Raw genomic sequence first — 57,671 nt, 5'->3', positions numbered from 1 at the left:
AGTTCCCGGTCGAATCCGGCGTCGTCGGCGAGCAGGTCGCCGACGGCGGCCGAGGCCATGGCGGCGCGCAGGGCGGTGTCGTCCCGGTCGTCGCCGGTCTGGAGCACCTCCCGCAGCGTGGTGCCGAACAGGTCGACGCCGTGCGGTTCGACAAGCACGGTTCGCCGCAACGAGGCGAGGTCCAGCTCCCGCATCGGCGTGCCGGCCAGCTGCACCTCGCCCCGGTCCGGCGGCCGTGCCCCCGCGAGCAGGTCGGTGAGATCGTCGGCGGTGCCGGTCTCCGCGGTGACGATGCCGAGCAGCTCGCCGGGGGCCACGGCGAGATCGACGCCGTCCAGGCCCGGCGCGTGCACCCGGTCGAGGCGCAGCGTTCCCGGCCGGGCGGGATGCGTCCCGGACGGCACCCGCTCCGGGGCGGCGAGCACCTCGGCCACCCGGGCCGCGCTGGCCCGTGCCGTGGCCAGCCGGAAGACGCAGTCGGCGAGGTTGAGCACCGGATCGGTGAGGAAGGTGGCCAGCCCGACGACCGTGATGAGCTGGCCGACCGTGATCCGTCCCGCCAGGGCGTACCAGCCAGCCAGCGCGGCCACGGCGGTGATCAGCAGGCCGGTGGTGAAGGTGGACGCGCCGACGAACGTGGCACCGGCCTTGACCGTCCCGATGCCGGCACGCAGCGACGTACGGCTGGCCGTGCGGTAACGGCCGACGGCCTCGTCGACCCCACCGAACCCGCGCAACGGTCGCAGCCCGCGCAGCAGGTCCGACGCGACGGCGGCGGCCCGACCGACCGCCTGCTGCTGGGCGGACGTGCGGCGACCCACGATCGGCCCCAGCGCGTTGAGCCCGAGCACCAGGATCGGCACGCCGACCACCAGGCCGAGCCCCAGCGACAAGTCGATCCGCAGCAGCACGACCGTCGACACCGTCAGCCCGACGAGCGCGCTCACCCCCCGGCTGCCCAGTTCGAGCAGTTCGGCGGCGGACTGGGTGTCGGAGGTCGCGATCGACAGCAGCTCCCCGCTCTGGCGGCTGGTCCGGACGCCCTGACCACCGACCACCCGCCGGACCACCCGCATCCGCAACTCGTGCGACTCCTCGGTCACCGCCCGGGACAGGAACCAGAAGCCCGACCGCCAGCCCATGGTGAGGGCGGTGAACAGCGCGAAGATGCCCAGTACGGACCAGAGCATCGCCGAGGTAGATCCGGTTCCGACGGCCTGGTCGATGACCAGGCCGATGGCCACCGGGACCAGAGCCTCACACAGCTGGTGCAGAGACCAGAACGCGGCGCACAGCGCGGTGTCGCGACGCTGCCGCCAGAACATTCGGCGGATCAGTCGCCCCGTGGTCTGTGTCATGCCCCCGCCTCACGTTCGCTGAGTTAGGGCAGGCTAACCTGCTGTCCTCGCTGATTGCCATTCGCGGGTACACCGTGCGGGCCAGGTCTCAGACCTCGGCGTGCGGCAGCGGTGGCCGGTCGAGCCCGGCCCACGAGCGCAGCAGCCGACCGCCGATGGAGTCGGCCGGTCCCGAGCCGGGACCGCTGCGGACGCGTTCGACGATCTCGGCTCGGGTGAACCACCGGGCCTCCGACAGTTCGCGTCCGTCCACCGCGATCGTCTCCTCGACTGCCCGGGCGACGAAACCGACCATGAGACCGGCCGGAAACGGCCATCCCTGGGAACCCTGGTAGGTGACCGCACCGACCGTCACGCCGGCCTCCTCACCGACCTCGCGACGGACGGCGCCCTCCAGGCTCTCGCCGATCTCGACGAAGCCGGCGAGCAGCGAGAAGCCGTCCGGGCCGGCACCGTGATGGCGGGCGAGCAGGCAGCGTGGCTGCGGACCGGGGGCTTCCACCAGCACGATGACGGCGGGCTCGATCCGGGGGAACAGCTGCCGACCGCAGTCGGGCCCCTGGCAGACCCGCAGGTGACCGGTTTCGGCGCTGACCGTGGCCGCGCCGCAGGTGCCGCAGTATCTGGCGTGCCGGTTCCAGTAGAGCAGGCCGCGCGCGTACGCCAGAGTCGCGGCGAGTGGCTCGGGCAGGGTGGTGGCCAGTCCGCGCAGGTCGGCGCTGCGGTGCGCGGTAGCCAGGCGCAGCGCCTCGGTCTCCTCGACGTCGCTGAGATCGGCGGCGAAACTCGCCGTGGTGCCGTCGAGGCCGAGCAGGGCGGTCTGACCGGCCGCCACCACCACGGAGCGGGCGGGTGGACCGGTGAGGCGCACCGGCCTGCCGTCGGCCGTGAGCAGTGGCCGGTCGCGCCACATGGGTAGCACCTGGCTGTCGTCGCGGTCGAGCAGGTCGGCGACCCGGGCCGGGTCGGCGCGCAGGCCCGCGGCCCGGTCGTGGGGTGTCGCGGTGTACGCGAGGCCGTGGAACACCATGCCGCCGATCGTGCCGGACGCCGCGGCGGGCGCGGTCACCGGCCTCGGAGAGAAGCGGAATGGCGCGGCACCGGAATCATCGGGCCACGACGCGGTAATCCGGTACCGGTGAACAATTGACCAATTGCCTCCCGGGTACGGCTATTCGCTGAACCAGTCGAAACGCCGTACCCGGGAGTCACCTCAGAGGGGGCGGATGTTCTCCGCCTGAAGGCCACGCTGGCCCTGGGCGACATCGAATTCCACCCGCTGGTTCTCCTCCAGACTCCGGAAGCCGCTGGCCGAGATCGCCGAGAAATGGGCGAACACGTCGGCGCCGCCCCCGTCCTGGCTGATGAAGCCGAAGCCCTTGTCCGCGTTGAACCACTTGACGGTGCCCGAAGCCATGTCTTCTCCTCGCAGGCTGTCGAAATGCCGCACGTTGCGGCCTTTCGTGGGTCGCCGCGTTGATCACCCGTGTCCGGAGAGGACGAGAAAACAAAGAGCGCCCCAGGGTTCGGATACCCTCAGGCGCTGGCGACGTCTACGGAAATCAAAACTGCAACGTGGCTCACCATAGCATGGAAATGAGTCAACCGGGCCTGATGAGCTGACCGATCCTCGCTGTACCACCCGCTAAAACAGGTTTCTCCGTGACGTGGAGGGCTGCTTCGCCCCCGCGGTACGGGACTGTTTCGTTCCGGGTCGCCGGGGTGGGTCAGGGCAGGATGGCGTCGACGTAACCGCCGTCCACCCGCACCGCCGCGCCGGTGGTGGCCGAGGCCAGCGGCGAGGCCAGGTAGACGACCAGGTTCGCGATCTCGGCCGGCTCGATGAGACGTTGCAGCAGCGACTGCGGGCGGTGCCGGAGCATGAACTCCCGCTGCGCCACGTCCCAGGGCAGGTCGTCGCCGACGAGCGAGCGGACGAACTGCTCGACCCCGCCGGTGTGGGTGGGCCCGGCGATGACGCTGTTCACGGTGACCCCCGAGCCGGCGGCCTCCTTGGCGAAGCCCCGCGACACGCCCAGCAGGGCGGTCTTGGAGACCCCGTAGTGGATCATCTCGGCCGGGATCACCACCGCCGAGTCGCTGGCGATGTACTGGATCCGGCCCCAGCCGCGCTCGCGCATCCCCGGCAGGTACGCCCGGGTCAACCGGATCGCCGCCAGCACGTTCACCTCGAAGTACCGCCGCCAGTCGTCGTCGGTGATCTCCATGGCGGGCTGGGCGCCGAAGATGCCGAGGTTGTTGACCAGGACGTCGACCTCAGGGAGCGCCTCGACCGCCGTGATCGCCCCGTCGGCCGTGGTCACGTCGGCCGGTACCGCGACGAAGTCACCCTCGCCAAGCTCGGCCAGGGCGCGGTTCACCGAGTCGGTGGAGCGTCCGTTGATTCCCACCCGGGCTCCGGCCGCGGCCAGCCCGGCGGCGATGGCCCGGCCGATGCCCTGGGTCGAACCGGTGACGAGCGCCGTCCGGCCAGTAAGATCAATTCGCATACCGGCCATTCTGCCGAACCGAGACGGCGTCGACGGTCGGGTCGTGCGCGTACCAGGCGTGGCCCCTTGGGGCAGCGACGACGTCGGTCGGGCCGCGGCGGTCTCCGGCAACGGCGACACGGCGGGTCACGGAGGGCCGCCCGGCACCGGACCGCCAGTTGTCCGGTACCGGGCGGGTCCGCCCGACGAGCCACTCGATGTGCTGTTCGGCGACCGGGGCGAGCGGGTCAGTTCGCCGTGCAGGTCGGTGTGGGTGTGCTCGGCGTGCCGGTGGTGGAGCCGAGGAAGCCGAACGAGGTGCTGGCGCCCGCGGCGAGGTTGCCGTTGTAGCTGACGTTACGGGCGGTCACCGCGGATCCCTGGCTGGTGACGGTCGCGTTCCAGGCCTGGGTGACCGTCTGCCCGGCCGGGTACGTCCAGGTCACGGTCCAACCGCTGATCGCCGAACCGCCCGCGGTGACCCGCACCTCGCCCTGGAAGCCGCCGGACCACTGGTTTGTCACCGTGTAGGTCGCGGTGCAGCCGCCTCCGCCGGGCGGTGGGGTGGTGGGCGGTGGGGTGGTCGGCGGCGGCGTGGTGGGCGGTGTGGTCGGCGGGGGCGTGGTCGGCGGGGGCGTGGTTGACCCGCCCCAGCCGGCGGTCGAGTCCAGCCAGGCCGCGCGGCGGAGCATCCAGTCCCGCATGAACTGGACCTGCCCCTGCCAGGTCGGCGCGGTCGGTGTGATGAACGGCCCGACGTTTCGGTTGCTCAGGTTGGGCCAGCGCTGGAAGTTGCGCTGTGCTCCGTTGGTCAGCGGCCCGGTGAGGGCGTCGATGCGGGACTGCAACGACGCGTCGGAGAGCGGACCCCGGCGCAGCGCCTGCCAGCGCACCCGCACCTCGTTGACGAACGCCGGATCGCGCATCAACTGCGTGTACCAGTCGTTGGCCACCGGCTGGCGGACCTGCTGGTACTGCCAGCCGGCGGTCTGGTCGTTCTGGAAGAAGCCGCCCACGCCGAAGCTGAGGTCGTAGTCCCAGAGCGGCCCGGCGAAGATCTTGGTGTCGCGGTCCTTGTGGAAGTAGGCGCTGCGGATGTAGGAGTCCATCTCCCGGCTCAGCTCGTTGATGATGAGCTGGTCGATGAAGGAACCCACGTCGATGTACGCCCGGTAGCCGCTCACCGGATCGGCGAAGTTCGGTGCCCGCAGCACGTTGTGGAACTCCTGGATGTGGTTACGCAGCCAGTCGCGTTGCTCGGGCTGCAGCGGCGACGGGTCGGCGACCTCAAGGTAGTTCCAGCAACTCGCCGCCGGCCCGGTGCACGGCAGGGTCGGCTCCTCGGCGGCCATCCACTCGAACTTGAAGATGTAACCGCCGGTGATCTTCGGCAGGGTCCGGTCGTCCTCGCGGAGCTGCTTGAGGTCGAGACGGTCCTTCGAGTTCTTGATCGTCTCGACGAGCATGTAGACACCCATGTAGTCGTCGGAACCGACCGGCCCGGCGTCGGTGTTCAGGTAGAACTCCGCAAAGGCGTACCGGGGTGCCGGCAGGCCCATCTGCCGCCCGAGGTCGTAGACGAACGCCTCCCGGATCAGTGCCTTGTCGCTGAACGGCCCGCGTAGCACCCAGTCGGAGTCGGCCGGCATGCCGAGCACCGGATAGTCGGCGTCATCGTCGGCGTTGTCCCAGAATTCGAGCCGGAACGGCGTCTTGGCGAACATCGCCGACGACTGCCCGCGCAGCCGGAACCCGGCCCGGGTGGCCACGGTTGGTGCGGCGGCCAGGGAGGTGCTGCCGCCGCCCGGCTCGAAGATCATCGTGGTGGCGTCGAAGTACTCCCGGTCCGGCCGGCCGGCACCGTACGAGTCGATCAGGACTACCGGCAGGTCGTGTGTGGTGCTGGTGTTGCGCGCGACGTACATGGCGGTGCCGGGCGCACCCGAGGCGGTCTGCCCGACGAACGCCTGGGCCCGCAGTTGCGTCGTACGGGTGAAGCGCAGCGCCGCGCCGGAGTAGAGCGACGACTGCGCGTCGGGCAGGCGTCCGTCGGTGGTGTAGCGGATCTGGGCACCACTGACGGTGGTGCTCAGCGACACCGAGACCTCGCCGGAGAAGGTGCCACTGGGAACGGAGAAGCCGATGTCGCCGACCAGGTCTTCGGCTGCCTCCGCAGCCGCGGCGGCGTCCGCGGCGGTGCGGGAACCGGTGGTCCGGTCGACCGGGATGGTGGAACTGGACGTGCCGGCGAGGGGCTCGGCACCGGCCGGTGCCGGCGACGGGACGAGGAACCCGGTGACCAGCACGGCGACGGCCGCGATCCCCGCGATGCGCAGGGGTGCCGCCGAGGTGCCGACGCTGCGGTCGGTCAGACGCACGATGCCTCCTGAACGGGACGGTGGGTGGTGGCGGTCGGTGCCGTGCCCACCGACGGGGTGGTGCGGAAGTGCCGACGGAGCGTCCGGCGCCAGGGCGAATCCGGCAGGTCCGGACGCAGCGCGGCCAGGCCGGTGGCGTACTTGGAGATGCGGGCGGGCCGCAGCCCTCGCTGCCACAGCAGCCGGTCGGCGGGCGATGCGGCGGCGCTGGTCTTGGTCTCGACCACGGCCAGATCCGGCAGGTGCAGTGAGGTGCCGCCAGCCTGCCAGGCGAGCCCGGTGTCGATGGTGACCCGGCTGGCGGTCGCCGGCAGCAGCAGTGTCGCCCGCCGGTAGCTGGTGACCAGCACCGGGTCGAGGGCGCTGCCGGCGGGCGGGCAGATCGCCTCCCGCGCGAGCGCCTCGTCGACGAATGCGCGACCGGGAAGCACTGTCGTGCGGTCGTGCGGATCGTACGGCAGCCGGTGTTTGGTGATGCTGTCGCGCGCTCCGCTGATCTTGACCTCGAGCCAGCACTGGGCCGAGTCGAGGTAGGTGCGGGTGCGCACCTTGAAGCGGCGTCGCCGCCGGTAGGCCGCGCAGTGATAGCTGGCCAACCTCGGGGTGTCGAAGTAGACCGACTCGTAGCGGAAGCTCCGCGCACCGTCGATCTCCAGCACCCGTGCGTCCGGGATGAGCTGCTCCAGCAGGTGTGGCAACCGGTCGAGCGGGACGAGGTACTTGCGGTCCACCCTGGTCTGCAAGGCGGCCCGTTCGATGAGTTCGGTCAGCCCGATGGTGTCCATGGCCGCCAGGGGCGCGGTGATCGGCTGGATGCTCATCGGGCGGCTCCCGCCTTGGCCGGCGTCGCGGTGGCTCTGGTCGCCCGGCCCTTGACCGAGTAGCGGACGTCGACCACGGTGGTCTCGTTGACCAGGTCGAGTCGCTGCACGGTGGCGACGTGCACGCGTGCGCCGAGCAGCTGCTCCAGTTGGGCCACGAGGGTCACGTGGTCGGTCACGGCCGAGTCGAGCACCATGATCTGGTGCCGGTAGTGGCGGAGCAGCCGGGGATGGTCGCCCAGGAACATCACCACGAGGATGAGGCCCATCAGCCCGGCGCTGAGCCAGACCGAGGTGGTGCTCAACGCACCGAGGATGCCCAGGGCCAGCGCTGAGAAGTAGTACGCGACCTCGTGCTGGTCGAGCTCCGTCGACCGCAGGCGGATGATCGACAGTACGCCGAACAGCGCCAGCCCGAGCCCGAGCCCTGCGCCGACGTTGCTGGCGCTGAGCGCACTGGCCACCGCGAGGACACCAACGTTGACGCCGAGGTAGGCGACCACGAGATCGCGGCGGCGGTGTCTCGGGAAGTAGAGCCCGAAGACGAGCAGCACCACCGCGCCGATGTCGATCGCGAACAGGATGAGCTGCGACATCTGGTGTCTTCCTCCTGGGTTCGCTGTCGCGCCGGCCCCGTCTCACCTCGTCGGCACGAGCTGCGGCCAGGCAACCGAACGCAACCGAAAGTCTCGGTAAACTTGCGGGAACTATTCCGGGAATAGTAATGGGACGCATCGAACCGGGTCAATGGCAATGTTGTGCCAACCTGGACTTTTGGCGCGCGTCAGGCGCATCCGTGATCGTCCGGCTGGGGCCGGTCGGCTGGTCAGGACGCGATTCGCGGGCGAGTGGACCAGCCGTGGACCGTTGGTGAACCAAGGGTAAACAACCCCAGGCGGCTGTCGCTCGCCGCGAGCGCGGCCGGCCGGGGTTGTTGGTGGTTGTGGACCGCCCGCTCCGGCCGTGATCGTCCACGTGGCCACCCCTGGCGCGCCTGAGGTCAGCGCGCTGTGGCTCGCCCCGACCGCTGCTCCGTACCGATAGTCACCGAAACTGTATTGACACGTTTCGTTTCCCGGCTCGAAACTTACCCTCGGATGACGATCGATGAACCTCGATCAATACCGTTCTCTTCGGTGTCCGCCCGGAAGGGGTCTGGAGTGACTGCGAAGCTTGGCCGCCCACGGAACCGTTCGGTGGCCGTCGTACTGGCAGTGACGGCGCTCGCCCTCGCCGCAACGACACTGACGGTGGCGGAGATGGGCGTGGCCCGGGCCGCCGGCGGCCTCGCGGTCACCTCCTCGGTGGAGGACGACGGCGTCGACTGCCCGACGCCGAATCCGGGAACGATTGCGGCCAACCCCAGGCTGCCCGACCCCTTCCGGCGCCTCGACGGGAGCCGGATCTCGGCCAAGTCGGATTGGCGTTGTCAGCGAGCCCAGACCAAGCAGCTCGCGCAGCGGTACGTCTACGGTGAGAAGCCGGCGAAACCGCAGACCGTCAGCGGCACGGTCTCGAACACCAGCATCACGGTGAACGTGGCGCACAACGGCCGTACTGCCAGCTTCTCCGCGAGTGTGCAACTGCCCAGCGGTGGCAGTGGGCCGTATCCGGCCGTCGTGGTGCTCGGTGGGTTCGGCGCGGACACCGCCACCATCCGGTCCGCCGGTGCCGCCGTGATCAGCTATGACCCGCTCGCGGTGGGGCGGGAGGGCACCCCCCGCAACAACAAGCAGGGCGCCTTCTACAGCATCTACGGCTCGTCGAGCAGCAGCGGACTGTTGGTCGCCTGGGCCTGGGGCGTCAGCCGGATCATCGACGTCATCGAGCAGTCGGGCGGAAACATCCTCCGCGCGGACGCGACCGGGGTCACGGGGTGCTCGCGTTACGGCAAGGGCGCCTTCGTGACGGGCGCTTTCGACCAGCGCATCGCCCTGACCATGCCGATCGAGTCGGGCAGCGCCGGCTCGCCGATCTTCCGCGGTATCCCCGGCGAGTCCGGCGCCCAGCCGTTGAGCAGCGCGTACGGCGAGCAGCCGTGGCTCGGTGACGCCTTCGGGTCGTACACCGGTAACCCGGCGAACCTGCCGATCGACACGCACCAGACGGTGGCCATGGTGGCTCCGCGTGGACTGCTCATCATGGACAACCCGCACATCGACTGGCTGGCCGCCCGATCCTCGAGTGTCGCCGCGCTGGCCGGCGCGGAGGTCTACCGGGCGCTCGGCGCGGGCGACAACATCAGCTACTGGTCCGACGTCCAGGACGGCACGCACTGCGCCTCCCGGTCGGAGTGGCGTACCCCGTTGCAGCAGAACATCCAGAAGTTCCTGCTCAACACGGGCAGCTCCACGGGCGTGTTCCGGATCTCCAGCCGTAAGGCCGGCAACCTCTCCGAGTGGCGGGACTGGCAGACCCCGACCCTCGCCGACGGCCCGACCACACCGCCGACCACGCCTCCCACCACGCCCCCGACCACGCCTCCCACCACGCCGCCGACCACCCCGCCGACGACGCCTCCCACCACGCCACCGGCGAGCGGTGCCTGCTCGGCCTCGGTGTCCGTCAACCAGTGGACGGGTGGCTTCGTCGCCACCGTCCGGGTCGCCGCCGGCTCGGCCGCGCTCAACGGCTGGGCGGTCACCATGACACTGCCCTCCGGTGCCGGCGTCACCAACTCCTGGAACGCCCAGCGCAGTGGTTCCAGTGGAGCGGTCACCTTCAGCAATGTCAGCTACAACGGGTCCGTCGCCGCCGGGCAGTCCACCGAGTTCGGTTTCCAGGGCACCGGCACCGGCAGCGGGATGACTCCCACCTGCGCCGCCCGGTAGCTTCCGGCGCTACGCACCGGGTGCCTGGGCATGGCGGCGAACGCCGTCATGCCCAGCGACGCTTCGAAACTTCCGGTGGAACTTCCGGAAATCATTGACGTGCGTGAAATCTCGCTGCAATACTTCGGCCCAGTAAGGCCGATGCGATCCCTTTGGCCGAGGTGCGCACGGTCCACCCTTTCCGCACTCATACGTCCGGATTCATGCTGCCCACATCGGGCCACCGGACCCGGAAGGAGCGTCATGGCCAACTCTTCCCGAGCACCCGGACGGTCGAGGCGACTGCGCGCCGCGCTCGTCGTCTCCGCCGCCGTCGGCCTGCTCGCCACCGCGGGTGCCGTGGTCCTGCCCGGCAGCGCCAGTGCCGCGAGCACCCTTGGTGCATCGGCGGCTGAGAGCGGTCGTTACTTCGGCACCGCCGTCGCGGTGAGCAGGCTCAACGACTCGGCCTACACGACCATCCTGAACCGCGAGTTCAACCAGGTCACCGCCGAGAACGAGATGAAGATCGACGCGCTCCAGCCGAACCAGGGGCAGTTCAACTACGGCAACGCCGACCGGCTGGTCCAGCACGCCCGCAGCCAGGGCATGCTGGTCCGGGGACACACTTTGGCGTGGCACTCCCAGCAGCCTGGCTGGATGCAGAACATGTCCGGCACCACGCTGCGCAACGCCATGCTCAACCACGTGACCCAGGTCGCCACCCACTTCCGGGGGCAGATCGAGTGGTGGGACGTGGTGAACGAGGCATTCGCCGACGGCGGTAGCGGCGCGCGGCGTGACTCCAATCTCCAGCGCACCGGCAACGACTGGATCGAGGCGGCCTTCCGCGCTGCCCGGCAGGCCGACCCGAACGCCGACCTGTGCTACAACGACTACAACATCGACAACTGGAACGACGCGAAGACTCAGGCCGTCTACCGGATGGTCCAGGACTTCAAGAGCCGCGGCGTGCCCATCGACTGCGTCGGCCTGCAGTCGCACTTCACCGGCGGCTCGAACTACCCCAGCAACTACCGCACCACGCTGTCCAGCTTCGCCGCCCTCGGCGTCGACGTGCACATCACCGAGCTGGACATCCGCAACGCCCCGTCCGACGCGTACCGCAACGTGGTGAACGACTGCCTCGCCGTCGCGCGCTGCAAGGGCATCACCGTCTGGGGCATCCGCGACTCCGACTCGTGGCGCTCCAGCGAGAACCCGCTGCTGTTCAACGGCAGTGGCCAGAAGAAGCCGGCGTACGACGCCGTGCTCACCGCGCTGAACAACGGCACTCCGCCCACCGGCAACCCGACGACCCCGCCGCCCACCGGCAACCCGACCACTCCGCCGCCCAGTGGCGGGTGCACCGCGACGGTGACGCCCGGCCAGGTATGGGGTGACCGCTACAACACCTCCGTGACGGTCAGTGGGGCGAGCACCTGGTCGGTGGTCGTTGCCATCACCCCGCCGCAGCGGATCTCCACCACCTGGAGCGGCAGCCCCACCTGGGACAGCAGCGGCAACGTGATGACGATGCGTTCCAACGGCAGCGGCAACACGTTCGGCTTCACCACGATGATGAACGGCAACTCCAGCGCCCGACCGCAGATCAGGTCCTGCACCGCAGGCTGACCGGGCCGAGCCACACCGGCCGTGCGGGGCTCGCCCCGCACGGCCGGTCCGTCTGTCACGGGGTTGCCGGAGCAACCGGCTCGCCGGACGACGTCGGCTGGTAGTCGAACCAGTCAAAGGCGGCAGTGCCCTCGGTGACGTACAGACCGAAGACCCGGCCGGTGAAGCCCGCGGCAACCTCGGTGGACAGGTAGCGGCCGTCGAGCTCGGCCAACACCACCGTCTCCTGCTCGGTATCCACTCCGAAGACAACCATGTCGCAGGCGGATGGTCGTACGCCGAAAGGCGCTCCGGGTGCCGTCGTCTGGTCCGCGGCGGTCACTGTCGGCGGCAGCAAGTCGCGGGTCCGGGTGGAGACGGTCAGCGTGACCGGCCCGGACGGCACCGATCGCTCGCCGAACACCTGGCGGAACGGCCCGACCCGGCCGACCACCCGCACGGTGCCGGCGGCGACCTCCAGCTCGTAGTGGTGTGCCTCGTCCATGCGCAGCACCAGTCCGGCCCGGCCGGAGCCAGCGTCGAGCCGGACGCTGGCCCGGCAGTCGTGATGCAACTGCCGGTGGGCGACCATCGTCGCCCCGGCACGGTCGAGGGTCGTACCGTCGGCGTGCAGGGTGAGCCAGCCGGGCCGTTCGGTCAGCGACCAGTTTGCCTGTGGTCGGTGTCTTAGGGAGATCCAGTTCGGTGCCAGCTCGGCGCTGTCGAAGTCGTCGCGGTGCCCGCCCGGATCGGGGCAGGGGGCGAGCGCGGGCGGGCTACCGGCGGGGGCGATCATGAGTTCTTCGACCGGGTCGACCACCGGCCAGCCGTTCACCCACCGCACCGGCACCAGAAAGGTCTCCCGGCCGAGGACATGGTACGGCGGCCACTGGCCCTTGGCGCGGATGCCGAGCAGAACCATCCACCAGCTACCGTCTCCGGCCTGGACCAGGTCGGCGTGGCCGGTGGCCTGCACCGTGCGCTTCATGCCTCGATGGGTGAGGAAAGGATTCACCGGTCCCGGCTCGAACGGGCCACGGATGCTGCGGGACCGGGCGATGGAAACCGCGTGTCCGGTGTGCGTGCCGCCCTCGGAGACCAGCAGGTACCACCACTCGCCGATCCGGTACAGGTGTGGAGCCTCCGGGTACTGCCCACCGGTGCCGGACCACATGGACACCGGGCCTTCCAGGACGGTGCCGGCCTCCGGATCGATGCGATAGGACTCCACCCCGGAGACGGTGAGCCAGCAGTCTCCGTTGTCGTCCCAGGCCAGCGAGGGATCGACGTGCGGCAGGTCGAAGTAGACCGGGTCCGACCACGGGCCGGCCGGGTCGGTGGCGGTGACAAGCAGGTGCCGACCGATGCTGACGTTCGTGGTCACCAGCCAGAACCGGCCGTCGTGGTGGCGGATGGTCGGTGCGAAGATGCCGCGCGAGGCGTGCGTGTCGACGGCCAACTCCAACTGGCCGGGACGGTCGAGCACGTTACCGATCTGCTGCCAGTTCACCAGGTCCCGGCTGTGGAAGATCGGTACGCCCGGGAAGTACTCGAAGCTCGAACAGACCAGGTAGTAGTCGTCGCCGACGCGACAGATGCTCGGGTCGGGATGGAAGCCGGAGAGTACGGGGTTACGGAAAGTGGTGGAGGAGGGCGTCACGCCGACCGATGCTATGCACCTCGGTGCGGACCGTCAGATCGGTGCGGGTCCTGATCAGCCGTAGCCGATCGGTTCGGTGATGGCCGAGTAGGCCGGCTGACTGATCCCGGTGGCGCTGGTCGCGACTACCCGTACCCGCAGCCGACTGCCGGCGTCGGCCTCGGTGACCCGGTACGTCCTGCCGGCGGCGTCCGGGATCGACACGCAGACCGGTTCGGAGTGGTGGCAGCGTTGCCACTGGAAGGCGTACACCAGGTTCCGCTGGAACGGCCAGACCCCGGGCGTCGCGCTTCCCCACGATCCGTAGGGGTCGATCGGGCTTTCGAGTCCGCTCAGTTGCGGCGGGATCGCGTTGAACGGCACCGGAGCCGATTGGTACGCGCCCGGGTCACAGCCGCCAGCCAGCGAACTGCGGCGGTGCTGGCCGTGCTGGTCGGTGCCGTCGCAGAGCGGGTCGCCGGCCGGGATGCTGCCGCGGATCGTGCTCGCCACGCCGAGAGCGTGCGTCGGGGTCGTGCCGGGAGCCAGCTCCGCGACGGGGCGCAGGTCGATGTCGACCGCCGCCACCTGCCGGCCACAACTGCCGTCGGCACTGACGTTGTGGTCGGCCAGGTCGATGACGGGCGAGTGGATCAGCACGCAGTCTCCGCCGGCATTGCCGGTGAACAGCGACGCGGTGATGTCATGTGCATGGTTCGGATCGCCGGAGGTCACCAGAGCGGCTGGCCCCTGGTTGCCGGCGACCGTGGTGTGCCGCAGTCGCAGATCTCCGTGCGCGACGAGGATTCCGCTCGCGCCGGTACCGGCCGTGTTGTCGGTGATCGTGGAGTCCGTGATCCGCGTCGCCGAGAAGGCCGCGTAGATGCCGCCACCTGCGACGGCGCGGTTGCCGCCAACCGTGGACCTCTCCAGCGTCAGCCCGTGGAACCGCGAGAAGATCCCGCCACCACCGGACCGAGCGCTGTTTCCGCTGATGATGCTTCCGCTGACCTTGGTCGTGGCGTAGGCCGCGATCCCGCCGCCGACCTCGCCCGCGTTGTGCCACAGCCGAACCTGCCGCACGGTCAGCGATCCCGCACTCGTGATTCCACCGCCGTCGAGGGCGCCGGCGCCGACGCCGTTGACGATGCTGAGGTCCGCCACCTCGAGTGCGCCGCCGTCCCACGAATTCACCACGGTGGCGCGCTGGTGTCCGTTCAGGACGGTGATGTCCATGCCGGCACCGATCAGGCTGACCGCGAGGCCGTCCGGGATGATGACGTTCTCGTCGTACCAGCCGGGCCCGATCCGGACCGTGCCGCCGGAGGTGACCCGGCCCACGGCGTGGCTGACGGTGCGGCAGTGCACGGCCGGGATGCCGCATTCGGCGGAATCCGTACCGGTGAGGGCGACGGCCACCTCGGCGAGCGGCCCGTCGGCGGAGGCCGATGCCGGCGTGGCGGGCAGCCCGGCGGCGACCGCCATGACGAGGGAAACCGTGATTCGTGTGCCGGACAAGCCAGCCATGCTGGACCTTTCGACAGGGCGACCACCGAAGCCCGGGTGGCATCAGCGTACTGACGCGGCGGCTCCACGGACTGACCGCATGTCGACAGTGGATCCTGGCGGGCCACTGCGGAGCCGAAGCGGTTCATTGACTGCTGTCTGTCTGCCGTCGTACCGTCGCAGCGTCAGCCATCGATGATGGGCAGGGCGACCGAGCCGGCGCCATGTCCGCCGGGCGACTTCTCGGGCACGGTCGCCGGGCGAGATGGGCCGCGATGAGCCAGGATCAGCGCCGCCGGCGCGATCCGGGCCACGCACACGCCGCTGCCGGCTGCCGCCTCCGTACGCGATCACGAACCGCACGTCGGATCCGCCGCTGTCGTGAACGCGAACAGTCCCGGCCGCCCATGCGGCGGCCAGGACTGAAGGAGGACCAAGGATGAAAAGCACCCGCCTCGCCCTGCTCGCCGCCGCGGTGGCCAGCACCGTCGTCACCGCCGCCGTCGGAGTCGCGGTCGCACATGCCGCGACGGTCGGCTGCGCCGTGCGATACACGGTCTCCGCCCAGTGGCAGGGCGGCTTCAACGCCGACGTGACCATCACCAACCTCGGCGACCCGGTGTCGTCGTGGCGTCTGACCTGGGCCTACGCCGCAGGACAGCGGGTCACGCAGGCGTGGAACGCCACTGTGACCCAGGACCTCGCGCAGGTGACCGCGGCGAACGTGTCGTACAACGGGTCGATCGGCCTCAACGGCACCGCGAGCTTCGGCTTCAACGGCTCGTGGAGCGGCAGCAACCCGGTACCGACCGCGTTCGCGCTCAACGGGGTGACCTGCACCGGCTCCAACAACCCCGGTCCGACCCCGACCCCGACGCGCACCACTCCGCCGCCGGTGCCCGACTATCCCCCCACCGGCCGGTTGTGTGACAGCGACGATCTGATCGAGATTGGCAAGTACTGGATCCCCAACAACCAGTGGGGTGCCACCGGCGCCACCGGCAGCCAGTGCATCTGGTCCAACGGAGGCCCGGGTGACCCCATCTACTGGGGGACCAGCTACACCTGGAGCGGCGACCCGAGCAGCGTCAAGTCGTACGCGGCGGCGATCCTCGGCTGGCACTGGGGTTGGCGGCGGCCGAACACCGGGCTGCCGGTGCAGCTCTCCGCGAACCGTGACGTCAACACCAATTGGCGCTTCAACGTCACCGCTGACGGTGCCTCGAACATGAACGTCGCGTACGACATGTGGTTCCACCCGATGGCCAACCCGGGTTCGGCGGACCAGCCCACCGACGAGCTGATGATCTGGCTCTACCGTTCCAACGCGTCGCCGGCCGGCAGCCGCCAGGGCACCGTCAGCATCGCGGGTACCACGTGGGAGGTCTGGCGTGGCTACGTGGGCACCTGGAACGTCTATTCCTACGTGCGGACCAGCAACACCACAAGCGCGACGCTCAACATCCGCGACTTCACCGACGACGTGGTGTCCCGGGGCTGGATGAGCCGCTCGAAGTACCTGACAAGCGTCCAGGCGGGACCGGAGATCTTCACCGGCAGCGGAGAGGTCAACACGACGCTGTACCAGGTCACCGTCGGCTGATCCGGCAGCAGCTTCGATCGAAGGACGTCATTGACCATTACCGTAAACACTCTTTAAGATTTGGCTGCCTCGAGGAACCAAGCACCCGTACGCCACGGCCGGTCATCGGCGGCTCCACAGCGACCGGCCGTGGCGGCACGGCACCCTCACCTGCCACGGGAAGGTCCTCGATGTCGTCACCACGTCCCCGGCCACGCTCGGCCCTCGCCGCCGGTCTGCTCGCGCTGGTCACCGCCGGCGCCACTCTCGCCGTCGCCCCGACCGCCGCGCAGGCGGTGGTGCTGCCCAACAACTTCAAGAGCGTGGGTTACCTGCCGTCCTGGACCGGCAACGTCAACTCGGTGCAGTACACCAAGCTGACCCACATCAACTACGCGTTCGTGCTGCCCAACAGCAACGGCACCCTGCGCGCGGTGGAGAATCCGAGCAAGCTCACCTCGCTGGTGTCGCTGGCCCGGGCGAACAACGTCAAGGTCTCGATCGCCATCGGCGGCTGGAACGACGGTGACGACAGCGCCTTCGAGGCGCTCGCGACCAACGCCGGCACCCGCACGACGTTCGTCAACAGCGTGGTCAACTTCGTCAACCAGTACGGCCTCGACGGCGTCGACATGGACTGGGAGTACCCGGACCCGGGCACCTCGGCCAACAACTACAGCCTGCTGATGCAGCAGTTGAGCAACGCCTTGCGCCCACAGGGCAAGCTGCTCACCGCAGCGGTCGTGGCGGAGGGCTACTACCGCGACGGCGTACCGACGTCGGTCTTCAACCACGTGGACTTTCTCAACATCATGGCGTACGACGGCGGTAGCCCACACGCCAACTACGACTGGTCGATAAACGCGGTGAACGGCTGGAAGGCCCGCGGCCTGCCGGCCAGCAAGGCCATCCTCGGGGTGCCCTTCTACAGCCGACCGGGCTACTACACGTACACCCAGTTGGTCGGCATGGACCCGGCCAACGCCAACCGGGACTGCACCACCGTCGGCGGCGCTCAGCAGTGCTACAACGGCGTACCGACGGTCAAGCGCAAGACCCAGTGGGCGATGACAAATGCCGGCGGCATGATGAACTGGGAACTGACCCAGGACACCGGTGGCTCGACGTCGCTGGTCAGCGCGATCTACGACACCGTGATGGGCGGTTCCCCGCCGCCGACCGGCCGGACCGGCCAGATCACCGGCATCGCCGGCAAGTGCGTCGACGTCGCCGCTGCGGCCACCGCCAACGGCACCGCCATCCAGCTCTACACCTGCAACGGCACCAACGCGCAGCGGTGGACCGTGGCCACCGACGGCACCCTGCGCGCCCTCGGCAAGTGCCTGGACGTGACCAGTGCCGGCACCGCCAACGGGACCCCGATCCAGCTCTGGGAGTGCAACGGCACCGGTGCCCAGGTCTGGCAGGCCCAGTCCAACGGCACGCTGCGCAACCCGGCGTCGAACAGATGTCTCGACGCCACCGGCAACAGTTCCGCCGACGGCACCCGGCTCCAGATCTGGGACTGCTTCGGCGGCGCCAACCAGGTCTGGCGCCTACCGGCCTGACCCGCCCGCCCGGAACGCCACGGCGGCACCGTCCCGGTGGGGACGGGGCCGCCTCGGCCGGCGGGCTCGTTCATCGGCCGGGATCGGCGGTCACCGGCCCCACAGCCGCCAGGTCTGGTTGAGTGGGCTGCCCTGGCCCAACGGGTTGCAGGTCCACTGGTGGACCGGGGCGCGGGGCGCGGTGGAAATGGTGCTGACATCGACGCACTTGTTGCTGTGTCGGGCCACCAACTGGTAGTCGTGTGGGTCGTTGCCCGAGTACGTCACCTTGCGCAGGGTGAACTGCTGGTTGAGACCACCGTGGCAGCCCCACTGGTGCACCGCCGCGCCGTCGGCGGTGGACACCCCGTTGACGTCCAGGCACTTGCCGGTCTGCTGGTTGACCACGGTGTAGGTGTTCGCCACCCCGGAGACCGGCTGGAAGTTCCACAGCTGCTGGTCGCCACCCTCGCAGTGGAACTGCTGCTGCACGTTGCCGTCGGCGGTGTTGCGGTCGGTGTTGTCGAGACACTGCTGGGAGTGCTGTGCCACGGCCACCGACTGGAAGCCGCCGTCGGCGGGCGGCAGCAGGGTCAGCGTGTAGGTGTCGGTCTGGTTGGCGTAGGGCACCGTCACGGTGGCGTTGTTGCCGCTCACGCTCACCACGCTGTTCGAGACGGTGATCGGGCCCTGCACCGCGCCGCCGCCGTTGTGAGGAATCCGTTGGGTGAGCACCCGGACCTGGTTGTTCTGCACGATGCCCGTGGTGTCGAGCCGTTGCAGGTTGACGGTGAGGTTTCCGGTGGTCCGGCCCCCACCGAGCAGCACCTTCGCCGAACCTGTCGCCTTGGTGGCGAAGGCGTCGTACGACGGGCTGGCCGAGACCGAAACGATCTGCCCGGTCTGCGAGCCGTAGAAGCGGTAGACCCACCACTCGCCCTTCGGCTGATGCTGTCCGGCCGAGTTGCGCACCAGCAGGTTGCCCAGGTCGTTGTGCAGGTTGCCGGCGCTGGCCCAGTTAGCCCGCAGGCCGTCGGCGCGGGCACGCTCCAGGCGGGCGATGTACCAGGCGCCGTCGGCGGGGTTCTGCTCGTCGGGGGCGGCGTACTCGTTGATCTGGTAGGGCCGGGGGTGCGGGATGCCACGCGGGTCGAGGGTCGCGTTGGCGGCGGCGACGTTGGCCACCGGATCACCGGGCAGGGCGTGCCAGCTGACGATGTCCGGCACCGTGTTGGTCGAGCGGACGAAGTCCAGGTACTGGTTCCAGAAGGCGTGGTTGGTCGAGGGTACGCAGGCGCAGCTCGGCCCGACGATGAGCTGGTTGGGGAACTCGGCCCGGATGCGCTGGTAGGTGCGGCGCCACAACTCGAAGTACTGGGAGATCGGGCGGTTCCAGAAGAGCGTGATGTTGGGCTCGTTCCAGATGTCCCACTGCACCGTCAGTCCGGCCGCGCGTACATCGCTGATGACCCGGTTGAGGAAGTTGTCGTAGTCGGTCCAGTTGCCGTTGTCGCCGGGGAAACGGGAGATCGCGGCACCGTCGGCACCCCACAGGTCGTGCGGCAGGAGGATGAATTCGCCGCCGAGAGCGTTGGTCCGGCGAGCCTGGGCGAGGGTGGAGTTCCACCGGCGTTCGTAGTTTCCGCCGACCCAGCCGCTGCCGGGCAGTTGTGCGCCACCGGCACGCATGTACCGGAACTTCACGTCCCGATAGAAGTGATCGGCCGGGCCGGAGGCGTTCTCGGTCATGCCGTAGATCCAGCCGGCCGCGCGGTACGTCGGTGCGCCGCTGGTGCCCGAGAAGTTCACGCTTATCGACTCGTCTGCGGCCTGGGCCGGCGTGGAAACCGCGACGACGGCGGTGGCCGCGAGGATACCTACCGCGATTCGGGCGGCGAGGCGGCGGAGAGATCCTGGTCTGCTCGTGCGGGGGAGTGGCACTGGGACTCCTTTGCGACGGGAGCACGTCCGAGGGCGGAGGGCTGCGGCGAATCGATTCGCTGCGGAGCGTAGGAGTTTACGGTTGTAAATGTCAACGCCGTGACGCCAGCGTGAAGCGGAAGTTTCGCCCCGTGGCGGACCTCGTCTCGCTCGCTCTTGACCGGGTCGCTCGGTCGGGCCTATGGTCGGCCGAACCGATTCGGCGAATCGGTTCGACAACAGGATTGATATCGCGCACCTTCCGGTACAGCGATCGAAGCGAGGCGTCAGATGACCCGATCCATCCCGCGCGGGCGTGCCATCGGTGCCGCCCTGGCGGCAGTCGCCGTCGTCGCCGCAACCGTCGCCTGCTCCACAGAGCCCCCGTCGACCGAGGCCGGGGGGACGTACTCCATCTGGGACCCGTACCCGCAGTTCACCGACGATTCCGACTGGGTCCGACTGCTCAAGGACTGCGGTACGTCGGCCGGAGTGACCGTCGAACGGACCGGCTACGACACCACCGACCTGACAAACAAGGCGTTGCTCGCCGCGCAGCAGGGCAACTCCCCGGATGTACTGATCATCGACAACCCGGTGATCTCCACCCTCGCCGAGGCCGGTGCCCTGACCACGACCGACGAGACGAACCTCGACGTGTCGGCGATGGAACCCAACCTGGTCGGCGCCGGGCAGAGCGGCGGCAAGACGTACGGCGTACCCATCGGTGCGAACACCCTCGCCCTCTACTACAACAAGGACCTGCTGACCGAGGCGGGAGTGGACGTCGCCACGGTGACGGACTGGCCCTCACTCACCGCGGCGCTGGTCAAGGTCAAGGCGGCCGGCAAGAAGGGCATCACCTTCTCCGCGATCGGCACTGAGGAAGGCAGCTTCCAGTTCCTGCCGTGGTTCTGGGGCGCCGGTGCCCAGTTGACCGCGTTGGACGCGCCACCGGCGGTGGTGGCGTTGACCCTCTGGAGCGACTGGCTGGCCGCCGGCCACGCCCCCAACTCCGTCATCAACAACACGCAGACGACCAGTTGGCAGGAGTTCGCCAGCGGCGACTACGCGTTCAGCGAGAACGGCACCTGGCAGCTGGCCAACGCGGCGAAGCTGGATTTCGAGTACGGCATCATCCCCATCCCGGCCCGTGCCGGCGGCACCGCCCCGGCACCCGCCGGCGGTGAGTTCATCTCCATCCCGGTACAGCGCGACACCGGACGGTACGCCACCTCGAAGCAGTTGGTCACCTGCCTGACCAGCGGCGACAACCTGTTCACCACGGACACCACCCTGTCCTACATCGCCCCGGTCGCTGCGGTGCAGGAGCAACAGGTGGCGGCCAACGCCGAGCTGAAGGTCTGGGTCGACGCGGTGAAGGCGGCGAAGGGACGCACCGGCGACGATCTCGGGACCCGGTATCCGAGGATCTCCGAGCCGTTGTGGACGGCGGTGCAGTCCGCGCTCAGCGGCGCGCAGACGCCGCAGGAGGCGCTGTCGGCCGCGCAGCGGGCCGCCGTGAGCGCGACGAGCTGACCAGGCACGCCACCGACATGGGAATCGACGTCACCCGTACCCCGCGAGCCGCGACGGTGGGCGAGACCGGTGGAACGGCGAGCACCGCCCCACCGGCACACCGACGCCGTCGCCACCCCAGCGGTTCCCGGTGGGCGGCCTGGGCCTTCCTCGCCCCGGTGGCCGGCTACCTGGTCGCCTTCTACGCCTATCCGCTGTACCGCAACGTCGAGTTGAGCCTGCGCGAGTACACCGTCCGCTCCTTCGTCCAGGGTGGTGCGCCGTTCGCCGGGCTGGACAACTACCGGGCGGTGCTCTCCGCGCCGACGTTCCCGTCGGCGTTGCTCAACACGCTCGTCTTCACCGTCGCGTCACTTGTCTTCCAGTTCGCCATCGGGCTGCTGCTGGCGCTCTTCTTCCATCGGCACTTTCCGCTCTCGCGTACGCTGCGCGCGCTGTTCCTCGTACCCTGGCTGTTGCCGTTGATCGTGTCGGCGTCCACCTGGTCGTGGCTGCTCAACAGCGAGGCCGGGGTGGTCAACGCCGGGCTCGCGCTGGTCGGCGTGGATCCGGTGAACTGGTTGACCTCACCGCGGTGGTCGCTGGTATCGGTGATCATCGCCAACATCTGGATCGGCATCCCGTTCAACCTGGTCGTGCTCTACAGCGGCCTACAGGCGATCCCGCGTCCGCTGTACGAGGCGGCGGAGCTGGACGGAGCCGGCGGCTGGCAGCGCTTCCGGTGGATCACCTGGCCGCTGCTGCGCCCGGTCTCGGCGATCACACTGCTGCTCGGGCTGGTCTACACGCTCAAGGTCTTCGACCTGATCTGGATCATGACCAGGGGTGGCCCGACCGATTCGTCGACCACCCTGGCCACCTGGTCGTACCGGCTCGGGTTCGGCAACCTGCTGCCCGAGTTCGGGTCCGGAGCGGCCGTCGGAAACCTGCTGATCCTGTTGGCGGTGGCGGCGGGCGGGCTCTACATCGGCTTCGAGCGTCGGCAGCGGCTGTCATGAGCCGACCGACGCGTGGCTGGTGGCGAACCGGGCTCGGAGTGATGCTGACCGGGCTGATGCTCTTCCCCGTCTATTGGATGATCAACGTCTCGTTCACCCGGGACCAGGACATGCGCAAGAGCCCGCCGTACCTGTTCCCGATCGACGGCACCCTCGACGGCTACCGAGCCGTGCTCAGCCAGCAGTTGCCGTACGTCGGCACCAGTCTGGTCGTCGGGCTCGGCACCGTACTGCTCACCCTGGTCCTGGCCGCCCCCGCCGGGTACGCGCTGGCCAAGCTCCGGCCGCCCGGCGGCGGGGCGATCCGGTTCGTCCTGCTGATCGCGCAGATGATCCCCGGCATCATCATGGCGATGGGCTTCTACGCCATCTACCTCAACCTCGGCGTGCTCAACACCGTACCCGGGTTGATCCTGGCCGACTCGACGATCGCGGTCCCCTTCGCGGTGCTGATCTTCACCGCCTTCATGTCCGGGATACCGGACGACCTGATCCAGGCCGCGCTTGTCGACGGCGCCAACCGGCTGCGGACGTTCTGGTCGGTGGTGCTGCCGGTGAGCCGCAACGCGATCGTCACCGTGTCGCTGTTCGCGTTCCTCTGGGCCTGGTCCGACTTCGTCTTCGCCGCCACGCTGGCCAGCGGTGGCGGCCATCGGCCGATCACCCTCGGCATCTACCAGTACATCGGCAACAACAACCAACAGTGGAACGCGATCATGGCCACGGCCGTGGTGGCGTCCATTCCCACCACCCTGCTGCTGGTCCTGGCGCAACGCTACGTCGCCGCCGGGGTGACCGCCGGCGCCATCAGGGACTGATCCGGCCGGCTCTCGGAGCAGTCGCACCAATCGCATCCCGAAAGGCAGTCGCCGATCATGACCGACGTCCGTACCGGCCCGACCTTCTCCATCCAGGAGATTCCGTTCAGTTACCACGGGTCCTGGTTCAGCATCTCGCCGGTGGTGGCAGCGCACACTCAGGCATCAGAGCTGCATCTGGTCTCACACCAGACCGGGATGCATCCGGTGCTTCGACTGACGCCTTCGGTCGACACCACGGTGACGGCCAGCGCGGCGCTGCTGACCTGGCGCCACCGCACCGGCCTGATCGAGGCGACCTACGACGGCCGGAACACCATGCGATTGCGCGGTCGCGGAATCGGCCTGCGGATCGCCGCCGCCCGGGACACCCTCACCCCGTTCAGTGGCACCTACCTCTTCCACGACCCGGTCGATGACTCGTACGTCTTCACCTCGTACGAGACCGGCCGCCGCTACCGGGTCACGTCGCTTCGCGGCGACCCTCGTGCCGTCGGCGTCGAGGCGCTCGGCACTGCCGCGCGGGCGGTGGAGCTGTCGGCCGACCAGCCGTGGGAGGTCGCTGTCGAGGAGTACGAGTCGGCCCGCCGTCGCTATCCGGGCGACCGTGACTTCGATCAGCTCGTCAGGTCGACCACGGCCGAGTTCGCCAGCTTCGTCGACCGGCTGGCACCCTGGCGCAGCTCCGAGACTCCCGCCGCCGAACTGGCCGCGTACGTGCTGTGGTCGGCGACTGTCGCGCCGGGCGGCTTTCTCGCCCGGCCAGCCGTGCTGATGTCCAAGCACTGGATGAACAAGGTGTGGAGCTGGGACCACTGCTTCAACGCCCTGGCCCTCGCCGAGGCGGACGCCGAGCTGGCCTGGCACCAGGTCCAGCTACCCTTCGACCATCAGGACCCGACGGGTGCGTTGCCGGATTCTGTCGCCCACTCCGAGGTGCTGCACAACTACGTCAAGCCGCCGGTGCACGGCTGGGCGCTGCGGCAGCTGCGGCAGCGGCTGTCCCGGCCACTGTCGCGTGACGAGCTTTCCGACATGTACCGGCGGCTCGCCCGCTGGACGACGTTCTGGCTCGACCAACGCCGGGTATCCGGTCATCATCTGCCGCACTACCAGCACGGCAATGACAGCGGATGGGACAACGCGACAACCTTCGACGGCGATCGGACCGTCGAGACACCGGATCTCGCCGCTCTGCTGCTGTTGCAGCTGCGTCAGCTCGCGGACCTGGCCGGGGAGTTGGGGCTGCCCGAGGAGGTGGGTCAGTGGAGCCGCACCGCGAGCCAGATCCGCGCCGAGCTGCTCGGCACACTCTGGGACGGCCAGCGGTTCGTGGCCCGGAGCGCCAGGACCGGTCAGCTGAGGTCGAGCACCAGTCTGCTCGACCTCATGCCCATCGTGCTCGGCGCCGACCTGCCCGCCGATGTGAGCGCCGGGCTCGCCGGTGGTCTCAAGCGCCATCTGACCGCACACGGCCTCGCCACGGAGCCGGTCGACTCCCCGCACTACGCGGCCGACGGCTACTGGCGTGGGCCGATCTGGGCGCCTGCCACCGTACTGATCGAGGACGGCCTGCGCCGGGCGGGGCACATCGGGTTCGCCGATGACATCAGCCACCGGTTCCGCGCCCTGTGCGAGAAGTCCGGCTTCGCGGAGAACTTCGACGCCGAGACCGGCGCGGGCCTACGCGACCGCGCCTACACCTGGACCGCCAGCAGCTATCTCATCCTCGCCGCCGCCCACCACCGCCGTCGTCCACCCCACCCACCCCGTTGATCAAGAAGTTTTCGTCGCGCCGCGCGGCCGGGCACGGCGAAAACTTCTTGATCAACGCTGGGGTCGGGGGTCGGGGGTCGGGGCGGTCAGGGGGGAGGGGGTGGGGCGGTGCTGGCTCTCAGTGAGATGGGGGGCTGGTAGAGGTGGTGGCGAGGGGCGGCGGTGGGGGCGGCGATCCGTTCGAGCAGCAGCGCCACGGCTTCGGCCCCCATCTCCAGGGTGGGCACGTCCGCCGCCGACAACGGCGGGCGGAAGTCCTCGGCCCAGTGCGCGGCGGCGACCCCGACCACGGAGAAGTCGCGAGGCACCAGCCGGCCCTCGGCCGCCAGGGCCCGCTGTACGCCGGGCAGGGCGGCCTCGTTGATTGTGGCAACGGCGGTGACCTCCGGACGGGTGGTCAGCAACCGGCTCATGGCGGCCTCGCCAGCGGGCGCGTCATCACCGCAGCACAGGTCGACGCCGGTGAGCCCGCGTTCGGCCACCGCGTGCGAGAACCCGGCCAGGGCGCGGTGCCCGGGTCCGTAGCCGGCGGCCACCAGCTCGGCCGAGCGGTTCACCAGGGCGACGTGCCGGTGCCCCAGGTCGGCCAGATGGTGCACACACCGCGCGATCAGACCCTCGTAGTCCACGTCGACCCAACTGGTGCCGGTCGGCTCGGCGGTGCGGCCGATGGTGACGAAGGGCAGTCGACTCTGCCGCAGCCGGGTCACCCGGTCGTCCTCCAACCGGATCTCCATGAGGATCACGCCGTCCACGCGGCGTCCGGTGACGATCCGCTCGAACGACCGGTCGTGGTCGCCGCCGGAGGGGGAGAGCAGCACGTCCAGGTCGGCGCGGGCGGCGGCTTCGACCACGCTGGCGACGAAGCCGAGCTGCATGTCGGTCAGCCGCTGGCTGGCCGGGGGGATGACCAGGCCGAGGGTGCGGGTGCGGCCCTCCTTCAACGCTCGGGCGTTCGCGTTGGGACGGTAGTCCAACTCGTCGATGACGGCCTGGATCCGTTGCCGGGTCGGTTCCGACACCGCCCGCTTGCCGCTCAACACGTACGACACGGTGCTGCGGGACACGCCCGCGCGGCGGGCGATCTCCCCGATGTTCATCCCGCTCCTCGCAGTCGAATCGATTCACCCAGGTTAAGAGGGGTGCTGGGCAGGGTCAACGCCGCCGTTCAGGCACCCCGGGCCGAGCGTCCGACCCGGTGTTCAGTGCGGGGAGAGGGAGACCGACATCACGCGCTCAGCATGCTCCGGGCCTGAGCGAGTCCACCGACCAGTTCCCGTAGCGCCGCGACGATCGCCGCTTCGAGTTCCGGGCGCAGGCGACTGACCGGCACCGAGACGCTCACCGCGTCGACCGCCGGGCTCGCCAACGGTACGGCCATCGCGAAGCAGCGGATGCCCTCCGCATTCTCCTCCCGGTCGACCGCGTGCCCGGTCGCTCGCACCGTCGCCAGGGCGGCGTGCAGGGCCTCGCGCTCGGTGACCGTGTGCGGCGTGAGGCGGGCCAGCGGCCAGTTCAGCCTCCGGTCGACATCGGTGTCCGGAAGCTCGGCCAGCAGGGCCTTGCCCAGCGCGGTGGCGTGTGCCGGCAGCCGGCGGCCGATCGCGCTGTAGAGCCGCAGGCGGTGTACCGACTCCCGTTTCGCGAGATAGACGACCTGGTCGCCGTCGAGTCGACCGAGGTGTACAGCTTCACCGAAGCGACGGGACAACTCGTCAAGCACGCCGGACAGCAGGCCCACCCGGTCGTCGCCGTCCAGATAGGCGGCACCGACCCGCAGCGCGCGCAGACCGAGTCGAAAGCGGGTGCCGCTCTCATCAGTCTGGACCCAGCCTCGGCCGACAAGCGTGCGCAGCAGGCCGTGCAGGCTGCTCTTCGGGATGGCGAGGGCGCGGGCCAGGTCGCCGAGCGCCCAGGTCTGTGGTTGATCGGCGAGTAGTTCGAGCAGGTCGAGGGTACGTCCAGCCGACTTCACGGGCTGGAAGTCCTCGGGCGCGGTGGGCACAAGGCCAGACTAGCGAAGGGCGTACGCCTCCAGTATGGTCACGTACGTGACCAACGTTCATGGTTCTGAACAACTGCCGGTCGGTCGGGTGCTGCCGGTGGTGGTGCTCGACGACCCGCGGCACGCCGACCCGCTCGGTGACGCCCTGGTCAAGGGTGGTCTGACCGCGGTCGAGGTGACCCTGCGTACCGCCGCCGGGCTGGATGCCATCGCGGCGCTTGCCGCCCGCGGTGACCTGACCGTCGGGGCCGGCACGGTGCTCACCGTCGAGCAGGCCGAGCGGGCGATCGGGGCCGGTGCCCGGTTCGTGGTGACCCCCGGCTTCGCGCCGGCCGTGGTCCGTGCCTGCCAGCAGGCCGGCGTGCCGGTGGTGCCCGGGGCGGCCACCGCCACCGAGATCCAGATGGCCCTCGACGCCGGTCTGAACGTGGTCAAGTTCTTCCCCGCCCAGCAGCTCGGCGGGGCGGCCATGATCAAGGCCCTGGCGGCACCGTTCCGCGACGTCAGGTTCATTCCCACCGGTGGGATCACCGCTGCGGTGATCGCCGACTACCTGGCCCTGCCGGCGGTCCTGGCGGTCGGGGCGAGCTGGATGGTCTCGGCCGACCTGATCGCCGGCGAGCAGTGGGACGAGATCACCGCCCGCACCCGCGAGGCGCTCGCCGCCGCAGGAGGTGCGGTGTGAGCGCGGTGGACCCTCGGCCGAAGGCCGACTGCCGCTACGACCTGGTCTCGCTCGGCGAGGTCATGCTGCGGCTCGACCCCGGTGAGGGTCGGGTCCGCACCGCCCGCCAGTTCCGGGTCTGGGAGGGCGGCGGCGAATACAACGTCGCCCGGGGCCTGCGCCGCTGCTTCGGCCTGCGGACCGCGGTCGTCACCGCGTTCGCCCGCAACGAGGTCGGCCTGCTGCTGGAAGACCTGATCCTCCAGGGCGGCGTCGACACCAGCCTGATCACCTGGCTGCCGTACGACGGGATCGGCCGCGCCGTCCGCAACGGTCTGAACTTCACCGAGCGCGGTTTCGGGGTACGCGGCGCGGTCGGCACCTCCGACCGGGGCCACTCCGCCGCCAGCCAGCTCAAGCCGGACGACGTCGACTGGGACCACCTCTTCGGCACGCTCGGGGTGCGGTGGCTGCACACCGGCGGCATCTACGCCGCCCTGTCGGAGACGGCCGCGCGGACAGCCGAGGCCGCGATGACCGCCGCCCGTCGGCACGGCACCCTCGTCTCGTACGACCTGAACTACCGGCCCAGCCTCTGGAAGGCCGTAGGTGGTCAGGAGCGTGCGCGGGAGGTGAACACCCGGCTCGCCGGTCTGGTGGACGTGATGATCGGCAACGAGGAGGACTTCACCGCCTGCCTGGGCTTCCCGGTGCCCGACACCGACATCCACAGCGGTGCGCTGGACGCCGGCAACTTCAAGGCGATGATCGAGGCGGTCGTCCGGGCGTACCCCAACTTCAAGGTGGTGGCGACCACCCTGCGCGGGGTACGCAGCGCGACCGTGAACGACTGGGGTGCCGTGGCCTGGGCCGGCGGCGCGTTCGCCGAGGCCACCCACCGACCCGGCCTGGAGATCCTGGACCGGGTCGGCGGCGGCGACAGCTTCGCCTCCGGGCTGATCTACGGCCTGCTCGAACGCGACGGCGACCTGGCGCTCGCGGTGGAGTACGGCGCCGCGCACGGCGCGCTGGCGATGACCACTCCGGGCGACACGTCCATGGCCAGCCTGGCCGAGGTGGAAGCGCTGGTGCGAGGGGCCGGCGCCCGCGTGCAACGCTGACCGCGGCGCCGGATCGGTCCGCTCAGGGAAGCAGATCGGTCCGGGCGGCACCGTTGGTCGGGTCGAACGGGTAGGACAGGTGCTGGTGCACCAGCTGCCAGCCGCCGTCGCGTCGGGCGAACACTCGGGTACCGCGCGACCAGCTCTCGATGGTCGCGTCACCGGAGCGGATGACCCGTACCCGGTTCAGGCCCCACGACACGGCGAGATCACCGTCGACCAAGAGCGTCTGGTCGGGCACCTCCCAGCTCACCGCACCGTCGCCCGAGGCGTCGAGGCCGGCCTGGCAGACCTCGCGTACCGCCGGTTCCCCGACGTACCGCAGCGGTGCCTCGTGCTCGTACGACACGACATCGGCGGCGATCGGCTCCATCAGGGCGTCGAGGTCCTTGGCTGCCGTCGCGGCGAACCACCGCTCGTGCAGCTCGTGCAGTTCCCGCTCGTCGGTGGCGGAGTCCCGGTCGGGTGCCGGGTCGAGGGCGAACGAATGATGCTCGTGGGTGACCACCCAACGGTCGTCGTGGCGGCGTAGGCCCAGGGTGAGGCGCAACCGTCGGTCGGGCGCCACGGCCAGGTCCGCCGGCGTGCCGCAGCGCAGCAGGGCGTACGCGAACGCCACCTCGTCGCCGGCGGTGACCTCCAGCGACTCGATGTCGAACGACGCACCCTGATCCTGCCAGCGGAAGAACGGCGGCCACGTCTGCCGGTACGCGTCGAGGCCACGCACTCCCTGCTGCGGCGGCGGCACGTCGAACATCACGATGTCCTCGGCGTGGTCGGCGAGGACCGTGGCGAGGTCCCCCCGGTGTACCGCCCTGGCCCAGCGTTCGATCAGCTCGCGAATCTGTTCCTCGTGGGTCATGCTCGGCTCGGTCCTTCCGGGTCGATCGGGTCTGTCACCCCTACAACCCCGATCGGCACGCGAACTCACCGCCGGGTGGCCAGGTCGTGCTCGAGAAGTCGGGCGGGCAGGCCGAACTCCGGGAACGGTGCGTCGAGGAACGAGACCACCTCGCTGACCCGGCTACCATCCAGCGTCAGCAGATCCAGACCAGCCGGCCGGTAGCCTGCCTGGGCGTCGTCCCAGAGGTACGTGCCGAACGCCAGCTGCCCGTTCGCCGAGGCCGGCAGGAACCGCCAGCGGTGCGACAGCACCGCCTCGGCGAGGAAGCTGCGGATCGCGCTGCGACCCTGGTACCAGACCCGTTGCGGCGGCATCGAGTACCGCGCGTCCTCGGTCAACATCGCCACCAGGGTCTCGACATCACCGGTCTCCCAGGCTGCCGCGTACCGCCGGGCGAGATCACGCCGCGCGGGGTCGTCGAGCGCGCCGAGGGCTCGTTGCTGAGTCCGGTCCGGCAGCCCGCCGGCGAGCACCGCACGGGCCCGCCGCAACGCGCTGTTGACCGCCACGACCGTGGTGTCCAGCAGGTCGGCGACCTCGCGGGCCGGATAACCGAGCACGTCACGCAGCAGCAGGACCGCGCGTTGCCGGGCCGACAGGTGTTGCAGCGCGGCGACGAACGCCAGCTCGACGCTCTCCCGGGCGATCAGCCGAGCTGCCGGGCCCAGGTGGTCGGCCCAGGCCATCAGCCGATCCGGGTACGGCTCCAACCAGGCGATCTCCGTCGTCGGCCTGGTGTCGGCGCGCAGATCGGTGGGCAGCTCCCGCCGACGTCGCCGCCCGATCAGGGTCAACGCCCGGTTCGTCGCGATCCGGTACAGCCAGGGCCGGATCCCGGCATGGTCGTCGAGGCGATCCAGACCGCGCCAGGCCCGATCAAGCGTGTCCTGTACCGCGTCCTCCGCGTCGTGCGGTGAGCCCAGCATCCGGTAGCAGTGCGCCCGCAACTCGTCGCGCAGCGACCCGACCAGAATGCCGAACGCCTCACCGTCACCGGCGCGTGCCGCCGACAGCAGCTCCGCCTCCGACCTTTCCGCCCGGCGCGGTCGCTGCCCGGGCGTCCGATCAGGCTCCACACCGGCACGGTACGCCGCCGAACCGTGATGCGCCGGTCACCTCCACCTGCCGGGCCGGGACCCGGGACGGTTCGACCGTGGGAGGATGCGCCCTATGTTGATCGCTGCTGACCGGAGGCGACCGGTGGACCGGTTCGTCGGACGGGTTGTCAGCACCTCGGATCGTCCGAGGCGGTTGGAGCAAGGGTCGGGCGGCCGATCGTGCGCCCGTTGACCCGACGGCCCGCGTGGCAGCGACGTGGTGACCGGTTTCGACATCCGGCGCAGATGATCACCGTGGGCTTCGCCGGAGCGATCATGGTGGGCACCGGTCTGCTGTCCCTGCCCTGGGCGACGCGATCGGGAAGTCGCACCGAACTGGTGGACGCACTCTTCACGGCCACCTCGGCGGTGTGCGTCACCGGCCTGGTCACCGTCGACACCGGCAGCTACTGGTCCACCTTCGGGCAGGTGGTCATCCTGCTGCTCATTCAGATCGGTGGCCTCGGGATCATGACCCTGGCCACGCTGTTCACCGTGCTGCTGTCGCGTCGGCTCGGGCTACGTGCCCGCTTCCTCGCACAGGCCGAAACCAAGAGTCTCAACCTGGGCGACGTACGCGGCGTGGTGCGTCGCATCGTCGTGTTCAGCCTCGTCAGCGAGGCAGTGGTAGCCACGCTGCTCACCATCCGGTTCGCCACCGCGTACCGTCGCCCGTGGGGAACGGCGCTCTACGAGGGCGTCTTCCACGCCATCTCCGCGTTCAACAACGCGGGCTTCTCCACGTACGCGGACAGCCTGATGGGTTACGTGGCCGACCCTTGGATCACCCTGACCATCACGGCGGCGGTCATCCTCGGTGGGCTGGGATTTCCGGTCGTGTTCGAACTGGTCCGCACCTGGCGTCGCCCGGCGTACTGGTCGGTGACGACCCGGATCACCGTCGCGCTCACCGTCGCGCTGCTGGCGATCGGCACCGTGGTGTTCACTCTCGCCGAGTATGCGAATCCGGGCACATTCGGCCCGCTCGGCGGTCCGCAGAAACTGCTCGCCGGGTTCTTCGCCTCCGCGATGACACGTACCGCCGGTTTCAACAGCGTCGACATCGGTGCGATGCGTCCGGAGAGCCTGCTCGCCAGCGACGTGCTGATGTTCATCGGCGGTGGCAGCGCGGGGACGGCCGGCGGCATCAAGGTCACCACCTTCGGACTGCTCGCCTTCGTGCTGTGGTCCGAGATGCGGGGCGAGACCCAGGTGAACGTGGGCCACCGCCGGATTCCTGCCAGCAACCAGCGTCAGGCTCTCGCGATCGTTCTGCTCAGCGCGGGCACGGTGGCCGTGGCCACCTTCATCCTGCTGGCCATCACCCCGTACCGGCTCGACGCGGTCCTGTTCGAGGCGGTGTCGGCGTTCGGCACCGTCGGCCTGTCCACCGGCATCACCGCTGACCTGCCGCCGCAGGCCGACGTGCTGCTCGTACTGCTGATGTTCGCCGGCCGGATCGGACCGCTCACGTTGGCCTCCGCGCTGGCGCTGCGGGACCGTAACCGGCGTTTCGAACTACCCGAGGAGAGGACGATCGTTGGCTGACATCCGTAACGAGCCGGTCGTCGTGATCGGTCTGGGCCGCTTCGGCAGCGCGCTGGCTCTCGAACTGGCCAAGCGGGGTACCGAGGTGCTCGGCATCGACAACCAGCCGAAGACCGTGCAGAGCCTCGTCGGGCAGCTTCCGCACGTGATCACCGCGGACTCGACCGACATCGAGGCGTTGCGGCAACTCGGTGTCGGCGACTTCCACCGGGCGGTGGTCGCGATCGGCACCGACATCCAGGCCAGCATCCTGACCACCAGCCTGCTCTCGGAGCTCGGCATCCCCGACATCTGGGCCAAGGCCGTCAGCGGCCAGCATCGCAACATCCTGACTCGCGTCGGCGCCCATCACGTCATCGCGCCCGAGCACGACATGGGTGAACGCACCGCCCATCTGCTCACCGGCCGCATTCTCGACTACGTGGAGGTGGACGCGGACTTCGCGGTCATCAAGACCAAGCCGCCGCACGACGTGGTCGGCATGCCGCTGCGTGAGTCCCGGCTGCGCAGCCGGTGGGGGGTGACCGTGGTGGCGGTGAAGCCGGAGGCGGCCGTGGGCGGGCGACGGCCGGGTTTCACCCACGCGACCCCCGACACTGTGCTGAGCTACGGAGACCTGATCCTGGTGGTCGGCCCGGTCGACAACGTCGAGAGATTCGCCGCTGCGGAGTGAGCGGGCCTGACCGTGACGGCGGTCCGGCTTCTCGGCTGCGTCCACCGCCCGGCGACCGGCCGGCCTGTCGCGGAGGATTGTCGGACTTGACGGCTATCCTCACGCGTCGTGACCGCACAGCTGAACGAGATGCCGCCCGACCTGCTGGAGTTGTTCGTGGACGCCGCTGCGCGTCCCCGGACGTTGTCCGTGCCGCTGCCGCCCGGCCGGACGGTCCGTGGCGACGGGGGTGACGCGGACCGGCCCACGCTGTGGCTGAGCGACGACCCGGCTCCGGCCGGGCTGTGGTCGCGGTTGCACGCGGCGCACGCGCAGTCGGGGTTGTGGCCGTTGCTGCTGGACGGCTACGACGGTGAGCCGACGCGGCCCTGGGAGGACGGCGAGTTCTGGCCCGAGCGCGGCTCGTCGCCGGCCGAGCACGATCCGGAGCGGCTGCTCGCCGATTGGTGGGCCGGCCAGACGGCTCCCTACGACGGTGACGACCAGCTGTCCAACGAGCGGCGGGTCGCCGTGACCGCCCCGTACGGACTGGACTGGCCGGGGCTGGCACCGCCCGGCGAGCCGTGGACGACGCCGGAGCGGCACGCGGACCACTGGGCCGAGCAGCTGTCGCTGGCCCAACCGGCGATGCGCCTGGGCCTGGTCCCCGCCGAGCGAGGCAGCGACGCCCTGGCCGTCCTTGGCTGGCTGGGCGCGGTCAACCACACAAACGATCCCGGGCTGCTGTCGGCCGTGCTGCGCAGCTGGGAGGACCGGTTCGGTGTCCGGGTGATCGGGGTCGGCTTCGCCGAGCTGTATCTGAGCGTCGCCGCGCCTCCGGAGGAGACCACGGAGGCGTTGCGGGTGGCGGCAGAGCATTTCGCCTTCTGCCCCGACAACGTCTGGCAGGGGCAGCGGCCGTGCACCCTGGCCGCCTACGCCGAACGTATCGTCGACGCGCCGACCTGGGCGTTCTGGTGGGACTGACCCGGGTGGTCCTCAGTGGGCGGGGTCGCCCTGACCGGGCAGGGTGAGCGTCACCAGAAAGGCCGCGTGGTCGGTGGTCCGTTCCATGCTTACCGACCTGGTCGCCTCGATCCGCAGGTCCGCCGTGGCCATGAACTGCTGCACCCCGCCGTCGTGCCGGTGGCGGTAGTCCTCCGGTACGCAGGACCGCACGTCGGGCGTGCCACCCTGCCGCAGGTTGAGGTCGCCGCTGACCACCGTGGGCCGGTAGCGACCGTCGGCGTGCAACTGCGGGATCGCCGTGCCGACCAGGTGCGCGCACTGGGCGAGAGCCAGGGTCGAGCTGGTGTACGCCAGGTGGGTGGTGCAGGCGAAGAAGAGGGTGCGGGCCTCGACGCAGAGCCAGGCCCGCTGTTCGGGGTCGGCCGGGTCCTGTGCCGGGTAGATCCCGGCGTGCACCTCGTGGTCGCCGGCGGGTGCCGCGATGTGCGTCAGCACCCCGACGCCGTACTGCTGCCCGTTGACGCAGCGGTACGGCTCGCCGGTGCGGCCGTTTCGCGCCGGCTGGAAGGCGGCCACCACCGTGCCGTCGTGCACCTCCGTCATCACTCGTTCCAGGGTGTCCACGTCGCCGGAGCAGATCTCGTTGAGGGTGACGATGTCGGGGGCCTCGGCCCGGATCACCTCGGCGGCCCGGGCCACCGAGCGGCCGGTGTAGCAGCCCGTCGCCATGCCGCTGTTGCACAGGTTCAGCTGGAGCACCCGCAGCGGTGCCGGTGCGACAGGTGCGACGACCGAGCAGCCGGCCAGCAGCACGGCGACCGAGACCAGGGCGACGGCGGCCACCAGTGGCCGCGGAACTGTCGGACGAGAAACCATGCACCAGCCCTGGGCTCGCGGAGGGGCTGAAAGTGTATCCGTACCGGCGGGCGGCGGGCGGCGGTCCGGGGGTCCGGGGGTCAGGTCCGCAACGGGTACGGGATGAAGGTGCTGCGGTTCTCGTCCACGTCCAGTTGTCGGCTGATCGGCGGGGCGGCCCGCTGCGGGCAGGTCATCCGCTCGCAGGTCTTGCAGCCCGGCCCGATCGGGGTCGCCGCCTCGGCCGCGTGCAGGTCCATTCCGGTGGAGTAGACCAGCCGGCTGGCGTGCCGCACCTCGCAGCCCAGCCCGATGGCGTACACCTTGCCGGGTTGGCCGTAGCCGCCGTGGTGGCGGGTGATGGTGCGGGCGATCCACAGATAGCGCTGCCCGTCCGGCATCGCGGCGACCTGGGTCACCACCCGCCCCGGCGCGCCGAACGCCTCGTACACCGTCCACAGCGGACAGGTGCCGCCGGTACGCGAGAACGGGAAGCCGGTGGCCGACTGGCGTTTCGACATGTTGCCGGCCCGGTCGACCCGGACGAAGGAGAACGGCACGCCACGCGCCCGGGGCCGCTGCAAGGTGCTGAGCCGGTGGCAGACCGTCTCCCAGCCCATCGCGTAGTGCTGGGTGAGCAGGTCGATGTCGTACCGACGCTGCTCGGCGGCGGCCAGGAAGTGTTCGTACGGCAGGATCAGCGCCGCCGCGAAGTAGTTGGCCAGGCCGACCCGGGTGAGAATCTGGGTCTGCACGTCGTCGAACTCCTCCGACTCGACGATCTCGTCGATGACGTCGGCGAACTCCAGCAGCGCGATCTGCGCCGCCATCCGCATCGCCTCCTGCCCGGCGCGCAGCGACGTCGACAGGTGCAGGGTGCGGGTCTGCGGGCGGTACCGGTGCAGCTCACCGCCGAGTGCGGCGGCGTCCTCGCGGGTGACGTGTACGCCGTGCCGCTGCGCGAGCCGGTCGCGGAGCAGGGCGCGGACCTCGCCGCGACGCAGCGCCATCCGCCCGGCCAGCCGCTCGGCCTCCTCGTCGAGATCCGGTACGTAGTTCTGCCGCCGGTAGAAGAACTCGGTGACCTGGTCGTGCGGGCTGCGACCGATCCGCTCGCGGTCGCCGACCAGCTCGGCGAGCTGCTCGTCGGCCTGCTGGTAGCGACGGTGCAGCTCGATGACCGCCGCGGCGACCTCCGGCAGCCGGTTGGCCAGTTCGGTGAGTTCGGTCAGCCCGGCGCGCCCGGGCAGGGCCTCGCGCAGCCCGGCGACCAGCCGAGGGGTGTCGTGCGCGGCGAACACGGTCGGGTCGACGCCGAACAGTTCGGTGATGCGCAACAGCACCGGGACGGTCAGCGGCCGGCTGTCGTGCTCGATCTGGTTGAGATAGCTGGGGGAGATGCTGAGGTGTCGGGCCAGCTCCGTCTGACTCAGCCCACGCTCCTCGCGCATCCGGCGTAGCCGGGCCCCGGCGAAGGTCCTGGCGACGGCCCTCACCTCCCTGATCCGGCAGTCTGATCCGGCCACATTAGCACTGCTGCGAATAGGCGCTTTCACAACTTCGCAGAATCGCCCTTCGACTTTTCAATAATTGGCTTTTTCCGTCCCTCGACCACCTCTGGCGTGCCGTGTGACCGTGGGCGACACACCCGGCGACCCGGCGTCTCGCGCAGCGTCACCAGGTGACGACGGAATTCGAAGGGAATGAGCGACGATGGTTACCGCGGTCGAGCAGTTGCAGCACGAATGGGACACCAACCCTCGCTGGCGGGGTGTGCGACGCAGCTATCGCGCTGAGGACGTGGTGCGGTTGCGTGGCGCGATCCAGGAGGAACACACCCTGGCCCGACACGGCGCGAACCGGCTGTGGCGGTTGCTGAACAGCGAGGACTACATCCACGCCCTCGGCGCCCTCACCGGCAACCAGGCCGTGCAGATGGTCCGGGCCGGGCTCAAGGCGATCTACCTCTCCGGCTGGCAGGTGGCCGCCGACGCGAACCTGGCCGGGCACACCTACCCCGACCAGAGCCTCTACCCGGCCAACTCGGTGCCTGCGGTGGTGCGTCGGATCAACAACGCCCTGCTGCGCGCCGCCCAGATCACCACCGCCGAGGGCGACCCCTCCGGCATCGACTGGCTGGCGCCGATCGTCGCCGACGCCGAGGCCGGCTTCGGCGGTGTGCTCAACGCGTACGAGCTGATGAACGCGATGATCGCGGCCGGGGCCGCCGGGGTGCACTGGGAGGACCAGCTCGCCAGCGAGAAGAAGTGCGGTCACCTCGGCGGGAAGGTGCTCATCCCCACCGGCCAGCACATCCGCACCCTGGAAGCGGCGCGGTTGGCCGCCGACGTGGCGGGCGTGCCGTCGGTGGTCATCGCTCGCACCGACGCCCAGGCCGCCACGCTGCTCACCACCGACGTCGACGAGCGGGACCAGCCGTTCGTCACCGGCGAGCGCACCGCGGAGGGCTTCTACCGGGTCCGCAACGGCGTCGAGCCGTGCATCGCCCGTGGCCTGGCGTACGCGCCGCACGCCGACCTGCTCTGGATGGAGACCAGCACGCCGGACCTGGAGGTCGCCCGGCGCTTCGCCGAGGCGATCAAGGAGGAGCACCCGGACCAGCTGCTCGCCTACAACTGCTCGCCGTCGTTCAACTGGCGCAAGCACCTCGACGACGCGACCATCGCCAAGTTCCAGCGGGAACTCGGTCACATGGGATACAAGTTCCAGTTCATCACCCTGGCCGGCTTCCACGCCCTCAACTACTCGATGTTCGACCTGGCCCGGGGCTACGCGGCCGACGGCATGTCGGCGTACGTTTCGCTCCAGGAACGGGAGTTCGCGGCCGAGTCGGCCGGCTACACCGCGGTCAAGCACCAGCGCGAGGTGGGTACCGGTTACTTCGACCTGATCAGCACGGTGCTCAACCCGGCCGCCGAGACCACCGCGCTGCGTGGCTCCACGGAGGAGGAGCAGTTCGCATGAGATACGAGATCATCGGCCCGATGGCCGAACGCTTCGACGAGGTCCTCACCGGCGAGGCGCTGGATTTCCTGGTCGCGCTGGACAGCGAGTTCGCCGCCCGCCGGGTGGCCCTGCTGGACACCCGCCGCGCCCGCCGCGACCGCTACGCCACTGGTCAGCTGCCCGACTTCCTGCCGGAGACCGCCGCTGTCCGCGACGATCCGACCTGGCAGGTGGCGTCGCCCGCGCCCGGTCTGGAGGACCGGCGGGTCGAGATCACCGGGCCGCCGGACCGCAAGATGACCATCAACGCGCTGAACTCCGGCGCCAAGGTGTGGCTCGCCGACTTCGAGGACGCCACCGCCCCGACCTGGCACAACGTCATCGGTGGTCAACTCAACCTGATCGACGCCCTGGACCGCCGGATCGACTTCACCGACGCGCGTGGCAAGCGGTACGCGCTCGGCGACGAGTTGGCCACGATCGTGGTCCGGCCGCGCGGCTGGCACCTGGTGGAGAAGGGGATCGTGGTCGACGGACGGCCGATCTCGGCCAGCCTGGTCGACTTCGGCCTGTACCTGTTCCACTGCGCCCAGCGGCAACTCGACGCCGGGAAAGGCCCGTACTTCTACCTGCCGAAGCTGGAGAGCCACCGCGAGGCGCGGCTGTGGAACGACATCTTCGTCTTCGCCCAGCGCTACCTCGGGTTGCCGCAGGGCACCATCCGGGCAACCACGCTGATCGAGACGATCACCGCCGCGTTCGAGATGGAGGAGATCCTCTACGAGCTGCGTGAGCACTCGGCGGGCCTGAACGCCGGCCGTTGGGACTACATCTTCAGCATCATCAAGAACTTCGGACACTGGCCGGACTTCGTCCTGCCGGACCGCGCCGCGGTGACGATGACCGTGCCGTTCATGCGTGCGTACACCGAACTGCTGGTGCGCACCTGCCACCGGCGTGGCGCGCACGCGATCGGCGGGATGGCCGCCTTCGTCCCGGCCCGGGACCCGCAGGTCAACGAGGACGCGTTGCGCAAGGTGCGGGCGGACAAGCAGCGCGAGGCCGGCGACGGCTTCGACGGTTCCTGGGTGGCCCATCCCGGTCTGGTGGCCACCTGCCGGGAGGTCTTCGACGGGGTGCTGGGCGAGCGTCCGAACCAGCTCGACCGACGCCGCGACGAAGTGACGGTCACCGCCGCCGAGCTGCTCTCGGTGGACAAGACACCGGGACAGGTCACCGAGGCGGGAGTACGGGCCAACGTCGCGGTGGCGCTGCGCTACATCGACGCCTGGCTCGGCGGTACGGGCGCGGTGGCGCTGTGGAATCTGATGGAGGACGCCGCCACCGCCGAGATCGCCCGCTGCCAGCTGTGGCAGTGGCTGCACCACGGCACCCCGCTGGTCGGCGGGGGATCGGTCACCGAGGAACTGGTCCGCTCGATGCTCGCCGCGGAACTGGCCACGCTGACCGAGGGGCGCGAGGGCGTAGAGCGGGAACGCGCCGAGCAGGCCGCGCGGATCGTCGAGGAGACCGCGCTCGCCGAGGACCTGCCGTCGTTCTTCACCACCAGCGCGTACGCCCGGCACCTGCGACCCACCCGGGAGCCGGCCCTGGCCGCCGCCTAGGTCCTGGATCGCGGTCCCTGGTCGGCTCTGGCCCGACCAGGGACCGCGGCGGACGTCCGGCACGGCGAACCAACCGTGGTGGCCGTCACCCTCCGTACCCGCCGCCCCGCCCCGCACCTCCCACCCCGCTCGCTTTGCTCTGCTTCAACCCACGCAACGGTTACAGGAGGTAACTGACCGTCGAGCCGGGCTGACTTCATCAGCACGGAGGATGCCCAGCTCAGTCGTGCTTGCGTTGGTTGAAGCAGAGCAAAGCGCGAAAGGGAAGGTGGTCAGGTGCGCGCGGCCGTCGCGGAAAGTGACGGTCCCGCAGCGAGTCTGCTGTTACTCAAGGTGAGTTGTCAGCCGTCGATCCGGGTGATGTTGCGGATCTTGTTGGAGGCGTCCAGGGCGGCCACCTTGTACGCCTCGGCCAGCGTCGGGTAGTTGAAGACCGTGTCGACCAGGTAGTTCACCGTGCCGCCGCAGCCCATCACCGTCTGCCCGATGTGGACGATCTCGGTGGCGCCGGTGCCGAAGACGTGCACGCCGAGCAACCGGCCATCCTCCGGCGAGACGAGCAGCTTCAACATGCCGTACGAGTCACCCACGATCTGGCCGCGCGCCAACTCGCGGTAGCGAGCGATGCCCACCTCGAACGGGGTCGCGCTGTCGGTCAGCTCCTCCTCGGTCTTCCCGACGAAGCTGATCTCCGGGATGGTGTAGATGCCGATCGGCTGCAACTCGTGCATCGGGCGGTCCGGCTCGCCGCAGGCGTGCTGCGCGGCCAACCGTCCCTGCTCCATCGACGTCGAGGCCAGCGCCGGGAACCCGATCACGTCGCCGACGGCGTAGATGTTCGCCGCCGCGGTGCGGTAGTTCGCGTCGACCTCGATGCGACCGCGTCGGTCCGCGGTCAACCCGGCCGCAGCCAGATCCAGCCCGTCGGTCTGGCCCTGCCGGCCGGCCGAGTACATCACGGTGTCCGCGACGATCTTCTTGCCGCTCTTGAGGACGCAGAGCGCGGCGGTCTGGTGCTTCTCGACCGAGGCCACCTCCTCGCCGAAGCGGAAGGTCACGGACAGGTCCCGCAGGTGATACTTCAGCGACTCGACGACCTCCTCGTCGCAGAAGTCGAGCATCCGCTCCCGGCGTTCGACCACGGTGACCTTCGTGCCGAGCGCGGCGAACATCGAGGCGTACTCCATGCCGATCACGCCCGCGCCGACCACGACCATGCTGCGCGGCACGGCCTGGAGGTTGATGACGCCGTCGGAGTCCACGATGGTCCGGTCGTCGAAGTCGACGCTGTCGGGCCGGGCCGGTCGGGTGCCGGCGGCGATGATTGCCTTGTCGAAGGTGACCTTGGATTCGCGGCCGGAGTCGCCGTCGACCCAGACCGAATTGGCGTCGGCGAACCGCCCGGTGCCGGTGATGATCGCGACGCGATTGCGGGCCAGCTGGTTACGGATGACATCGGTCTGCCGGTTGATGACGTGCTGGGTCCGGGCGGCCAGATCGCTGACGGTGATCTCGTCCTTGACCCGGTAGCTGCTGCCGTAGAGGTCCCGCTGGCTGAGGCCGGTCAGGTAGAGCACGGCCTCGCGCAGGGTCTTGGACGGCACGGTGCCGGTGTTGATGCACACCCCGCCGAGCATGTCGCGCCGCTCCACCAGGCCGACCCGCCGGCCCAGCTTCGCGGCGGCGATGGCGGCCTTCTGACCGCTGGGTCCGGAGCCCAGCACCAACAGGTCGTAGTCATACACGATCACCAGCGTCGCAAGATGTCGCGCCTGGCGCCAGACCTGTCGCGTACGCGGCAGGTGACGTTAACCAGGTTGGAACAAAGGCGGCGAGCTGCCGGGCACGACGCGGCCGGCCCGGCAGCGCGGCACCTCAGGGGTGGGCGACGACGCCGGCCAGAGCGGCCGGCCCCATGCGGAAGTCCGGGTCGATCTGGGAGGTGAGATCGACTCCGACGCGCTCGTTGGCCCACGCCTCGGCGTTGCGCCGGTGGAACTCGTGGGCCCACCTGGTGAACGCCGCCCAGTCCTGGGTGGTGCCGTCGACAGCCTCGGACATCAGGCTCAGCACGGCCTGGTTGGGCTCCTCCAGGTCGTCGAGCGGGCCGACCGTGCCGCGCTCGGCGCGGCGCACGTACGTCGACCGGCTCATCCAGGTCAGCAGGTCGGCGCCGACGTGCTCACGGAGGAATTCCACATCGGTGGCGTCCTCGACCTTGTTACCGATCACCGACAGCGTCACCCCGTAGTCGCGGGCGTAGCCGGCGTACTGGCGGTAGACGCTGACGCTGCGCACAGTCGGTTCGCAGACCAGAAAGGTGCGGTCGAAGCGGGTGAACAGCCCCGAGGCGAAGGAGTCGGCACCGGCGGTCATGTCCACCACCAGGTACTCGCCGGGGCCGTCGAGCAGGTGGTTCAGCAGCAGTTCCACCGCGCCGACCTTCGAGTGGTAGCAGGCCACCCCAAGGTCCTCGGCACTGAACTCGCCGGTCGCCGCCAGCCGTACGCCACCGACGGTGGCGACGCACTCCGCGTAGATCGGGTTCTCCTCCGCCACCCGAAGCAACCGTGAGCCCCGCCCCGGTGGGGTGGTCTTCACCATCTGCGCGGCCGAGCCGATGCGCGGGTTGTCGCCGCGCAGATACTCCTTGATCGCTGGCAGGTGCTCACTCAACGGCCGCATCGTGCCCGCCGCGGCCGGGCCACCGAGAGCCGCCGCGAGGTGCTGGTTGATGTCGGCGTCGATGGCCAGCACCGGGCGTCCCTCGGCGGTGAGGTGGCGGGCGTGGAGCGCGGCGAGGGTGGTCTTGCCGCTGCCACCCTTTCCGACGAAGGCGATCTTCACCGGCATCCCTCCACGAAGATGCTAACGGGAACCGTTTCCATAAATGGCATGGTAGCGGGTCGCTTCGCGGTCCGACGCCGAACCCGCCGCCTGACTCGCCGAGGTCGGTGGGAACGGCTGAGGATCGCCGGCCGGAGCGAGGTCGAGCACGTCGGTTCAGCAGTCACGCAGCTCGGGGGACTGGTTGAGCAGTTGGCCCCGTACCGAGGTGAACCGGCGGTAGGTGTCGGAGTCGACGGCGGACGGTCGGAACGCCGCGACCCGGTGGCAGTTCTGGAAGGCGAGCTTGATGCCGAAGTGACGCTCCAGGCTGGACCGGATGGCGTCACTGGCCAACGCGCGCAACAGTTGGCCCCGTTCCGCCTCGCTGGGCGGGGGGACCTCGTTGTCGGCGAACTCGGCGTCGGAGGACGCCAGCTCCGACGCCACCCGGCTGACGGTCTGCCAGGCGTACGGCAATGACTCGCGGACGCAGGCCACGAAGTCCTCGTCGTCGACGGGGCCGGACTCGGCGGCCCGCAGCAGGCTCGGCGGCACGGTGAGAGACATGCTCCTCCTCGGCTAACGATCACGGTTGTCATTACCGTTACTCTCGGAGCACATCACGTCACTGTCGGCGGTGTCAATGTTCGCCACACCGGCGATGCCGGCAGATGCGCCGGTCAGCCGAGGGACCGCAGTCGGGCGGCGAGAACGTCCTGGAAGAAGTCGAGGAAGCCGTCGGGGTCGGGACCGGCGTTCTGCAGCACGATGTGGTCGAAGCCCGCGTCGACGTACGTCCGCACGGCCTGGACGTGCGCGTCCGGGCCGGGACCGACGGCGAACTGCTGCCGGATGTCGTCCTCGGTGACGGTGCGCGAGGCCGCCTCGAAGTTCACCGGGTTCGGCAGCTCGCTCATCACCTTCCAGCCGGTGACCGCCCAGCGGCTGGTCTCCCAGGCCGCCCGCACGGCCTGCTGCTCGTCGGGCGCCCAGGCCAGTGACACCTCGGCGTAGCGGGGCCCCTGTCCGCCGAGTCGTTGGTAGGTCTGCACGAGGTCGGCCTCGGGTTCGGTGGCGAACAGCCCGTCACCGAGTTCCGCGGCGATGGTCACGGACGCCTCACCGCTGGCGGCGACGGCGATGACGGGCAGTTGGTCGGGCAGGTCGAACACCCGGGCATCGTCCAGTTGAAGATGCTTCCCCTCGTACGACCGGTAGCCGCCGGACCAGAGCAACCGGATGATCTCGAGCGCCTCGCGGAGCCGCTCGTGTCGCCCCCGTGCGCTGGGGAAGCCCTGGCCGACGACGTGTTCGTTAAGGCGCTCGCCGGCGCCGACGCCGAGGGTGAACCGGTTGTCGGAGACCAGGGCGAGCGTGGCGGCGGCCTGAGCGATGATCGCTGGGTGATAGCGCACGCTCGGGCAGGTGACCCCGGTCGCCAGTTCGATCCGGTCGGTCCGGGCGGCGATCGCCCCGAGCACCGTCCAGGTGAACGACGAGTGACCCTGGCTGTCCAGCCAGGGGTGGAAGTGGTCACTCATCTCGACGAAGTCGAACCCCACCTGCTCGGCGCGCACCGCCTGCCGGATGATCTCGTTCGGCCCGAAGCCCTCACTGGACAGCTTGTACCCGATCCGCATCAGATCTCCCGATATGAACCCTGCCGGTCCCTGCCACCTTTGCACTAGTTCGCCCGTCCGGAGGGCTAATCCTGGGACATCGCGGGGTGCTCATAGGTCAGCACTGCTTTCACGGCTGAGGCGGGTCGAACGCCGCATCGAAACCCGTCGTGCCGTCCGGGGCACCTGTGTTGCTCCCCGGGCGGACCAGGCCGGTCTCGTACGCCAGGATCACCAGCTGGACCCGGTCCCGGACGCCGAGTTTGGTGATGGCCCGGCTGATATGGGTCTTCGCGGTCAACGGGCTGATCACCAGCCGGCGAGCGATGTCCTCGTTGGACAGCCCGGCCGCGACGAGTCGCAGCACGTCACGTTCCCGGTCGGTGAGCACCGCGAGCCGGGCACCACCGTCGCCGCCGGTGACCGGTCGGTGGGCGAACTGCGCCACGACCCGGCGAGTGACGCTGGGGGACAGCAGCGCCTCGCCTGCGGCGACCACCCGGACGGCGGTGCGCAATTCGTCCGGGTCCACCTCCTTCGTGAGGAAGCCGCTCGCCCCGGCCGCGAGCGCGGCGAACACGTACTCGTCGGTCTCGAAGGTGGTGAGGATGACGACGCGACAGTCGGGCAGCCGTGGATCGGCGATGATCTGCCGGGTCGCCGTGATGCCGTCCAGGCCGGGCATCCGGATGTCCATGAGGACGACGTCCGGCCGCGTCGCCCGTGCGGCGCGCACCGCTTCGTCGCCGGTCGACGCCTCCCCGACCACGGCGATACCCCGGTCACGCTTCAGCAGGCTACGAAAGCCGGCGCGGACCAGTTGCTGGTCGTCGGCGATCAGCACCGAGACAGCCATCGTCACCTCGCCACCGGGAGCACGGCCGACACCAGGAAACCTCCGCCGTCCGCAGGTCCGACCGTCATCGTGCCACCGAGCGCCTGCACCCTGTCCCGCATCCCGTCGATGCCGTGCCCACCGGTGATCTCAGGCGTCGTGGTCCCGTCGTCCTGGACGTGGACGGCGACCCGGGTCGGTTCGTAGCGCAGGGTCACCACGACCCGCGCGGCGTGAGCGTGGCGGACGACATTCGTCAGCGCCTCCTGCAGCACCCGGTACACGGCCTGCGCCACCGGCGTCGGCACCGCCGACCGGTCACCGTTCTCGTGCAACGTCACCCCCAGGCCCACGGCTCGCACCTGCTCGACCAGGTCGGCCACTCCGTCCAGCCCGGGTACCGGTGACTCGACAGCTGGCGCGGTCTCGTCGCGCAGGACCGCGACGAGCGCGCCAAGGTCGGCCATCGCCCGGCCGCGTACCGCCTGAGCCAGCCGGAGCGCGTCGCGCGCCTCACCGGGCGCCGAGTCGACCGCGTCGAGCGCCACGTTGAGGTGTACGCCGACGACGGCCAACGTGTGGGAGACGACGTCGTGTAGTTCCCTCGCGATGCGTACCCGTTCCTCGGCGCGGCGGCGACCTGCCGCCAGTTCCTGTTCGTGCCGTGACTGTCGCAGTCGAGCGGCCACCTCGTCCTGCCAGCGTCGCCGGTCGCGGTACGCCAGCGCAGCGGTCAGGACCACCGTCAACCAGAGCGCCTCGCCGCCGGTCCGTACCGCGATCCATTCCGCGGTGTGTCCGCCGACGCTCGCCTCCCAACTGACGGCCCAGGCCAGGAAAGCCACTCCGGTCATCAGCGCCCAACCGACCCGGCCGGCCAGCACGGCCCCGGCGAAGGCGATTGTCGCCGGCCAGACCCAGCCGTGCTCGACCAGACCGGCGCCGCGGTACGCGGCGATGGCCGCGACCGACGCGACGAGGGTGACGACGGGCCACCGGGTACGCAGAAACAGCAGCGCGGCGAGTGTCTGGGCCAGCGCCAACGCGCCCGCCACGGTCACCGCTCCGCCGCTGAGTGCGACCCCGGCCGGAACGGCGGCGACCGTGGTCACGACCAGGAGGACGGTGCTGCCGAGGCCACCTGACGCCGGGTGTGCCTTCGTGTCCGGGTACGCCATCGTCGCGTCCGTTCCCACCATCGGTCGATTATCCGTCCCGGGCCATCCGACGCAGTCCCACCACCGCCACCACGAGCCATCCGGTGTTCGACCACACCATGGCCCGCTCGACCAGCCCGACGACGGTGTACCACGAGCCGACCGAGAGGTCCGGGCCGTCCAACACGTCGACCCAGGTCACCACGAACACGACGAATACGGCCAGCACCAGGACCATGGCGATCGTCAATCCCAGGGCCACCGGTTGCCAGCGCGGGTCGCGACGCCATGTCCGGGTGAGTAGCACTGCGGCGACGGGCAGAGCCAGGAACGCGGTCAGGCCACCCAGGCCGTGCACCATGGCGGCGGTCGATGGCGGGCGGTCCCAGTGACCAGGCGGGTCGGCCGGAAACACGCCTGCGATCAGCATCCCCGCGGCCCAGACGCCCAGTAGCCACAACCCGAGCCGCTCGCCGGTCGGCGAGCCGCCGGTGGCCCGCGCCGCGGTGAGTCGGACGACGAGGAAGATCAGGAGCGCCGCACTGACGGCGAAGCCGACACCCGCGGTCGGGATGAGCCAGCCGGCTCGGCCATGCACGAAGTAGCTGGCCATGTGCTCGATCCAGCTCCACTGCGGGTTGACTGCGTCGGCCGCCGCGATGGCGGCCACGGGCAGGAGCAGCCCGACGAGCGCGACGTCGGCGGCGAGCCGTTGGCCTGTCTCGCGGGTGGGGTTGTGCGGGTACGGAACGGGCATCGGTACCTCCTCGTCGGGTGACCGAAGCTACGGCGAGGAGCGTGGTGGGCGCGTCGTCTCGACGTGGTCTCCGCTGCCCACCCCAGATGGAGTAGGCCGTACACCGATCGCAGTAGGTTTCGCGTCACCGGGTGCCGGACAAAAACGTAACTCGTCGGTTACGCTTTAGCGGTGGACGACGTGGCCGCCGCGATCGCGGACCCGGTGCGGCGGCGCATCCTCGAACTACTGCGCGAGCGTCAGCTGCCGGCCGGGCGGATCGCCGAGGAGTTCGAGATCAGCCGCCCGGCGATCAGCCGGCACCTGCGCGTACTGCGTGAGAGCGGCCTGGTCCGCGACGCCGTCGTCGGCCGCCAGCGGTTCTACGAACTGGATCCGACCCGGCTCGCCGAGTTGGTCCGGTGGCTGACCCCGTTCACCCGGACCGATCTCTGGGAACGTCGCTTCGACGCCCTGGAGACCGAGGTCTACCGTGCCCGCCGCGATCGCCGCACCGGCGACTCGCCATCCGCCCCACAGGAGCGCACCGCATGACCCGTGTACCGACCGGCCGACTCTTCGGCGCCGAGAACGGCGTCGACCTGGTCCTCACCCGCACCTTTTCCGCCCCCATCGACGACGTGTGGGCCAGCCTCACCGAGTCGGAACGCACGGCACGATGGTTCGGCCCCTGGGAGGGCGACGCTGGACCGGGCCGCACCGTCCGGGTCCAGATGGCAATGGAGGAGGACGCGCCCTGGTCCGATCTGCGGATCGACGCGTGTGAGCCGCCCCGGCGGCTGGCCGTGTCCATGCGCGACGAGTACGGCCACTGGGTGCTGGAACTGCTGCTGACCTCGCACGGCGAGCGCACCGAGCTGCGCTTCGTCCACCACCTCGACGACGCCACCGGTATCGGCGAGGTCGGGCCGGGCTGGGAGTACTACCTCGACTGTCTGGTGGCCGCCCGCGACGACGCGGCGTTGCCGTCGTTCGACGACTACCACCCGCCGATGAAGGCGTACTACGAGCACCTGCGGCCGGAGTGATCGAAGATACCCACATCCGCGCCATTCGCTCCGTTTTGCTCGGTCTTCCCCGGGTACCGCCCTGGCCATCTGGCTCTCGTGCCCCAGGGAGGTACCTGTCAAGATGAACGCCCGCAACCCCGCCGAGGCGGTAAGGAGCGTCGTGGAAGCCGCGGCGGAGAAGGTGACCGACGCTCTCACCCCGCAGGTGCCCGGTGCGCCGGGCAGCGCCCCGCCGCCGCGCGACGAGCCGACGACGCCGCACGAGCCGCTGCCGCCGAAACCCGAACAGGGTGCCCCGCAGACCCGCACGCCGACCGGCGCCGAGACCGGCGCGCCGGCCACCGCCAACGGCCAGCAGGGCGCCTTCCTCACCACCGCGCAGGGTGCGCGGCTACGGGACACCGACCACTCCCTCAAGGCCGGCCCGCGCGGGCCCGTCCTGCTCCAGGACCACCACCTGCGGGAGAAGATCACCCATTTCGACCATGAGCGGATCCCCGAGCGGGTGGTGCACGCCCGCGGGGCGGGCGCGCACGGTGAGTTCACCGCGTACGGCACCGCCGAGGCGGTCACCCGGGCGGGTTTCCTGGCCAAGGGGCGGACCACCGAGGTCTTCGTCCGCTTCTCCACGGTGCTCGGTTCCCGGGGCTCGGCCGACACCGTCCGCGACACCCGGGGCTTCGCCACGAAGTTCTACACCGACGAGGGCACCTTCGATCTGGTCGGCAACAACATGCCGGTCTTCTTCATCCAGGACGCCATCAAGTTCCCCGACATCATCCACGCCGGCAAGCCGCATCCCGACCGTGAGATCCCGCAGGCGCAGAGCGCGCACGACACCTTCTGGGATTTCGTCTCGCTGCACAGCGAGGCCCAGCACCACACCATGTGGAACATGTCCGACCGGGGCATCCCCCGCTCCTACCGGACCATGGAGGGCTTCGGCGTCCACACCTTCCGACTGGTCAACGCGGCGGGCGAGACGGTGCTGGCCAAGTTCCACTGGAAGCCGAAGCTGGGCGTGCACTCGCTGGTCTGGGAGGAGGCCCAACTGCTCGGCGGCATGGACCCGGACTTCCACCGGCGTGACCTCTACGACGCCATCGAGGCCGGCGCGTTCCCCGAGTGGGAACTCGGTCTTCAGATCTTCCCCGACACGCCCGAGGAGACCTTCGCCGGCATCGACCTGCTCGACCCGACGAAGATCGTGCCGGAGGAACTCGCACCGGTGCAGCCGGTCGGCAAGCTCACGCTGAACCGCACGCCGACGAACTTCTTCGCCGAGACTGAGCAGGTCGCCTTCCACGTGGGGCACCTGCCGCCGGGCATCGACGTCACCAACGACCCGCTGCTCCAGGGACGGCTCTTCTCGTACGTCGACACGCAGCTGACCCGCCTGGGCGGGCCGAACTTCGCGCAGATCCCGATCAACCGGCCGCACGCCCCGGTCAACGACATGCTGCGCGACGGCTTCCACCAGCAGGCCGTGCACGCGGGCGTGGCACCGTACCGGCCGAACTCGCTGGACGGCGGCAACCCGTTCCCCGCCGGCGACGACGACAACGCGTTCGTCGACGTGCCCGTGCAGGTCGCGCAGGCCCCCAAGGTACGCGCCAACCCGGCCTCGTTCGACGACCACTTCAGCCAGGCCCGCCTGTTCTGGCTCAGCATGTCCCCGGTCGAGCGGGAACACATCGTCAGGGCGTACACCTTCGAACTGGGCAAGTGCTACCACCAGGCGATCAAGGAACGGCAGCTCCAGTGCCTGGCCAACATCGACCCGGTGCTCTGCGCCCAGGTGGCCACCGGCCTCGGTCTGCCCGCGCCGGAGCCGACCGTGCCGTTGGCCGACGTCGAGCCAAGCCCCGCGCTGTCCCAGGTCGGGCGGCAGTGGCCGGCCGACGGCCGGATGGTCGGCATCATCGTCGACCCCGAGGCCGACCTCGACAGCGTCCGGGCGGTCCGCGCGGCGGTCTTCGCCGCCGACATGGTGCCGCTGCTCATCGCGCCGCACGGCGGGACGATCGGCGACCTGCCCGCGCAACGCAGCTTCGCCACCGGCCGCTCGGTCGAACTCGACGCGCTCCTGCTCGCCTCGGCACCCGTGCCGGCCCCGGACGCGGTGCCGGCTCGCGACGCCAAGGCGGGCGCGGCCGGCTCGAACGCCATCGACCCCCGGGTGCTGCTGATGGTCGAGGAGTGCTGGCGGCACGCCAAGGCCATCGGTGCCTGGGGGACCGGCGTCGCGGTGCTGGAGCAGGCCGGCGTCACCGGCTCGCCGGGCGTGGTCACCGCCGAATCCGCCACCGACGTCCTGACCGCCGTCCAGCAGTTGATGGCCGACCACCGGGTCTGGGACCGGTTCCCCAGCCCACTGAGCTGACCGAGCGGCCGGGCGGTCAGGGTTTCCCACCCAGGGCGCCATGTCGGGCAGACGCGATCATGTCTGCCCGACATGGCGCCCTGGGTCGTCCTGCTTCCGTCGGCTCGGGGGCCGGAGAAGGTGGACGGTCGAGTATTCAGCTCACGCGCCGGCGAGCGCTCGGTGCAAGCGGCGGGCCTCGGTGACCAGGCGGCTGGATCCGCCCCGTCCGGCGAGGTCGGCCAGGCCGGGTACGTCGATCCGGACGCCGGTCGCGGTGGCCGTCTCCGCCGCCAGGGTCAGCAGGTCCGGTACGCCACGCGGTGGCGTGGGCGCGGCCAGTACCGCCGGGAGCGCGGCGGCGAGCAGCCGCCACACGGTCAGCGGCGCGCCTGCCTGCGCCGCGTCGCGCAGCGGTTCGACGACCCGGGACAGCTTCACCAGTTGCCGGGCGGCCAGCGTGCCGAGCTGCTCCCCGGTGCCGGCGGCGTCGAAGTCACCGGCGGCGGCGAGGGCGAGCAGCGCGTCCACCGTCGCGACCCGGTCCGGGCCGTGCCGGGCGCCGAGACCGTAGGCCAACGCCAGGTCGAGGGCCACCCCGCCCGGGCCACCGACCTCCGCGAGCAGGGGCAGCACCGCCGCGCCGCCGCGCTCGTCCATGTCCGCAGCACCGGCGACCAGCGGCAGGGCGTACGCGGTGACCGCGCCCCGGTGGCTGGGCAGCAGCGACGGCCACAGGTGCACCCAGCCGGAGTGGTCGCCGCCGAGGGGGGTGGCCGGCGCGGTGAGCAGCCCGTACCGGTCGACTGCACCGGTGGGTGGTGCCAGTTCGACCAGGATCCGCTCGGCCGGCATGTACGCCCACTCCCAGTGGCGGTTGCCCCGCCGGGAGTCGCGGGTGACGGTGCGGGACCGGATGACCGGCTGCGGTAGGCCGCCGTCGCGTAGCCACCCGGCGAGCCGTTGGCCGGCTGCGGTGCCGAGCGCCGCCGCCTTCGCGGCGAGGGTCTCGTCGACGTCGGTCGGCAACCGCAGCAGCGCCTGGGTGAGATCCCAGTGGCCCGGCTCCCGGTGACCCAGCGCGGTGAGCCGTTCCAGGAGCGCCATCGGGTCGAGCAGGCCGTTGGTCGAGGTGGGCAGTGCCAGCAGGCCGGACTGTCCCGGCTCATTGAGGTACGCGCCGATCTCGGCCAACCGGACACGCAACAGCCGGTGGACCGGCGGCACCTTGGGATCGGTGACCGCCAGCTCCGGCACCGCGTCGGGCCGGTGTACCGCCGTCAGGAGTTTCTCCCACCGCTCCCGCCGCCGGTCGGTGCGGCCGACACCGGCGCTGCCGAACACCTCGACCACCGTTTCGCAGAGACAGAGTGGATCCCAACGGTGCTCGTTGGCCCACGACCAGTGCCGTCGCTCGATCACCGGGTCGAGTGCGGCGCGTACCCGGTGCCCGTCGGCTGCGGTGAGCCGGACCAGCCCGTCGAGGATCCGCTCCAGGGGTGCCCCCTGGTACGGCGTGCCCAGCAGGGCGGCGACCTCCTCGGTCAACTCGTCCACGTCGTTGATCGGGTCGGGGGCCGGTGCGGGCGGCGCGGGCGGGGACAGGTCGTCGCCGCGTGGGCGGGTCAGCGCCGGGATGACCAGTGCCGGCGCGACACCGTGCCGGGCTGCCAGCGCCGCCGCCCGTTCCCGCAACTCCACCGCCGGATGCTCGCCGGCCACCGCGATCACCTCGCCGATCTCGGCGGCCCGGTCCCGGTGCTGGCGGGCGAGTTGGTCGAGCCAGGTGAGCTGGGTCCTGACAAGTTTCTTGTCGGGTCGCGTGAGCATCTGCCGGGCGGCGTCGAGGATCGATTCCAGCTCCAGCTCGGGCAGTTTCCGCAGCGCCTTCTGGGCCATGGTGGCCACCGGCGCGGGAGCGTCGACGAGCAGCCGCAGGTAGTCGGTGACCCGGGCGGTGACCTCGGCGGTGGTCGGCGCGAGCTGGTCGAGCAGGGTGGTGAAGGCGCGCAGCGCGGCGGGCCGGTCGCCGCGCAGCAGCCGACTGATCGAACCGTCGAGCAGCATCACCCGGTCGACCACCCCCTCGGTGGCGAGCTGGGCCAGGGCGGCCGGCAGGGCGGGCTGGCCCGGATCGTCCCAGTTGTGGTGGGCGGCGACGAACATCATCTGGACGCCGATGCCGTCGACCTCGAACAGCCGGGGCAGCATGGCGGCCAGGAACGGATCGTCGCGCAGCCGGTCGACCACTGGCGCCGCCTGGCCCTGGTGAAACCGGTCCGGGGCCTCGACCCCGGTCAACCACAGTTGCACGCACCGGTCGTCGGTGGGCGGCGCGCCACCCTCGGCGTGCAGCAGGAAGGCGACGAAATGCCACCGGCCGACCCAGGTGTCCTGACGGAACCGGGCGGCGATCCGGTGGGCCAGGTCGACGAGCCAGTCGATGCCCCGCTCCTGCGCCGCCCGACGGACCAGCTCGGCCGCGCGCCGACCGTGTGGGTTGACCGAGGGACGACCGAGGATCGCCGCGGCCTGAGCCGCGGTGGGCAGGCAGCCGACCACCGCGACCGCCAGGGCGGTCCCGGTGCCGGCCGACCACCAGGTCTCCCGGTCACGCTGCTTGAACCAGGCGGTCAGCTCGACGCCGATCTCCCGGCGGCGCTGCTCCGGTAAGCCCTCCAGCGCTGCCGCGACCGAATCGGCGTCACCGCTGCTCACCAGGTCGAACAGGTCGCTGGTGCCGCTGGCCGCCAACTCCCGGCGACGCCGTACCGTGCGCTGCTCCGGCCGCGTCACACCCGCTCCTCGACCCGTTCGGTGGTAAGCATCCGGGTGGCCAGGGCGTGCCGGCACGGCCCGCGTTGCCCCCGGTGTTTCGCCCACCAGGGGCAGGTGCAGGTCAGCCCGCCGTCGGGCAGCTGCCGGACCCGGTACACCTGGTCCCCGCTGCGTACCGTCGCTGCCGTGCCGTCGAGCTGCACCGCCTCGGCGTCGAGCAACGCCCGCGCACCGACCAACCGGGGGTTGTCCCGCTCGGCACGGCCGGCGTCATACGGCATCACCCGGTGGAAGTACGCCGCCTCGGCCACGTCGTAGCCGACCCGTCCGGCGGTGCCGAGCTGGGCCAGTGCGCCCCGGACCCGCTCCGCGTCGATGCCGGCCTGCTCGGCCAGCCGGTCCGGCTCGATGGTCGGATCCCAGGAGAGCAGGGCGGAGATGAGGTCGGCGTCGTCGACGACATCGTCTCCGGCGAGCGCGGCGAGAGCGGCCCCCTCGCCGGAGAAACCCCGGTACGGCTCGGGGGAGAGGGTCAGCGACAGCCGCAGCGCGCCGGTGTCCAGTTCCCAGACGCTCGGGGCCGGGGTGGCGCCGGGAGCCACCGTCGGCCCGTACACCCGGAGGGTTTTCGCGAAGCGCAGCATCGGTTGCAGCGCGACCAGCCGGCCGGCCCCGGCCAGGCAGACCGCTCCGGGGACGGGGCGGGAGGTCAGCCGCAGGGACCGGCCGGCCGGCACCACCCAGAGCACCGACCGTTCGCTGCCCCTGGGTAGCCGGCGCAGGAAGGCGCTGGCCTCGGCGGCCGGCAGCTCCGCCCGAGGCTCGAACCGGGCCGCGAGGACCTGCACCTCGGCGAAGCCGCGCAGCCAGCGCGCCGGCAGCGGCACCTTCTTCTCCACCACCGCGCCGTCCAGTGTGGAGACGGTCAGATCGTCGGGACCGACCGACAGGTGCAGCGGATCCAGACCACCGACCCGGGCCAGTGCCTCGCGCAGCGGGGTGTTCACGTCGACGTTCGTGGTGCCGTGCTCGGACACGTCACCGTCGAGCCCGGCGGGCAGCACGTCGAGCCGCGCGTACACCCCGCAGCAGCCGGAGAAGGATTCGAAGCGGAGCCTGTCGCGGCTGCCGGTGACCACCGGGTCGAGGCTGGCCGGGCTGACCGGCCGGTGGTAGCGGGTGCGGGCCACCTCGGCCACGGCCAGCAGACCCACCGCGGCTGCCTGACCAGTGGTGAGAAAACCGGTGAAGAAGCGGGGATTCGGCGCGGGACCGCCGCTGGTCTGCAGGGCGAGTGATCGCTGCGCGAGAGTGGAGGGGGCGAGATACCGGTACGTCTGGACTACGCTCACGCCGCCGCACGGTAGTGCAACCCACCGACACCGGAGCGCCGTGCCGGGAGTCCTCAGTGGGCGGCGACGGCCATCGCCTCCGCCGGCTCCGGCACGGCCAGCTGGTCGGGACGGACCACCACGACGAGCACGACCAGGGCCGAGACCATCCCGCCGGCGATCACCAGGGCCATCGCCACGGCACCGGTGCCGAGCACGCCCACCAGCGGAGCGGCCACCGCCCCGATGCCGAACTGCACCGCGCCGAGCAGAGCGGAGGCGGTGCCGGCCGCCTCGCCGTGTCGGGTCAGGGCCAGCGCGGGGGCGTTCGGCAGCGCCAGGCCGGCAGCCGCGAGCACCACCCAGAGCGACGCGAGCAGGGCCGGCAGGCCACCGATCCCGGTCGCGGCGAGGCCGAGCAGCAGCACGCTGGCGGCGGAGCCCACGATCAGGGCGGTCACCAGGATCCGTTGCGGGGACCAGCGACGCAGCAGCCGTACGTTGCCCTGGGTGGCCGCGATCAGGCCGACCGCCCCGGCGCCGAAGGCCAGCCCGAACTGCTGCTCGTCGAGTCCGTACCGCTCCTGTAGGACGAACGAGGAGCCGCCGACGTAGGCGAACAGGGCCGCCATGGCCAGCCCGGCCACCAGCACCAGCCCGACAAAGGCGCGGTCACGCAGCAGTGCGCCGTAGAGCCGGACGGTGGGCAGCACCCCGCCGCGTTGACGCCGCAGCGGCGGCAACGTCTCCGGCAGGCCCAGCATCGCGATCAGCAGCAGCAGTACGCCGAAGACCGCGAGGGCGGCGAACACGCCGCGCCACTGGGTCCACCGCAGCAGTTCGCTGCCGAGGGTCGGCGCGAGGATCGGAGCGGCACCCATCACGAGCAACAGGCGGGACAGCAGTTGGGCGAAGGCCGCGCCGCTGAACAGGTCGCGGACCACAGCCATGGCGATCACGGCTGCCGCCGCCGCGCCCAGGCCCTGGATCACCCGAAGCGCGCCGAGCACGGTGATGTTCGGGGCGAGAGCGCAGCTCACGGACGCCACGATGTGCAGTGCGGTACCGGCGATCAGCGGTGTCCGCCGGCCGACGGCGTCGGAGAGCGGACCGATCAGCAGTTGTCCGAGGGCGAGGCCGATCAGGGTGCCGGTGAGCGTCAGCTGGACCGCCGCCGAGGTGGTGCCGAAGTCGTCGACGATCGAGGGCAACGCCGGAAGGTACATGTCGATGGTGAGCGGGCCCACCGCGATCAGCGAGCCGAGGACGAGAATGAGGCGGAGGCGCTGGCGGCGGCTCATCAGGTCGCCCGGCATCAGCGCGGCCGACGGCGCGGCGGTGTCGACGCCGCTCACCGGGAGGTCTCCCGCCCGTGGGACGGTGCGGGATGTGGTGCGATGCTCATACCTGGCTGCAACCCACCTCCGCTGCGCTGATTCCCTCTTGATCCAGAGGTAAGCCACCTCACACCTGCGACCTGCTCGTCGGACCGACAGCGCAGGCCGTCGCGTACCGCCCACGGCCGGTCGCCGGCCCCAACGTCGATGGTGGGACCGGCGACCGGTGGTTCTCGGTAGAAGGTGGGTCAGGCGGCGTCGGCGGCGGTGCCGGCGGTCACCTCCCGCCGGGCGGCTGGGTAGCGGATGCTCTCCACCATCTCGACGATTTCGTCCGGCGGTGGCGCCGTCATCTTCGACACCACGACGGTGACGACGAGGTTGACGATCGCGCCGATGGTGCCGATGCCCTCCGGGCTGATGTCGAAGATGTGCGGGTTGGCCGCGGTGCCGAACACCGGCAGCGTGTAGATCATGTAGCTGGCGGTGAAGATCAGACCGGTCACCATGCCGGCCGCCGCGCCGGTGGCATTACATCGTTTCCAGAAGATGCCGAGCACGATGGCCGGGAAGAAGGTCGACGCCGCCAGGCCGAAGGCGAAGGCGACCACCTGCGCCACGAACGCCGGCGGGTTGATGCCGGCGTAGATGGCGATCAGCACCGCGAGGCCCATGGCGATCCGACCGGCGAGCAGTCGCTGCTTGTCGGTGGAGTCCCGCTTGACCCGGCGGAAGTACAGGTCGTGCGAGAACGACGACGAGATCACCAGCAGCAGGCCGGCCGCCGTGGACATCGCGGCGGCCATGCCGCCGGCCGCCACCAGACCCACGATCGGCGCCGGCAGGCCGGCGATCTCGGGACTGGCGAGGACCAGGATGTCGTTGTTGACGATCAGGTCGGCCCCGGAGGTCGGGCTGTTGCTGACCGTGTTGATTGTCGTCGCGCCGTCGCTGACCGTGACCAGCCCGGTCGCCGCCCAGTTCTCGATCCAGCTGGGCAGCGCGTCGGCCGACACCCCGTTGACGTCCTGGAGCAGGTTCAGCTTGGTGAAGGCGCCCACCGCCGGGGCGGTGGTGTAGAGCAGGGCGATGAAGAACAGCGCCCAGAACGCCGAGTAGCGGGCACCGCGTACGGTCTTCGTCGTGTAGAACCGGACGATGACGTGCGGTAGACCGGCGGTGCCGATCATCAGCGCCATCGTCACCAGGAACACGTCGATCTGTGGCCGGGCCGCGAACGCCTCGGTGTACTGGTTCAACCCCATCTCGACGCTGATCGCGTCGAGTTCGGCGAGGATCTGCCCGAACGACACCTGTGGGATCGGAATTCCGGTCATCTGCTGCGCCACCGCGAAGGCGGGAATCAGATAGGCGACGATCAGCACCGTGTACTGCGCCACCTGGGTCCAGGTGATGCCCTTCATGCCGCCGAGCACCGCGTACAGACCGATGATCACCGCGGCGAGGATGACGCCCTGGGTCACGTCCAGCTTCAGGAACCGGCTGAAGACGATGCCGCCACCGCGCATCTGCCCGACCACGTAGGTGAAGGAGATGATGATCGCGGCTACCGCGGCGATGGTGCGGACGGTCTCCGAGTACCGATCACCGACGAACTCGGGCACCGTGAACTTGCCCCACTTGCGCAGGTAGGGGGCGATCAGCAGGGCCAGCAGCACGTAGCCGCCGGTCCAGCCCATCAGGTAGATGGTGCCGTCGGAGCCGAGGAACGCGATCAGGCCGGCCATCGAGATGAACGACGCGGCCGACATCCAGTCGGCGGCCACGGCCGCACCGTTGGCGATGGTGGGAATGCCCTGGCCGGCGACGTAGAAGCCGGCGGTCTCCTTCACCCGGCTGCGCCAGGCGATGTAGAGGTAGACGGCGAACGAGCCGACGATGAAGATGAGGGTCCAGATCTGGATCTGACTCATTTGTCAGCCCCCTCAGTCTCCTGCTCGTCAACACCGAACTGGTTGTCGAGGCGATCCATCATCTTCGCGTACACGAAAATCAGGATCACGAAGACGTAGATCGATCCCTGCTGGGCGAACCAGAACCCGAGCGGGAATCCGGCAATGACGATGTTGTTGAGTGGTTCGACGAGCAGGATTCCGAAGCCGAACGAGACGACGAACCAGATGGCCAGGAGAATCACCATGAGCCGCAGATTGCGGCTCCAGTATTCTTTGCGCCAGCTGTTGTCCGGCGGGGAAGCCGGTGGTGGTGCCGCCGGTGGCGGTTCACCGCCACGGGTCTCCTTATCGGGGGTTACCTCGGTCATGTCTGGAGCCTCCTAGTCGGTATGGAACCGGTAGATCCGGCGAGGGGCCTGCGACACGGCGCCCGGTTGGTGGTGACGCGGTGCTGGTGCCGTGGCCCGACCCGCCCAGCCGCGTCGCCGTACTGCTCGACGTGGTTGTGCGGTCGGTCACACCTTTGGTCTGGGAAGCG

General features: G+C 70.2%; 45 protein-coding genes and 2 pseudogenes (1 of these 47 cut by a window edge). 18 read left to right on the top strand and 29 right to left on the bottom strand.

Annotation, left to right across the window (positions count from 1 at the left end; all coding sequences use genetic code 11):
* The 8 genes and pseudogenes from KBX50_RS11625 to KBX50_RS11595 form a co-directional block, all read right to left on the bottom strand.
* Positions 1–1,358, bottom strand: the 5' portion of a protein-coding gene (locus tag KBX50_RS11625; protein ID WP_210937019.1) for an ABC transporter ATP-binding protein. Its footprint begins 319 nt before the window's first position; 1,358 of the gene's 1,677 nt are visible here — the first part of the coding sequence; the start codon lies at positions 1,356–1,358; the stop codon falls past the left edge of the window.
* Between the two features lie 88 nt (positions 1,359–1,446).
* The gene (nudC, locus tag KBX50_RS11620; RefSeq protein WP_210937018.1) at positions 1,447–2,388 is read right to left on the bottom strand and encodes an NAD(+) diphosphatase; all 942 of its coding nucleotides are present in this window, start codon (positions 2,386–2,388) and stop codon (positions 1,447–1,449) included.
* A gap of 183 nt (positions 2,389–2,571) precedes the next feature.
* Positions 2,572–2,775: a cold-shock protein gene (locus KBX50_RS11615; RefSeq protein WP_210937017.1), complete on the bottom strand. Its 204-nt coding sequence runs from the start codon at positions 2,773–2,775 to the stop codon at positions 2,572–2,574.
* A 310-nt stretch (positions 2,776–3,085) separates the two neighbouring features.
* On the bottom strand, positions 3,086–3,868 hold the full coding sequence (locus tag KBX50_RS11610) for an SDR family NAD(P)-dependent oxidoreductase (protein ID WP_210937015.1): 783 nt from the start codon (positions 3,866–3,868) through the stop codon (positions 3,086–3,088).
* A gap of 227 nt (positions 3,869–4,095) precedes the next feature.
* Positions 4,096–4,494: pseudogene (locus KBX50_RS33800) on the bottom strand (cellulose binding domain-containing protein); the annotation flags it as partial.
* A 33-nt stretch (positions 4,495–4,527) separates the two neighbouring features.
* A pseudogene (locus KBX50_RS33795) lies at positions 4,528–6,153 on the bottom strand (CotH kinase family protein); the annotation flags it as partial.
* 62 nt (positions 6,154–6,215) lie between these two features.
* Positions 6,216–7,046 carry a polyphosphate polymerase domain-containing protein gene (locus KBX50_RS11600; RefSeq protein WP_247673491.1) on the bottom strand — a complete coding sequence of 277 codons (831 nt, stop codon included), beginning with the start codon at positions 7,044–7,046 and terminating at the stop codon, positions 6,216–6,218.
* Positions 7,043–7,642, bottom strand: coding sequence for a DUF4956 domain-containing protein (locus KBX50_RS11595; protein ID WP_210937004.1), 600 nt, complete (start codon positions 7,640–7,642; stop codon positions 7,043–7,045). The genes KBX50_RS11600 and KBX50_RS11595 overlap by 4 nt, the downstream gene beginning before the upstream one ends.
* Before the next feature lie 663 nt (positions 7,643–8,305).
* On the opposite strand from KBX50_RS11595, the gene KBX50_RS11590 reads away from it, so the two are divergent.
* Both KBX50_RS11590 and KBX50_RS11585 read left to right on the top strand, forming a co-directional pair.
* Positions 8,306–9,877, top strand: a complete 1,572-nt coding sequence (locus KBX50_RS11590) for a cellulose binding domain-containing protein (RefSeq protein WP_210937045.1) — start codon at positions 8,306–8,308, stop codon at positions 9,875–9,877.
* Positions 9,878–10,120: 243 nt separating this feature from the next.
* Positions 10,121–11,491: an endo-1,4-beta-xylanase gene (locus KBX50_RS11585; RefSeq protein WP_210937002.1), complete on the top strand. Its 1,371-nt coding sequence runs from the start codon at positions 10,121–10,123 to the stop codon at positions 11,489–11,491.
* 55 nt (positions 11,492–11,546) lie between these two features.
* Here KBX50_RS11585 and KBX50_RS33565 read toward each other — a convergent pair whose 3' ends face one another.
* Entirely contained in the window at positions 11,547–13,130 is a 1,584-nt protein-coding gene (locus tag KBX50_RS33565) for a glycoside hydrolase family 43 protein (RefSeq protein WP_210937000.1), read from the bottom strand.
* A 54-nt stretch (positions 13,131–13,184) separates the two neighbouring features.
* Entirely contained in the window at positions 13,185–14,627 is a 1,443-nt protein-coding gene (locus tag KBX50_RS11575; protein ID WP_210936998.1) for a hypothetical protein, read from the bottom strand.
* A 427-nt stretch (positions 14,628–15,054) separates the two neighbouring features.
* On the opposite strand from KBX50_RS11575, the gene KBX50_RS11570 reads away from it, so the two are divergent.
* Both KBX50_RS11570 and KBX50_RS11565 read left to right on the top strand, forming a co-directional pair.
* Positions 15,055–16,218: a cellulose binding domain-containing protein gene (locus tag KBX50_RS11570; RefSeq protein ID WP_210936996.1), complete on the top strand. Its 1,164-nt coding sequence runs from the start codon at positions 15,055–15,057 to the stop codon at positions 16,216–16,218.
* A gap of 170 nt (positions 16,219–16,388) precedes the next feature.
* The gene (locus tag KBX50_RS11565; RefSeq protein WP_210936994.1) at positions 16,389–17,765 is read left to right on the top strand and encodes a glycosyl hydrolase family 18 protein; all 1,377 of its coding nucleotides are present in this window, start codon (positions 16,389–16,391) and stop codon (positions 17,763–17,765) included.
* Positions 17,766–17,855: 90 nt separating this feature from the next.
* Here KBX50_RS11565 and KBX50_RS11560 read toward each other — a convergent pair whose 3' ends face one another.
* Complete coding sequence (locus KBX50_RS11560) at positions 17,856–19,685, bottom strand: RICIN domain-containing protein (protein ID WP_210936992.1); 1,830 nt, start codon at positions 19,683–19,685, stop codon at positions 17,856–17,858.
* Between the two features lie 270 nt (positions 19,686–19,955).
* Here KBX50_RS11560 and KBX50_RS11555 point away from each other — a divergent pair, with 270 nt between their 5' ends.
* Genes KBX50_RS11555 through KBX50_RS11540 form a run of 4 tightly spaced genes read left to right on the top strand, consistent with a single transcriptional unit; the run spans position 19,956 to position 24,795 of the window.
* Positions 19,956–21,203: an extracellular solute-binding protein gene (locus KBX50_RS11555; protein ID WP_210936990.1), complete on the top strand. Its 1,248-nt coding sequence runs from the start codon at positions 19,956–19,958 to the stop codon at positions 21,201–21,203.
* A 17-nt stretch (positions 21,204–21,220) separates the two neighbouring features.
* A complete protein-coding gene (locus tag KBX50_RS11550; protein WP_210936988.1) occupies positions 21,221–22,201 on the top strand; it encodes a carbohydrate ABC transporter permease in 981 nt (326 codons plus the stop codon).
* On the top strand, positions 22,198–23,019 hold the full coding sequence (locus KBX50_RS11545; protein WP_210936986.1) for a carbohydrate ABC transporter permease: 822 nt from the start codon (positions 22,198–22,200) through the stop codon (positions 23,017–23,019). Before KBX50_RS11550 ends, KBX50_RS11545 begins: the two co-directional genes overlap by 4 nt.
* A gap of 57 nt (positions 23,020–23,076) precedes the next feature.
* Positions 23,077–24,795 (top strand): amylo-alpha-1,6-glucosidase, encoded by a 1,719-nt coding sequence (locus KBX50_RS11540; RefSeq protein ID WP_210936983.1) that lies wholly within the window; start codon positions 23,077–23,079, stop codon positions 24,793–24,795.
* Between the two features lie 86 nt (positions 24,796–24,881).
* Here KBX50_RS11540 and KBX50_RS11535 read toward each other — a convergent pair whose 3' ends face one another.
* Both KBX50_RS11535 and KBX50_RS33560 read right to left on the bottom strand, forming a co-directional pair.
* Complete coding sequence (locus KBX50_RS11535; protein WP_093402148.1) at positions 24,882–25,895, bottom strand: LacI family DNA-binding transcriptional regulator; 1,014 nt, start codon at positions 25,893–25,895, stop codon at positions 24,882–24,884.
* 128 nt (positions 25,896–26,023) lie between these two features.
* The gene (locus tag KBX50_RS33560) at positions 26,024–26,800 is read right to left on the bottom strand and encodes an IclR family transcriptional regulator (protein WP_210936981.1); all 777 of its coding nucleotides are present in this window, start codon (positions 26,798–26,800) and stop codon (positions 26,024–26,026) included.
* 46 nt (positions 26,801–26,846) lie between these two features.
* Here KBX50_RS33560 and eda point away from each other — a divergent pair, with 46 nt between their 5' ends.
* On the top strand, positions 26,847–27,485 hold the full coding sequence (gene eda, locus KBX50_RS11525; protein WP_307870920.1) for a bifunctional 4-hydroxy-2-oxoglutarate aldolase/2-dehydro-3-deoxy-phosphogluconate aldolase: 639 nt from the start codon (positions 26,847–26,849) through the stop codon (positions 27,483–27,485).
* Positions 27,482–28,585: a sugar kinase gene (locus tag KBX50_RS11520; protein ID WP_210936977.1), complete on the top strand. Its 1,104-nt coding sequence runs from the start codon at positions 27,482–27,484 to the stop codon at positions 28,583–28,585. The genes eda and KBX50_RS11520 overlap by 4 nt, the downstream gene beginning before the upstream one ends.
* A gap of 22 nt (positions 28,586–28,607) precedes the next feature.
* Here the strand turns inward: KBX50_RS11520 and KBX50_RS11515 are convergent, their stop codons facing one another.
* Together KBX50_RS11515 and KBX50_RS11510 are read right to left on the bottom strand one after the other, a co-directional pair.
* Positions 28,608–29,447: an SgcJ/EcaC family oxidoreductase gene (locus KBX50_RS11515; RefSeq protein WP_210936975.1), complete on the bottom strand. Its 840-nt coding sequence runs from the start codon at positions 29,445–29,447 to the stop codon at positions 28,608–28,610.
* A gap of 65 nt (positions 29,448–29,512) precedes the next feature.
* Complete coding sequence (locus KBX50_RS11510; protein WP_247673536.1) at positions 29,513–30,502, bottom strand: sigma-70 family RNA polymerase sigma factor; 990 nt, start codon at positions 30,500–30,502, stop codon at positions 29,513–29,515.
* A 330-nt stretch (positions 30,503–30,832) separates the two neighbouring features.
* Here KBX50_RS11510 and KBX50_RS11505 point away from each other — a divergent pair, with 330 nt between their 5' ends.
* From KBX50_RS11505 to KBX50_RS33555, 3 genes are all read left to right on the top strand, one after another.
* Complete coding sequence (locus KBX50_RS11505) at positions 30,833–32,134, top strand: TrkH family potassium uptake protein (protein WP_210936971.1); 1,302 nt, start codon at positions 30,833–30,835, stop codon at positions 32,132–32,134.
* Positions 32,127–32,807, top strand: a complete 681-nt coding sequence (locus tag KBX50_RS11500) for a TrkA family potassium uptake protein (RefSeq protein WP_210936969.1) — start codon at positions 32,127–32,129, stop codon at positions 32,805–32,807. The genes KBX50_RS11505 and KBX50_RS11500 overlap by 8 nt, the downstream gene beginning before the upstream one ends.
* Before the next feature lie 108 nt (positions 32,808–32,915).
* Positions 32,916–33,773 (top strand): DUF4253 domain-containing protein, encoded by an 858-nt coding sequence (locus KBX50_RS33555; protein ID WP_210936967.1) that lies wholly within the window; start codon positions 32,916–32,918, stop codon positions 33,771–33,773.
* Positions 33,774–33,785: 12 nt separating this feature from the next.
* Here KBX50_RS33555 and KBX50_RS11490 read toward each other — a convergent pair whose 3' ends face one another.
* Positions 33,786–34,598 (bottom strand): endonuclease/exonuclease/phosphatase family protein, encoded by an 813-nt coding sequence (locus KBX50_RS11490; protein WP_307870919.1) that lies wholly within the window; start codon positions 34,596–34,598, stop codon positions 33,786–33,788.
* Between the two features lie 113 nt (positions 34,599–34,711).
* Positions 34,712–36,106 carry a short-chain fatty acyl-CoA regulator family protein gene (locus KBX50_RS33550; RefSeq protein ID WP_093402156.1) on the bottom strand — a complete coding sequence of 465 codons (1,395 nt, stop codon included), beginning with the start codon at positions 36,104–36,106 and terminating at the stop codon, positions 34,712–34,714.
* Positions 36,107–36,323: 217 nt separating this feature from the next.
* Between KBX50_RS33550 and aceA the strand changes: the two genes are divergently transcribed.
* Positions 36,324–37,595 (top strand): isocitrate lyase, encoded by a 1,272-nt coding sequence (gene aceA / locus KBX50_RS11480; RefSeq protein ID WP_210936965.1) that lies wholly within the window; start codon positions 36,324–36,326, stop codon positions 37,593–37,595.
* On the top strand, positions 37,592–39,202 hold the full coding sequence (aceB, locus tag KBX50_RS11475) for a malate synthase A (RefSeq protein WP_210936963.1): 1,611 nt from the start codon (positions 37,592–37,594) through the stop codon (positions 39,200–39,202). Before aceA ends, aceB begins: the two co-directional genes overlap by 4 nt.
* 341 nt (positions 39,203–39,543) lie before the next feature.
* On the opposite strand, the gene sthA is transcribed toward aceB, so the two are convergent.
* The 7 genes from sthA to KBX50_RS11440 form a co-directional block, all read right to left on the bottom strand.
* On the bottom strand, positions 39,544–40,947 hold the full coding sequence (sthA, locus tag KBX50_RS11470; protein ID WP_210936960.1) for a Si-specific NAD(P)(+) transhydrogenase: 1,404 nt from the start codon (positions 40,945–40,947) through the stop codon (positions 39,544–39,546).
* A 130-nt stretch (positions 40,948–41,077) separates the two neighbouring features.
* Positions 41,078–42,049: an ATP-binding protein gene (locus KBX50_RS11465; RefSeq protein WP_210936958.1), complete on the bottom strand. Its 972-nt coding sequence runs from the start codon at positions 42,047–42,049 to the stop codon at positions 41,078–41,080.
* A gap of 156 nt (positions 42,050–42,205) precedes the next feature.
* Positions 42,206–42,598 (bottom strand): SCO5389 family protein, encoded by a 393-nt coding sequence (locus KBX50_RS11460; protein ID WP_210936956.1) that lies wholly within the window; start codon positions 42,596–42,598, stop codon positions 42,206–42,208.
* A gap of 113 nt (positions 42,599–42,711) precedes the next feature.
* A complete protein-coding gene (locus KBX50_RS11455) occupies positions 42,712–43,671 on the bottom strand; it encodes a TIGR03557 family F420-dependent LLM class oxidoreductase (protein ID WP_210936954.1) in 960 nt (319 codons plus the stop codon).
* Positions 43,672–43,780: 109 nt separating this feature from the next.
* Positions 43,781–44,506 (bottom strand): response regulator transcription factor, encoded by a 726-nt coding sequence (locus KBX50_RS11450; protein WP_210936951.1) that lies wholly within the window; start codon positions 44,504–44,506, stop codon positions 43,781–43,783.
* A gap of 2 nt (positions 44,507–44,508) precedes the next feature.
* Complete coding sequence (locus KBX50_RS11445) at positions 44,509–45,684, bottom strand: sensor histidine kinase (protein ID WP_247673488.1); 1,176 nt, start codon at positions 45,682–45,684, stop codon at positions 44,509–44,511.
* Positions 45,685–45,691: 7 nt separating this feature from the next.
* The gene (locus KBX50_RS11440) at positions 45,692–46,399 is read right to left on the bottom strand and encodes a DUF998 domain-containing protein (RefSeq protein WP_210936950.1); all 708 of its coding nucleotides are present in this window, start codon (positions 46,397–46,399) and stop codon (positions 45,692–45,694) included.
* Between the two features lie 171 nt (positions 46,400–46,570).
* On the opposite strand from KBX50_RS11440, the gene KBX50_RS11435 reads away from it, so the two are divergent.
* The 3 genes from KBX50_RS11435 to KBX50_RS11425 all read left to right on the top strand — a co-directional run bounded on the left by KBX50_RS11435 (position 46,571) and on the right by KBX50_RS11425 (position 49,792).
* Positions 46,571–46,933, top strand: coding sequence for a metalloregulator ArsR/SmtB family transcription factor (locus KBX50_RS11435; protein WP_210936948.1), 363 nt, complete (start codon positions 46,571–46,573; stop codon positions 46,931–46,933).
* Entirely contained in the window at positions 46,930–47,427 is a 498-nt protein-coding gene (locus tag KBX50_RS11430) for an SRPBCC family protein (protein WP_210936946.1), read from the top strand. The genes KBX50_RS11435 and KBX50_RS11430 overlap by 4 nt, the downstream gene beginning before the upstream one ends.
* Before the next feature lie 103 nt (positions 47,428–47,530).
* The gene (locus KBX50_RS11425) at positions 47,531–49,792 is read left to right on the top strand and encodes a catalase (protein ID WP_210936944.1); all 2,262 of its coding nucleotides are present in this window, start codon (positions 47,531–47,533) and stop codon (positions 49,790–49,792) included.
* 141 nt (positions 49,793–49,933) lie between these two features.
* On the opposite strand, the gene KBX50_RS11420 is transcribed toward KBX50_RS11425, so the two are convergent.
* The 5 genes from KBX50_RS11420 to KBX50_RS11400 all read right to left on the bottom strand — a co-directional run bounded on the left by KBX50_RS11420 (position 49,934) and on the right by KBX50_RS11400 (position 57,501).
* Positions 49,934–52,567: a DUF6493 family protein gene (locus KBX50_RS11420; protein ID WP_307870918.1), complete on the bottom strand. Its 2,634-nt coding sequence runs from the start codon at positions 52,565–52,567 to the stop codon at positions 49,934–49,936.
* Positions 52,564–53,901 (bottom strand): SWIM zinc finger family protein, encoded by a 1,338-nt coding sequence (locus KBX50_RS11415; protein ID WP_210936942.1) that lies wholly within the window; start codon positions 53,899–53,901, stop codon positions 52,564–52,566. The genes KBX50_RS11420 and KBX50_RS11415 overlap by 4 nt, the downstream gene beginning before the upstream one ends.
* Before the next feature lie 53 nt (positions 53,902–53,954).
* Positions 53,955–55,181 (bottom strand): multidrug effflux MFS transporter, encoded by a 1,227-nt coding sequence (locus KBX50_RS11410; RefSeq protein ID WP_210937041.1) that lies wholly within the window; start codon positions 55,179–55,181, stop codon positions 53,955–53,957.
* A 284-nt stretch (positions 55,182–55,465) separates the two neighbouring features.
* The gene (locus KBX50_RS11405) at positions 55,466–57,151 is read right to left on the bottom strand and encodes a sodium:solute symporter family protein (protein WP_210936940.1); all 1,686 of its coding nucleotides are present in this window, start codon (positions 57,149–57,151) and stop codon (positions 55,466–55,468) included.
* Positions 57,148–57,501, bottom strand: coding sequence for a DUF4212 domain-containing protein (locus KBX50_RS11400; protein WP_210936938.1), 354 nt, complete (start codon positions 57,499–57,501; stop codon positions 57,148–57,150). The genes KBX50_RS11405 and KBX50_RS11400 overlap by 4 nt, the downstream gene beginning before the upstream one ends.
* Between the last annotated feature and the right edge of the window lie 170 nt (positions 57,502–57,671).

It is taken from the genome of Micromonospora sp. C51 (assembly GCF_018070435.1).
Classification (GTDB): domain Bacteria; phylum Actinomycetota; class Actinomycetes; order Mycobacteriales; family Micromonosporaceae; genus Micromonospora; species Micromonospora sediminimaris.
This window is presented reverse-complemented; position numbering and strand designations above follow the sequence as displayed.

Bases quoted from the DNA above. Each gene is read 5' to 3' on its own strand.
- KBX50_RS11535 (WP_093402148.1), bottom strand. From the start codon at position 25,895: ATGAACATCGGGGAGATCGCCCGCCGCGCGGGCGTGTCCCGCAGCACC.
- KBX50_RS11540 (WP_210936983.1), top strand. From the start codon at position 23,077: ATGACCGACGTCCGTACCGGCCCGACCTTCTCCATCCAGGAGATTCCG.
- KBX50_RS11585 (WP_210937002.1), top strand. From the start codon at position 10,121: ATGGCCAACTCTTCCCGAGCACCCGGACGGTCGAGGCGACTGCGCGCC.
- KBX50_RS11515 (WP_210936975.1), bottom strand. From the start codon at position 29,447: ATGACCCACGAGGAACAGATTCGCGAGCTGATCGAACGCTGGGCCAGG.
- KBX50_RS11550 (WP_210936988.1), top strand. From the start codon at position 21,221: ATGGGAATCGACGTCACCCGTACCCCGCGAGCCGCGACGGTGGGCGAG.
- KBX50_RS11505 (WP_210936971.1), top strand. From the start codon at position 30,833: ATGATCACCGTGGGCTTCGCCGGAGCGATCATGGTGGGCACCGGTCTG.
- KBX50_RS11455 (WP_210936954.1), bottom strand. From the start codon at position 43,671: ATGCGGATCGGGTACAAGCTGTCCAGTGAGGGCTTCGGGCCGAACGAG.
- KBX50_RS11410 (WP_210937041.1), bottom strand. From the start codon at position 55,181: ATGAGCCGCCGCCAGCGCCTCCGCCTCATTCTCGTCCTCGGCTCGCTG.
- KBX50_RS11425 (WP_210936944.1), top strand. From the start codon at position 47,531: ATGAACGCCCGCAACCCCGCCGAGGCGGTAAGGAGCGTCGTGGAAGCC.
- KBX50_RS11545 (WP_210936986.1), top strand. From the start codon at position 22,198: ATGAGCCGACCGACGCGTGGCTGGTGGCGAACCGGGCTCGGAGTGATG.
- aceB (WP_210936963.1), top strand. From the start codon at position 37,592: ATGAGATACGAGATCATCGGCCCGATGGCCGAACGCTTCGACGAGGTC.
- KBX50_RS11565 (WP_210936994.1), top strand. From the start codon at position 16,389: ATGTCGTCACCACGTCCCCGGCCACGCTCGGCCCTCGCCGCCGGTCTG.
- nudC (WP_210937018.1), bottom strand. From the start codon at position 2,388: ATGGTGTTCCACGGCCTCGCGTACACCGCGACACCCCACGACCGGGCC.
- KBX50_RS11450 (WP_210936951.1), bottom strand. From the start codon at position 44,506: ATGGCTGTCTCGGTGCTGATCGCCGACGACCAGCAACTGGTCCGCGCC.
- KBX50_RS11570 (WP_210936996.1), top strand. From the start codon at position 15,055: ATGAAAAGCACCCGCCTCGCCCTGCTCGCCGCCGCGGTGGCCAGCACC.
- KBX50_RS11555 (WP_210936990.1), top strand. From the start codon at position 19,956: ATGACCCGATCCATCCCGCGCGGGCGTGCCATCGGTGCCGCCCTGGCG.
- KBX50_RS11615 (WP_210937017.1), bottom strand. From the start codon at position 2,775: ATGGCTTCGGGCACCGTCAAGTGGTTCAACGCGGACAAGGGCTTCGGC.
- aceA (WP_210936965.1), top strand. From the start codon at position 36,324: ATGGTTACCGCGGTCGAGCAGTTGCAGCACGAATGGGACACCAACCCT.
- KBX50_RS11610 (WP_210937015.1), bottom strand. From the start codon at position 3,868: ATGCGAATTGATCTTACTGGCCGGACGGCGCTCGTCACCGGTTCGACC.
- KBX50_RS11590 (WP_210937045.1), top strand. From the start codon at position 8,306: ATGGGCGTGGCCCGGGCCGCCGGCGGCCTCGCGGTCACCTCCTCGGTG.
- KBX50_RS11600 (WP_247673491.1), bottom strand. From the start codon at position 7,046: ATGAGCATCCAGCCGATCACCGCGCCCCTGGCGGCCATGGACACCATC.
- KBX50_RS11460 (WP_210936956.1), bottom strand. From the start codon at position 42,598: ATGTCTCTCACCGTGCCGCCGAGCCTGCTGCGGGCCGCCGAGTCCGGC.
- KBX50_RS11595 (WP_210937004.1), bottom strand. From the start codon at position 7,642: ATGTCGCAGCTCATCCTGTTCGCGATCGACATCGGCGCGGTGGTGCTG.
- KBX50_RS11400 (WP_210936938.1), bottom strand. From the start codon at position 57,501: ATGACCGAGGTAACCCCCGATAAGGAGACCCGTGGCGGTGAACCGCCA.
- KBX50_RS11440 (WP_210936950.1), bottom strand. From the start codon at position 46,399: ATGCCCGTTCCGTACCCGCACAACCCCACCCGCGAGACAGGCCAACGG.
- KBX50_RS11445 (WP_247673488.1), bottom strand. From the start codon at position 45,684: ATGGTGGGAACGGACGCGACGATGGCGTACCCGGACACGAAGGCACAC.
- KBX50_RS11430 (WP_210936946.1), top strand. From the start codon at position 46,930: ATGACCCGTGTACCGACCGGCCGACTCTTCGGCGCCGAGAACGGCGTC.
- KBX50_RS11405 (WP_210936940.1), bottom strand. From the start codon at position 57,151: ATGAGTCAGATCCAGATCTGGACCCTCATCTTCATCGTCGGCTCGTTC.